This is a genomic window from Bradyrhizobium canariense, assembly GCF_018130465.1.
GTDB lineage: Bacteria > Pseudomonadota > Alphaproteobacteria > Rhizobiales > Xanthobacteraceae > Bradyrhizobium > Bradyrhizobium canariense_C.
In genome coordinates, this window is the sequence record NZ_JAFCKJ010000012.1 from 1 (window position 1) to 56,274 (window position 56,274).

Sequence of the window (56,274 nt, forward strand, 5' to 3'; positions counted from 1 at the left end):
CCGTCGCCGTCGCCGGCGACCGCGCCGGCCTTGGCGGCGAACGCAATCAGCGTATCCGCCGTCGCAGGCTCGATCTTGGCAAGGCCGCGGTTCATCGAACGCGTGGCGACACTGCGCGTCATCCGCTCCGCAAACGGATTGTCGCGGCAGGCATCGAGGATGACGAGCCGCAGCCGCTTCGCAGGGTTGATCGCCTGAAGAATCCGGTCCAGCGGGACCGCCTCGTCCTCGACGTCGAAATCGCTCTGGAGACGGGCATCCGCCGGAATCAGGAAGTTTGCGCCGTTCACTTCGATGCCGTGACCGGCGTAATAGACCACGGCCATGTCGGAATCTGCAGCAACGGCAGCAAAGTCGCGCACCGCCCGCCGCATCTCGGTCACGCCGAGATCGCGGCGCAGTTCCACGATATCGAAACCCATGCGCTTGAAGACGTCGCTGATGGCGGCCGCGTCGTTGTCGGGATTGGCCAGCCGCGCGACGCTCTGGTAGTTGGACACGCCAAGGACCAGCGCCACCCGCTTGTCGGCCTGCGCAGTCGACGCCGCGACCAGCATCCACAAGACCGACAGCGCAAGCCGGCAGGCCGCCCGGCTTGAGCGCAACATCGGGACTGAAGGGCTCAATCGAACCATGATGCGGGCTTCGCTCCACGCGTCAGCAATGTGGCTGCAATCGATCTGAATACTATTTCGGTAGCAGTCCGCCCTCGGGTCTGTGCCATCGATCACATATCAGGCCCGGCCTTCAGGCGAGACGGTTGCCGCCGCGCCGTGTCCTGCCGGCGACTCCCTGCCCGAAATGATAGTGGAAGGGGCATGGCATTGGGAAGCCGTCCTGCAACCTTCCGGAGATACTTGCCTCCCCCGGGCGCTTAAGCTTCTATGTCGGAATAAATCGCTTTTGCTTCATTGGCCGCCAAGGGGTTTTCAGACAAGGGGTGTTCAGAATGATCCGTCCTTGCATGACAATTGTATTTTCGCTCGCAACCTCCGCCTCGTTGCTGCTTTCCGACACTGCGAGCGCCGACAAGATGCGCCCAGGCTACAAGAGCTACCAAAACGCTCACGGCCTGAATGCCAACACCGCTTGCCGTCGCCCGCATTTCAACATCTGCCAGGGTTGTAATGTCGTCATCCCGATGCGGGTCGCGCAGGATCGCGGTTGCGGGTTCAACTTCCAGTCGCTGGGTCCGTTCGTGGGCCAGGACGTCGTCGTCTCTCCGGCCAACGGGTCTTACAGCCTGGTCAACTCGACAAAGGCTGTGTACCGGCCGAACTCCGGCTTTACCGGCAGCGACCATTTCGAGAGCCGTCTCTACTTCGAGGACGGCGCCGGCAAGCGCACGTTCCTGAACCTGAAAGTCAACGTCAACGTCGTTCCCAGCCTGTAAGCCGGGGCACCGTGTCGCCGACGCCGGTCTCAATCGCCCTCGCAACTGCCGCCGCATGAATCGGCTCCGCCGGACGGACGCGCGCGACCGCGCGGGCTCGACTCGTGGCGCGATACCGCCTTTGGCTTCTGCGGCGACGGATCGGGACGTCGGCGGCACACGCCCTGGGCATCCAGCACGTCATTGCCGTCACAGACGATCTGGACGCAACGTTCGCCCTCTACCTTTTGTCCCTTGGCGCAAACCAGCGGACAGACACGATCGGGCCTGGCGCGCACCGCGTCGAGCGCATCGAGGCTTGCAATTTTGACGTCGAATTTGGTGCCGGCGTTGCGGTTGAAATTGTCGAGCGCCTTTTGCGACGGAGCAGTCCAGGCACCGTCGGCAGTACTGGGGTCGCAGCCGACGCGCTTCAGATGGGCCTGGAGCAGGCGGGCGATATCCGCGGGATCCATGGCCGGCGCGACAACTGGCGCTGGGGCAGGCGCCGGCGCAGCCGGCGGAGTTAGCGCGGCAAGTGTGGCCTGTCGCTCCTTCTCGCGCTGTTCCTGTTCGCGCCTTGCGGCCTCGATCTGCTGCTGCGCGTCCAGCGCGGCCTGCTTCTTCGCCTGCTCGACCTGACCTGCTGCGTCCTCGGCCTGCCGGCGCGCCTCCGCAACCTGCCGCCGGGCATCGTCGAGCTCGCGCTTGGCTTGGTCGGCGATGCGTTGGCGCTCCTTCTCCAGATCGCGCCGGGTCTGTTCGGAGACCTGGAGCTTGGCCTGCTCGGCCTGGCGCGCGGCCTGCTCCTCGATCTGCTTCCTGACGTCCTCGCTCTTCTGCCGGGCCTGCTGTTCGGCTTGCCGCCTCAGCAGGTCCGCCTTTTCGCGGGCCTTCTCCGCCGCATCCAGCTTGTCGAGGGCCGCATGAGCAGACACAGCGTAGGGTCCGCTGCCGTGAACGCCGAGAAACGAGGTCCACGCCTCCCTGGTGCCGATCTGCGCGGCAAATTCGTAGTCCCGCTGGGACTCCGCGTCCGGATCGACCTTTGGGGCAATCTGGGGCACCAGCGCCACGGTGTCACCGCCGAGCGATCCGTAGACGAACGGCTCCTGCCGCCGCCCCGTGCTCTTCAGCACCTCGTCGCGAACCCGGCCAAGCGTCAGGCGAAGGTCGAGGCCCGGTGTCGCCAAATGATTGAGGAGCGCGGTCGCAAACGGGCTGTGGGCACCGTCGCCGTCGCCGGCGACCGCGCCGGCCTTGGCGGCGAACGCAATCAGCGTATCCGCCGTCGCGGGCTCGATCTTGGCAAGGCCGCGGTTCATCGAGCGCGTCGCAACCGTGCGTGTCATCCGCTCCGCAAACGGATTGTCGCGGCAGGCATCGAGGATGACGAGCCGCAGCCGCTTCGCAGGGTTGATCGCCTGGAGAATCCGGTCCAGCGGGACGGCTTCGTCCTCGACGTCGAAATCGCTCTGGAGACGGGCGTCGGCCGGAATCAGGAAGTTCGCGCCGTTCACCTCGATGCCATGACCGGCGTAGTAGACCACGGCCATGTCGGAATCTACAGCAACGGCAGCAAAGTCGCGCACCGCCCGCCGCATCTCGGTCACGCCGAGATCGCGGCGCAGCTCCACGATATCGAACCCCATCCGCTTGAAGACGTCGCTGATGGCGGCCGCGTCGTTGTCGGGATTGGCCAGCCGCGCGACGCTCTGGTAGTTGGACACGCCAATGACCAGCGCCACCCGCTTGTCGGCCTGCGCAGTCGTCGCCGCGACCAGCATCAGGGCCACCGCCAGCGCAACGCGGCCGGCCAGACGCTGCAGGTGTGACATCGGAGCCGGTGGGATCAATCCGACCATGGTGCTGGCTTCAATCCGTAATGGAGTCCCTAGGCTGGCTCCGGGAAGATTTCGAGGGTCTCCTCCCGTAAGTCAACCCGTCTGTGGCCTACCTCACTTCCCCCGTGCCGCCGTCGGCGTCAGGCCGAACCTGCGGCGGAAGCAGCGGTTGAAGTAAGAGAGGTCGTTGAAGCCGCAGGCGAAGGCGATGTCGCTGATGCGGCCTTGGCGATGGGCGAGAAGATCGGCGGCCTTGCGCAGGCGCAGCTCATTGAGGCGCGTGGTGAAGCTGGCGCCGGCCTCGAACAGCAGCTCGTTGACGTAGCGTTCGGAGAGGCCGGCGGCGGCGGCGAGTCTTTGTGCGGAAAAATCCGGCTCGTGGAAGCGCGCCTCGAGGATCGACAACACGGCCTTGAGCCGCACGGCGCGCAGGCCCCCGCGCCGCGCCGCAGCGGCGATATCGCTGCGGGCGCCGAGACCGATCGCCGCGAGGTCGAGCAGGTGCGCGGCGATGGCCATGCCGGCCTCGTCCGCAGCGGTCGAATGGCGCAGCAGGAGATCGCTGTAGTCCATCGCCAGCGACAGCGCGCCGCCGGGCTCGAGCTCACAGCCGACGAGATCGTCGACGTCGGCGACCATCGCGCGCAGCGTATCGACAGGCAGATGCACGTTGGTGAAGCGCTTGTGGCTCGCGCCGTCGGCGGCGAAGAACGGCTCGTCCAGCTTGAGCAGCACCATCGATCCCGGCCGCATGGTGAATTCGCGGCCGCGATGGACCACCTGCGATGGGCGATCGCCCGTGTTGCGGGCGAGGCAAAAGCGGTCGTCGCCGGTCTCGAGCACCTGGCGCTTTTCGCGCCGGACTGTGGCGAAGCTGCCGTCGCAGCGTCCAAGCATGGTGGTGCCGATATGAATTGAGTTCATCGTGGCGCGAAACGGCACGTCGGATGCAGGATCGAGCTCGCCGGTGTTGGAGAAATGCTCGAACAACTCGGCGAAGCGGATGAAGCGCTGCCGGTCGGACAAGTCATGCGGCAGCATGTCGGTCGAGAGCGCCTTCCTGATGACGGACATCGAAAGAACTTCCAAAGGGACTTTTGGGAAAAGCTCATGCACGGAGGCGTGCCGAAACCGTCGGGCCTGAAATGGACGCCTGCCGAAGACCGGCAAGCGCAGGCTATCAGCACGCCAACGTGAATCAAGCTGCGCCGGTCAGTCCAAGCCGCGCCACCGTCGGCGCCGGACAGTCCAAGACGGCCCGCACAGGCGGGCCCTATTCAGGCGACGGATGCGACTTCCCGGCACATGAGGGACGGCATCCGGGCAAACGGGCGGCCCAGCCTGACGCCCGCTGGAGGAGACGACGACATGCGAACCTCTCTACCCCGCAGCCTCGTGCTCGGTGGCGCCATCGCGACCAGCCTCTGCATCGGTTACGCGCTCGGCGCGCAGCCGCACATGGACCAAGCCGTCGCGATCCTGCAATCAGCCCGCGCCGAGCTCGGCAAGGCCGAGCCGAACAAGGGCGGCCATCGCGAGAAGGCGATCGGGCTGATCGACCAGGCCATCGTCGAAGTGCGCGCCGGCATTGCGTTCGCCGCCGGCCATTGAAGCAGCGGCTTTCGGGAGGACAAGACATGATGCGAACCGTGTTTGCCGCAGCCTTCGCGCTTGGCGCGATCGCAGGCTCTGCCCAGGCCATGCCGCTCGCCCCGCCCGGCGCGGGCGCGAATGGCGACGTCATCGCAATCGCCGGCGGCTGCGGCCCCGGCTGGCACCGCGGTCCCTATCGCGGTTGCCTCAGGAACTACGCCAACCCGGCCGCGCATGCTTGCCCGCGCGGCTACCATATCGGCCCCGGCGGCGCGTGCCGCGGCAATGGCAGGTAGAGGCTGAACACGGCGCCTCTCCCCGTTCGCCGGGGAGAGGCGTCTGCCGGAACGGCTGCCCCGGGCCGTCCGACACGCCGCCGTCGAGACGGAATATTCCGCGCCTGCTTCACCCATGGCGCACCGCGGCTGCGCCTTCCTGCTTGCTACCTCAGCGGGATTGTGTGCAGAATGCACCTGCATTTTCATGACGCAACCATCGCAACCATTGATTGACTCCGGGGAGTGCTGCCCGGCTCGGGCCTGAAGCGCATCCCCGTCGAATTGCCGGAGGGGCTCATGCCGCACCGTGATGGCGCGCCGAACGCCGATTCTGCCGGACCGGAACGCGCGCAGATCGAGATGAATGCCGGCGCGACCACCGCCGCCGTCCCGTCAAAACGCAAGCTGGTGCTGTTCGCCGACGGCACCGGCAATGCGTTTACCACCCAGGAATCCAGCGTCTGGCGTCTCTACGAGGCGCTCGACCACACCCAGCCGGACCAGATCGCTCACTACATCAAGGGCGTCGGGACCGCCGGCTGGGCGCCGCTCGCCGCACTCGACGGCGCCACCGGCATCGGCGTGCCCAGCAACGTCCGCAAACTCTATCACTTCCTATGCTGGAATTGGCGCGAGGGGGACGAGATCTACATTTTCGGCTTCAGCCGCGGCGCCTTCACCGCGCGCACGCTGGCGTCATTGATCGCCAGCCAGGGCCTGGTGCCGGCGGTGATCGACGGCACGCCGGTCTCGCATGCCGAGATGGAGCGCAACGCCATGTCCGCATGGCGGGAATACCGCCGCGACACCGTGCCGTTGAAGAAGAGCCTGCCCACGATCTGGATCGCGCGCTTCATCCGCGACGTGCTGCTCTATCTCTATCATGCGATCTGCCGGCATCGCGCCTACGCCGATGTCCGCGCGGCAATGAACGGCCGCAAGGAGATCGACATCGAATTCCTCGGGCTGTTCGACACGGTCGAGGCCTTCGGCGTCCCGATCGAGGAGCTGCGCGTCGCGATCGACTGGGCGATCTGGCCGATCTCGTTCCGCAATCACCGGCCCTCGCGCAAGGTGAAGCACATCTCGCATGCGCTGGCGCTGGACGACGAGCGCACCACCTTCCATCCGCTGCGGATCGACCAGAGCCGTTTGGCGCCCGACCAGACGGTCGAGGAGGTGTGGTTCACCGGCGTGCATTCCGACATCGGCGGCGGCTACCCCGAATCCACGCTGTCCTTCGTGCCCCTGGTCTGGATGGCTGATCAGCTCGACGGCCGGCTCCGCTTCCAGGACGGCGAGATCGAGCATTTCAAGGAATACCAATCGGCGATTGGACCGAAGCACGATTCGCGCAGCGGCGCCGCCGTGCTCTACCGCTACGGGCCACGCCCGATCCTCGCCGGCCAGGTCAATGGCGGGCTGCCGGTGGTGCACTTCGCCGTCATCGAACGCATGCTGTTCGGCTGCGACGACTACGCGCCGATCATGCTTCCGGCGGAAGCGCGGGTGCTGCTGCCGGACGGCAGCAAGCTGGACCTCGTCGAGGACAGCACGCGCGAAGCCATGAAACGCGCCTATCTGACGAAGGCCCAGGACCCGCGGCGCGAGACGGAGGCCGAAGCCTTCACCGGCATGAAGACGCCCAGCGTCGAAATGGCCAGGCTCGCGCGCGACACCGTGTGGTGGCGGCGCGTCGCCTATTTCTCGCTGCTGTTCATGGTCGGTGTGATCGCGGTCTGGCCGTGGATCGCCCGCAGCCTGATCGGGGTGTCGAAGGACAACGGCCTGCAAGGCACAATGGTGCTGCACATCATCGCCACCATCGATTGGCTCGTTGGCGCCGTGCTGGGGCCGCTGGCTAATCTCGTCAGGAACGTGCTGCCATCCTATGCGGCACCGTGGCTCGACATCACGCTGTATTACCCGTTCGCCACCACGATCCTCCTTGCCATCACCTACCTGATCTGGGGCCGCAACACGGTGCTGCGCGACACCATCCAGGAACGCGCGCGGCTGGCCTGGAGCAGGTCACACCGCATGGCAAGCCGGCAGCATGTCGACGAGCCGGGCGCGCTGCTCGGCTTCGCCAGATGGATGCGGCTGAATGCGGGACCGGCGCGCTGGATTTTCGCCAGGCTCGTGCTGCCCGGCATCTTCCTGTTCATCATCTTCTACTCCGCATTGCTCATTGGAGCGACCAGCGTCTTCACCGCCCGCACAGCGACCGGAAATATCTGCACTCCGCCAGGACCCGAGGCCGGAACGCCGGTGCCCGACGAGCCGATCGACGCGCGCGGCCGCTTCGCGACGAAGGAGTTTTGCTGGTGGAGCGGCCTTGCGGTCGAGAAAGGCCGCAAATACCGCGTCTGGGTCGAGATCGAGGATCCCTGGTTCGACCGCACCATCTTGAGCGGCACAAATGGCTTCAGGACCTATTTCACGGCTCACTACCTCGCCCTGCCGACGCTCCGTCAGTTCGGCGCCGCCTGGTTCCAGCCCGTGGTGCGCGTCGGCACGAAGGGAATGAGCGACATGCCGCTGAAGGCCGTCAACGTCATGCCGGCCGACGAATTGCCGCGCCGGATGAATCCGGCCATTCCAGCCGAGGACGATGCGGACAAGAGCAAAGGCAGGTATCCGACCCAGCTCGACAAGACGAAGGAGTTCGCGGCACTTCCCGACGACAATCCGTTCAAGCGCGCAGTGGGCAAGCTCGGGCCCTTCGAGCCGGTGCCGAAGGACCCCACGGCGCGCGCGATCTGGGACGGCCAGAAGCTGTCGGGACGTCTGGTCGCGGAATTCGTCGCGCCCGATGCCGGCGATCTGTTCTTCTACGTCAACGACGCCGTCCAGATTTACCCGACCCTGCTCCCGGCATGGTTGCGGCCGGCCAAGCTCGACGTGGTCCAGGGGCCCTATCAGCAGTTCTACAACAACAATGCCGGTACCGCGCGCATCGTCGTACAGCGATTGCCGAGCCCGCCCATGCCGCCGGACAAGCCGGCCGCGACGAAGCAATAGGCACCGCGTCGGGAACGCCAGACCGATGCCTTGCGACCCCATGATTATGGGTGTCGCGGCGTCCACGCCGCGGCTAAGCTTGGCCTTGCGCCGCGGGGGACACGCGGTGCAGGACGATGATCATGACCGAACAGGGCGAGACGGGTGAAGCCATCACCATCCTCCTCGTCGAGGACGACGCGCCGACTTGCTGGCGGCTCCAGGACGCGCTGGTCAAGGCCGGCTACGAGGTACGCAGCGCCGGCACGCTCGCAGAGGCTCGCTCGGGGCTCGGCGAGCGGGCGCCGCGCGTGCTGCTCACTGATCTGCGGCTGCCCGACGGCCACGGCGTCGAGCTGATCCGCGAGACGAGGCGGCGCTTTCCCGACACCGAGATCATGGTGATCTCGGCGCTCGGCGACGAGGAGAGCGTGATCTCCGCGATCACGGTCGGCGCCACCGGTTATCTCCTGAAGGATGCGTTCCCCACGGATATCGCCACCACCGTGCGCGATCTGGTCGCCGGCCATTCGCCGATCTCGGCCTCGATCGCCCGCTTCATCGTGCGCCGAACGCAAGGTACCGCGCAGAATGCGGCCGAGCCTCCGCCGGGTCCCGCGCTCAACACCGCAAGGCTCACCCCACGGGAGATCGACATCCTCTGGGGCATCGCCAAAGGTTTCAGCTACGCCGAGATCGCGAGCCATCTCGGCCTGTCCAGGCAGACCGTGCCCGGCCACATCAAGAACATCTATCGCAAGCTCGAAGTGCACACCCGCAGCGAAGCGGTGTTCGAAGCGGTGCAGCAGGGCCTGATCAAGCTGTGAGCGATATCGCGGCGAAGGCACCGGTCAAACCCGCGCGGCGCCGGCTGCTGGTCTCGCGCCTCGTGCCCTATCTGCTGCTGCAGGCGCTGATACTGGTCGCGACCATCCTCGGGCTGCGGCTGCTCCAGCCCAGCGACCCCGACGACTTTGCGCTGAGCGAATTCTCGCTGCGCGAGGACGGCGTGGCGCGTCCCGTGACGCTGCCGCATTTCACGTCGTCACGCTATTCCCTGGCCGACCCACCGCTCTACACCGGCGCCTTCACGTTCCGCCGCGGCGATGTGGCGTCGGGATGGTCGGTATTCCTGCCGCGCTTCAGCAACGCGGTGGAAGTCGCAATCAACGGCGTCGTCATCCTGGATTCCCGACGCGATGCCAACGCCAACCGGCCCGACCGCAACACCCCGCAGATCGGGTCGATCCCGTCCTCGTTGCTGCGCGAGGGCGCCAACGCGATCACGGTGCGGCTGTTGGTTTGGGGACCGCTCAAGGGCTTTCTCGACACCGTCTATGTCGGGCCGGATGCGGCCTTGCGGCCCGCCTACGAGACACGCACGCTGATGTTCGTCACGTTGCCCGTGGTGTTCTCCGCCTGGCAGTCGATCCTCGCCGTCATCCTGGCGATCATGTGGCTGATGCGCCGCCGCGAGCCGGTTTACGGCGTGCTGGCCGTGGCGATGGTACTCGGCGTGGTGCAGGCCTTCGCGCCGCCACCGGTGCCCCCCGTCACCACGTCCCGGCTCGCCGCGGTGTTGCTCGCGTCCGCACCGATCGAGAGCGCCCTGGTCGTCGTCTTCGGCGTGCTGTTCTTCGGCTGGCGCTGGCCGCGTTACGGCATGCTGCTGTTCGCGCCGGGGCTCGTCGTGTTCAGTGTCGGGCTGATCGCGGGCCCGCCGCTGCCGCGCATTCTATTTCTCGTGCTTGGCATTCCCACCGTCGGGCTCTGCCTGATCCTGATGGCCTGCGTCACCGCTGCCGCGGTGGTGCGGCGGCAGGACGCGGCAAGCTTCACGCTCGGCTGCGCGGTGACCATCGTGCTGATATGCTGGGCCCACGACATGCTGTCGGTGTTCGAGATCGTGACCGACGAGCGCATCTTCCTCTCGCGCCTGTCCTATTCGGCGATGCTGGTCGCGATCGGCGCCGGCTTGACCTGGCGGTTCGCGCGCGCGCTGAACCAGGTCGACAGCTTTGCCGGCCAGCTCGTGACCCGCGTAAGCGAAGCCGAGGAGCGGCTGAAGGCGAGCTTTGCGCGCGAGGAGGAGCGTGCACGGGCCGCCGCGCTCGCCAATGAGCGCACCCGGCTGATGCGCGACCTGCATGACGGCCTCGGCGGCCAGCTCATCAGCATCGTGGCACTGTCCGAGCGCGGCCATGAGGGCGCGACCATCACCGACGCCGCCCGCGCGGCGCTGAAGGACCTGCGCCTCGTCATCGATTCCATGGACGACATCGGCGGCGACCTGATGCTCGCGCTCGGCTCCTGGCGCGAGCGGGCGACCGCGCAATTGCGACCGCACGACATCGCGCTCGACTGGCACGTGGCGACGCCGCAGGGGCTGCCGCTGCATCCCGAGCTCAGGCCATGGCATGTCATCCAGATCGTGCGCATCCTCGACGAGGCCGTGACCAATGCGGTCAAGCACGCGGAGGCCCGCCACATCGCGGTCACCATCGAGACGGTCGACGAAGGTCAGGGACCGTACGGTGTGATCAGGGTCGCGGATGACGGCAAGGGCTTTGCCAACGGTTCCGCGCTGGTCGGCAGCGGCGGGGCCGCCGACGCGAGCCAGAGCGCGCGGGGCCTTCGCAACATGAGGAGCCGTGCCGCGCGCTGCGGGGCGACGCTCAATCTGAGTTCGGATTCCTCAGGCACGCGCGTGCGGCTGCAATTGCCGCAGATTTTCCCCGACAGCGATGCCGCCGTCGGCTGAAAAGCCCCCTCTCCGTACGTGTGGGACGCGCGGAGAGAGGGACGGGCCGGATGATTTGCCTGCGGAGGACGGGGGGGGTCGTCCGCAAGGCTCCTTCGCCCGAACTCTTTCGTCGTTCTCAGCGCACGCCGACGCGATTGACCGGACCACCGCGATTCATCGGCGTGCCCGCGCGCACGCCGACACCGGGCGCACCGACACCGGGTGTCGCGACCGCGACCGCGGCCGGCGCAACCACCACTGCTGCTGTCGGCCGCACCACGCAGCCCTTGGGTATGCCGACCGTCTTGCAATAAACCACCGCTTGCGCCGGGCTCGTGCCCAGCGACACGATCGCCGCACCTGCCAGCGCCAAAATCGTCAGCCCGGCGCTCAGCGCTCCCGCTCTTTTCGACATCTTGCTCTCCTGCTTCCCGTTCGGCGTCCCGATGCAATCACCGGGTCTCGCAGCCGACGTGCAGCCTGAATGACAAAAGACGGCGCGCTGATACATGCCATGAAAATGGGGGTACGGCGGCGGCGCGGGCTGGCCGATGCCATGAACATGGCATGGACCTGCGTCCGGCCCTCGCGAGATGGTCCGGCTCGCTTGATCCCAGCCGGGACCAACGACATTCCCAAGGAGGTACTTTATGAAGATTTCGGTTCTTGCCGCGCTGCTGCTCGCCGCGACCGCCCAGACCGCCGCTGCACAATCCGGTCCGACGCCGCAGGAGCAGATGACCTGCCGAAGCGACGCGAGCAAATTCTGCGCCGAACACATCGGCAAGCCGCCGCAGATGAATGCCTGCCTGCGCGAGAACAAGTCGAAGCTTTCCGATGGCTGCCGCAAGGTCGTGGAGTCGCACGGCGGTTGAGCCATCGCCGTCCACGGCACAAATCTCGCGGGCGCTAATGCGTCAGGCCATAGACGTCGATGCGCCCGTCATAGGTCGGGCGATAGATACGGCCCTTCCAGACGATCGGGCGGTTGAACTTGGGATGCATGAAGGCGTGCTCCGGTCCCCAGTTCTCGCTGTCCCAGATCACCTGAAGCCGCTTGGAGCCGTCCGGATTGGTGGCGAAATTCTGCGCGTCATAGACCAGGAAGCGGCCCGGGCTGAGCATCATGTTACTGTCCTGATAGGGCACCATCGCCACGATGATGCCATCAGCGCCGTTGTTGGCGGCAAGCGTGATGCTCCAGCCGGGCATGCCGCCCGGCGGACGCGGCGATTGCGGCGAAGCGATCTCGTTGCCCCCGGCGAGATAGGCCGTGGTCCCGTCCGCTGCGATCGACCAGGCCCGCAAGGCACTGTTCTCGCCGCCGACGAAATGCATGATGCCGTGGACGGCGGACTGGAACAGCAGCGGCGTGCCATGCAGATGCCGCGTCGCGCCGCCGGGAAACAGGTTCAGCTCCGTCGGTGACGCCGGCGCCGGCGGCACGGCGGGATCGAAATACGTGTACAGGATCGGCGGCATACGAAGCTTGTCGTAGTTCGCCGCGAAATGGCCGGCCGCAAGATCACCCGGTTGCGTGTTGCCGAGCGCATTGGCGTTGCCGGTGTAGAGGACGCCATCCTTGCCGGCGGCCAGAATGGCATGGGCGGCAGCGACATAGATCGGACCGCCGGAACCGAAATCCTGGTCGCCCCACATCGACTCGTTCATCGCCTCCATGTGATGCGCCACGACCGACGCGATCTGGGCGTCGATTGCATTGCGACCTGACGTGACCGCGACATGCGGCATCTCGCGGGCGTGAAGAGGCTTGAGCTGCATTCCCATGCGCCTGGCGTGCGCAATCACGGAAGGCAGGGATACGTTGGACGGCAACGCCACCTCGTCATCGTCGTCCTCGGCCGCTGCGACCGCTGCAGCGCCGACCCGGTTGACGTCGGTCCACGGCGCCCACCACGACACGACCTCGAAATGAGCATGGTTTCCCGTGTGCAAGGCGAGCCGCACGATGCTCTCGCCGAAATCGCCGTGTTGCGGCGAGAACGCACCATTGCCGGTGATGATGTAGATCGAGCCGTCGGGAGCAACGGCAGGCCCCGCCCCGCTCTGCCACAGCCCGCCGCCGGAGCCGGTGACGGTGGAGCACCAGGCGGCAGCGAGCCGCCAGCCATGAACATCAACCGCAATCAGCCAGCCACGCGCCGTCTTCGACGTCTCCGCGATCGTGCCGAAGGGAATCAGCACGTGGTTCTGCGTCAGCGTCAAGGCGCTGCGCTGCTTGCGCTGCGCCGAGACGAATTTCTGCACCGGCAGACCGCCCGGCGGCGTGTAGACCGCGCCCTCGAGATTCAGGAGCCCGTGCACCTTCGAGCCGTCGGCGATCCGTAGGGCTGCGAGAAAATGCTGCCCCTTGGCGACGCTGCCGTCGTTGCTGATCCAGGCGCAGGCATAGAGAATACCCGCCCCTTCGTCGATCACAGGCGTCGAGAGAATGCCCCAATGGACGTTGGTCATGTGGCCGTCGATCGCTCTCGTTCCGACGATCGGGCGCCCGAGATTCGTCGCCCAGATCTTGTGGCCGGTCGCAGCGTCGAATGCATAGACCCAATTGCCCATGCTGGCCTGGAAGATCAGATCGCGAGTCGTGCCATCGGCCATGTGCACGCCGCCGACCGCCAGCGGCTGCGCCTCGAGCCTGGGATCGTCGGGAATCGGAAGGCTGAAGAGTTTGACGATACCTTTGTTGCGGACGGCAGTCGCCGTCAGCACCGTTTCGGAATTGTTCGCGCCGGTACGAGCGTGGTCGTAGCTGCGGGTCGTGACGGAAGTGGGCATGGTCAGCCCCCGAATGCCAAAACGCTTCCGGCAACGAGCAGGCAGGCTCCGGCGAACGACCGTCCGCTTTCGGGACTTGCGTTCCACCAACCGAGCGCCGTGGCTCCGCACGAAAATCCGAGGCCAGCCATCGCGGCGCTGGACAGCGCCACGAGACCGATATGGTCCGGCGCGTGCGACACGACATTGTCCATCGCAAGCAGCGGCGGCAGGACGTAGACCCAGCCCGCCGCCTGGGTCAGGCGATGCGCGACCGGAAGACGCAGGACCAGCAACGCGCCGCACGAAATCAGCGCGACCACGGCAAGGCCGCCTGCGACCGGCACACTGACACCGAGCGCGGAGCCCAGCGCGTCGCACACGCCGAACATCAGAATGAGCGGCAGCACATGGCGTCGCGGAACGATGGATGCGAGCGCGAAGGCCACGATGAGGCTGTCGGCGGACGTCCACAACAGATGCAATGACATGGAAACCATGACGCGGCCTCTGGCTGGCTACGTCAATCATGCATTGAACGGAGATCATCTGGAAGTTGAAAGTTAAGGCAAGCGCCTCCACTGAACGAACCGTCGCTCACGATCGCGTGCGCGACGGCGAACAAGGTGGCTCAAGCGCTAATCGTCGTCGGCACCGAACATCCTGATCTGCGGGAAGCCACTGCGCGGCCGGCTTACGACGTCACGGGTGTTGGAATCTTCACGAACGTTGCGCGCGACGTCGTCCCAATCGGTCTGATCGCGCATGCCGCGTTGCTCGCGGGGGTCGTAATGACGGCGCTCGGCCCAACGCTCGCGGCGATCCATCCGGCGCCGCTCGGACGCGGCACGCTTCACGTCAGAATCCCTGGCCTTGGCATTGGCATTGTCGGGTGAAGAGGATGACACCGTCGAAGCCTGCTGTTCGGCAGGTTTTACGACTTGCGGAGGTGAAGCGGGGGCCGGCTTCAACTGCTCCTTGGGCGGCTCGACTGCGGCTGCTTGCGAGGGTTGCGGCGCGGGCGCTTCAGCGTTCGCCTGGGTAGTCTGCGTCCCGGGTTTGGCCTCAGGTTTTATTTCGTCCTGCGCCTGCACCGGGGCGACGACCGTCGCGCCGAACGTCTTTGAACCGGTGAGATATTGGACGCGCTCCGAGGGCGCGCTGGTTGTTGTCGTGGCGGCGACGGGTTCAGCACGCTGCGCCATCTTGCCGGCATCCGGCCCCTGCTTGGGCGCGCTTGGGTGCATGATATTGCCGGCGACGATGCCGCCGCCAAGACCGATCGCGATGGCGGCAACGATCGTTCCGGCACCGACGAAATAAGCAGTCGAGGCGCGCATTGGTCTACTCCCTCTTTGGAGCGGGCAACGCCTTGGGATTGCCAGATGTTCCTGAAGCGAGCGCGGTTCCTCGAGGAACCTGCGCGTCAGATCTGCTGCGCGACCTTTTCGAGCCCGATGATGCGGGCGAGCTTGCGCACTTCCTCTTTCTGGTCGTCACGCAGCTGGAACAGCAGCGGCATCGCAGCCGACTTCAGCTGCTGGACCTCGTCGCAATTGGGATCGATCGGCACGCCCTGCACGTTCGGATTGGACAGCTTGTTTGCCGAGATCTTGCGGACGACGTTGCGCAGCGCAGTTTCGACCGAGGGCCAGTAATATTCCTGCGACGACGACAGTTTCAGGCGATCCCTGATGCCCGCGATCTGCATGTCGGACAGCAGCGAATAGGTTTTCTGCGGCTGCGGCTTGGCGACGACCTTCGGCTTGGCCGGGACTTCGACGGCAGGAATCTCTGCAGCGGCCGGAGCCTCGTTCACGCTCGCCTTGGGCATCGGGAAATCGGATGGCGTGGCGGCGGCAAACGCCTGGCGCAGCGGCTCGGTCAGCACGGGCATTTGCGAGAGCTTGTCGGCGGGAACCTGGACCGGGTCGATGGCAGCCGAGGCCAGCGCCAGTGTCGGAACCAGACGGTCGGCCTTGGCGGCCCGGTTGGTTGCAAGCGGCTTCGGCGGCGTCTGCGAGATCATCTCAGCGCTGACGCTGGGCACGCTGTCGCGGCCGAGAATGGCGGTGGTGGCGGCACCGAGGACGAGGAAGCAGGTCAGCACGACGATGGTGATGGCTTTCGACAAACGTCTCTCCGCGTCCGGCTTCAAGTCCACGTGATAAGTGCCCGGAAACTGGGCGGTAAATATGGCTTAACCGTGCCGTTGCGGCGGCAATCGCGCGGACTCCCGCGACATCGGCTCGAAACCTCAAGAAAATCAGGCCGCTAGCGCCAGATCGTAAGCGTCCTGGATGTCGGCCACGATCTCCGAGGCCTCCCAGACCCCGCGCGGCTCGACAGATTGCAGCGTCACCGTCCAATTGCCGCCCCGGCGGGTGCGGGGGACGCTGACGATGTCGAAGCGCACATTGCGGCACAGTGGGTGGCGGGCCAGCGCGTGGGCCACGCGAACGCGAATTTCGTCCAGCGACGCCGCCGTCTTGGCGTTGAGAAAGTCGAAGTCCATCGCCTGTCCCTCTCGGTCCTGATTGGCGGCCGTGAGAGGGATTCTTGCCGGGCGTTGGTTAATCTGCCGTTAAGTTGGGGCTTCGATGCAGCGCTCGATTAACTGTGATGGGAACGACAGCCCCCATCGGCCTCCGCATTTTTACGGGGAGGGCCGGCCACCCGCCTCTCGATACTCGGCGACCGTCCGCGCGACGAGATCGTTGACCCCCATCACTTCGGTCACGCCCGATATCGAATGCCCGCCGCTCCAGATATCGCGCCAGCGCTTTGGGCGGCTCTCGCGCGCGTTGACGTCGATGTCCTTGCCGATGTCGATCGCACCGCGCGCCGGCAGATCGTCGGGGTCGAGCCCGGCTGCGACGATCGACGGCTTGAGCATGCTGGTCTGCAGGCCCGTGAACGCGGTGGTCAGCAAAATGTCGTCCGCGCTGCCGTCGACCAGCATACGCTTGTGACGCTCGTCCGCCATGCTCTCGCCCGTCGCTATGAATTTCGTGCCCATGTAGCCGAGATCGCAGCCGAGTACTTCTGCCGCATGCAGCGCGCGGCCGTCGCTGATGCCGCCGGCCAGCACGACGATGCCATCGTAGAATGCGCGCACCGCCCGGACGAAGGCAAACGGGTTGAGCCAGCCGGTCTGCCCGCCTGCGCCCGCGGTGAGCAACACGAGCCCGTCGGCGCCGGCCTCCGCCGCGCGCTGGGCGTGGCGGATCGAGGCCACGTCCGCCAGCACCAGCGCGCCGGCGTCATGCAGCGGCTTCAACACCGGCGCGGGCGATCCAACAGAGGTAATGACGATCTCCGGCTTGTGGCGCAGCAGCACGGCGAGATCCTGCTCCAACCTCGCGTTGGAGCGATGCACGATCAGGTTCGGGCAGAGTGGCGCGGCCGAGCGACCGGTTTGATCTTCGTGCTGCCATAGCCGCGTTTCGATCTCGGTGAGCCACGCCTCAAGCTGTTCCGCGCTGCGGCAATTCGCGGTAGGGAAGCTGCCGATCACACCGTTACGGCAGGTAGCGACCGTGAGCTCGACGCCCGACACCAGAAACATCGGCGCCGCGATCAGAGGCAGACTGAGACGATCGCGAAAGCGTTGCAGTCGATCGGACGTCACACATGCCTCCCTGCGCGGGCTTTGTCGAACCATTCCGCATTCCTGTGCTAGCCTTGCGCGCAACATTGGCACGCCAGAAGCCGATGACAAAGCAATGAGGAAACATATGTCCGACCCGCTCCACGCATCGTCTCCGACTTGTGCGCAGACGCTACGGGCACTGTCGCGCTATCCCGGCCGCACCGCTTTCGCCTGGCCCGGCGGATCGCTGAGCTATCAGGGCACCCTCGACCTGATCGGACGCATCCAGAGCGTTTTCATGCGCCTTGGATTGCAGCCCGGCGCGCGCGTCGCACTCCTCACCGCCAATCGCGCCGACACCTGGTGCGCCGGTGTCGCCGCGCAATTGTCCAGGCTCTGCATCACCTGGCTGCATCCTTTGGGATCGCGAGGGGACCAGCTGTTCCAGCTCGAGGATTCCGGGGCCGAAATGCTGGTGGTCGATGCGGCCTCCTTCCGGGAGCGCGGCGGCGAGCTCGCCGCACAGGCGGGGCAGCTCAAGGCGGTCTTCACCATGGGACCGGCCGACTATGGCGTCGACCTGTTGCAGGCGATCGAGATCGAAGGCCACGCCAGCGCGCTGTGCCTCGCCGGCGCCGACGATCTCGCCACGCTGAACTACACCGGCGGGACGACCGGAAAATCCAAGGGCGCGCTGCGCTATCATCGCGAAAACAGCGGCGCGGCAGGCGCGATCCTCGCCGATTTCGAAATTCCAGAGGCGGCGCGCTATCTGACGGTCGCTCCGATCAGCCATGTCGCAGGCACAAAGGTGCTGCCGACCCTGATGCGCGGCGGCACCGTGCACATGCTGAAGGGTTTTGATCCCGAGGCGGTACTGGCCACCATCACGCGCGAGCGGATCAATTTCACATTGTTCGTGCCGACCATGATCTACGTGCTGCTCGATCATCCCGCGCTGGTCAGGACCGACCTCTCCTCGCTCGAGCTCGTGCTCTATGGCGCCTCCGCGATGTCGCCGAGCCGGCTGATCGAGGGGATCGAGCGCATCGGGCCGGTGTTTTCGCAACTCTACGGCCAGACCGAATGCTATCCCGTCTCGGTGCTGCGCAAGGCGGATCACGATCCCAAGAGGCCGGAGCTGTTCCTGTCATGCGGCTTCCCGATCGCGGCGTGCGAGGTCAGGATCCTCGACGACAACGACCAGGAGGTGAAGACGGGCGAAGCCGGCGAGATCTGCGTGCGCGCTCCACATGTCATGGCGGAGTACTGGAAGCAGCCGGAAATCACCGCCGAGACGTTGAAGAACGGCTGGGTGCACACCGGCGACATCGCGCGCAAGGATGATCGCGGCTACATGTTCATCCTCGACCGCAAGAAGGACATGATCGTCTCCGGCGGGTTCAACATCTTTCCGCGCGAGGTCGAGGACGTGCTGTCGCAGCATGCGGACGTGGCCATGGTCGCGGTCGTCGGTATCCCCGACGAGAAATGGGGCGAAGCCGTCACCGCTGTCGTCGTCCTGCGCGAAGGCGCAAAACCTGATGCCGATGCGCTGATCAATCTGGTGAAGACGCGAAAAGGCTCGACCCATGCGCCGAAGCAGATCCAGTTCGTCAAGCAACTGCCGACGACCGGCGTCGGCAAGGTCGACAAGAAGGTGCTGCGCGCGAGCTTTTGGAGCGGGCGGGACCGGATGGTGGGATAGAGAGGTGCCTTACCGCTTCTCGATCACCAGGCTTTGCACCGCGCGGCCGAAATAGCCCTGCCGGTCGGCGAGCCGCGACATCGCAAGCCCGGCGCCATCAGGTCCGATCCAGGAATCGCCGTCGAGCAGGATCCATTCGCCGATCGGCTGGCGCGAAAAGCTCACGGTGAGGTCGGCGTTGATGTAGGTCCAGGCGCGGAAGTCGAGCGTCGAGGCGGTGCCATTGGAAAAATCCGCCGCGACCACGGCGCGCATCGCCTGCGAGAGTGTTTCGCCTGCGATCAGGGGATGGTCGACGCGAAACCAAATCGCGCCCGCGCCGGCCTGGCCGAAGCGGCCGCGCGCGGCGCGCATCGAAACCGAACGTACGAACGGGCTGGTGGCGGCATGACCGTCCTCGAGCAGCGAGTCCTCCGGCGACGGCAGCGTAACCGGCAGCGCCTTGACGTCCTCGGGCAGCGTCAGCGTCTGGCGCTTGATCTTGAGCACGGTGGCGCCGACCACCTGTACGCCGTCGGCGAGCAGCTTGATCCCGCAGAGCTGGATCTTGCGGCCCTCGCGCAAGACCTCGGTCGCGATCGTGAGCGGCGCCACCGGCACCGGGCGCATCAGGTCGATGGTGACGCGCGCGATGTCCATCGTAACAGACGACGGAATGCGTTCAGCCGCCCACGTCACCAGCGAGGCCGGCGCCGAACCGTGCTGCATGCGCCGGTCCCACGGGCCCGCGGCATCCGGGCTGGTGACGACGCTGTTGCCGTCGACGCGGTAGATGGGGGTCATCGGTTAAATCTCGTTTGGCGGGAACGCCAGGAGCCCAAAATTGCGCCGTCGTCCCGGCGAAGGCCGGGACCCTTAACCACAGGGAGTGGTTTGGCGAAGACCCATCGTTCGGTACGCCTACCTTCGCAACCCGAGACATCACGCGGTATTGGTCCCGGCCTTCGCCGGGACGACGGATGAGAAGTGGGCCGGTTCGGCCCACAGCCGCACATCACAACGGCGGATCGACCGCCTCGTCGTATTCCTTCTTGAAGCGCGCGATCATTTCGGCGGCGGGCACGATGCCGTCGATGCTGCCGACGCCCTGGCCCGAACCCCAGATTTCCTTCCAGGCTTTTGGCTTGGCGCGCTCGCCGGAAGCGTCGGTGCCGAAATTCATCTTGGAGGGATCGGACGTCGGCAGGTTTTCCGGATCCATGCCGGCAGCGAGAATCGACGGCTTCAGATAGTTGCCGTGCACGCCGGTGAAGAGATTGGAATAGACGATGTCGTCGGCCGTCGCGCCCGCGATCATCTCCTTGTACTTCTCGACCGCATTGGCTTCCTTGGTGGCGATGAAGGCCGAGCCGATATAGGCAAAGTCGGCGCCGAGGATGCGCGCGGCGCGGATCGCCTTGCCGTTGCCGATCGCACCCGACAGCGCGATCGGGCCGTCGAACCATTTTCGCGTCTCGGCGACGAACGCCAACGGCGAGATCGTGCCGGCATGGCCGCCTGCGCCCGCCGCGACCAGGATCAGGCCGTCGGCGCCCTTCTCGATCGCCTTGTGTGCGAACTTCTGGTTGATCACATCGTGGAAGACGATGCCACCCCAGCCGTGCACGGCCTGATTGAGCTCCTCGCGCGCGCCGAGCGACGAGATGATCATCGGCACCTTGTACTTGGCGCAGAGCTGCATGTCGTGGTCGAGCCGGTTGTTCGACTTGTGCACGATCTGGTTGACCGCAAACGGCGCCGACGGCTTGTCGGGATGCGCGCGGTCATAGGCCGCGAGCTCTTCGGTGATCCGCGCCAGCCACTCGTCAAGCAGCTCCGGCGGCCGCGCGTTCAGCGACGGAAACGAGCCGACCACGCCCGCCTTGCACTGCGCGATCACGAGATCGGGCACCGAGATGATGAAGAGCGGCGAACCGATCACCGGGATCGACAGGCGTCCCTTGAACAAGGCAGGCATGGACATTGCGAGACGATCCTCTGTTGGCGGTCAAATCGACGTTGGGAGCCATACCAACAAGGCAATCTTTCCACTGTCAAGTATTGCGTTTTGGCGCCGTGGAGGACGCCGTTACCGCAATTCCAACGGGCGGAATTCGTCGCGGGGCGGCGACATCACGCAATCAAATCAGGATTGATCAGCCGCTCGAACGAGAACATCTCGTCCCATTTCTCCTGCGTCAGCAGCTTGCGCTCGACCACGACGATCTGGTGCAGCGACTTGCCGCTCTTGTAGCCCTCGCGCGCGATCTCAGCGCATTGCTTGTAGCCGAGCAGCGGCTTCAGCACGGTGACGATGCCGAGCGAGTTGAGCACCATGTTGCGGGTGTGCTCCTCGTTGGCAGTGATGCCCACGACGCAATTCTCGCGCAGGCTGTTGACCGCGCGCTCCATGGTACGGATCGAGAAGAACAGCGCGAACGAGATCACCGGCTCCATCACGTTGAGCTGGAGCTGGCCGGCGGACGCCGCGAGCGTCACCGTGGTGTCGAGCCCGATCACGAGGAAGCTGGTCTGGTTGACGACCTCGGGGATCACTGGATTGACCTTGCCGGGCATGATCGAAGAGCCCGGCTGGAGCTGCGGCAGGTTGATCTCGTTGAAGCCGGCGCGCGGGCCCGAGGCGAGCAGGCGGATGTCGTTGCAGATCTTCGTCAGCTTGCTCGCCGTGCGCTTGAGGACGCCGGAGAGCTGCACATAGGCGCCGGTATCCGACGTCGCCTCGACGAGGTCGCCTGCAAGGATGAAGTCGACGCCGGTGAGCGCGCTCAGATGCCGGACCGCGAGCTTGGGATAGCCGTGCGCCGCGGTGACGGAGGTGCCGATCGCGGTGGCGCCGAGATTGATCTCGCGCAGCAGCGCGCGGGCCTCGGAGATTCGATCGACCTCCTCGCCCATGGTGGTGCCCCAGCCGCGGAATTCGGCGCCGAGCGACATCGGCACAGCGTCCTGCAGATGAGTGCGGCCCATCTTCAGCACGCGCTCGAACTCCCGGCCCTTGGCGAAGAACGCCTCCTGGAGCTGGCGCAACGCGGTCATGTAGCTCTCGAGCCGCAGGATCAGCGCCAGCCGAAAGGCGGTCGGATAGGTGTCGTTGGTCGACTGGCCGTAATTGACGTGATCGTTGGGGCTGACGTGCTGGTAGTCGCCCTTGGCAAAGCCGAGCGATTCCAGCGCGAGATTGGCGATCACCTCGTTGGCGTTCATGTTGGTGGAGGTGCCGGCCCCGCCCTGGATGAAGTCGGTGACGAACTGGTCCATCATGTCGCCGGCGATGACGCGATCGCAGCCCACGATGATGGCTTCCGCGACTTTGGTGTCCACCGCGCCGAGATCGCGGTTGGCCATGGCGGCGGCCTTCTTGACGTAACCGAGTGCCTTCACGAAGTAAGGCTCCTGGTTCATCGGAATGCCGGTGATGTGGAAGTTCTCCTTACCGCGGATGGTCTGGACGCCGTAATAGATGTCGTCGGCGATCTCACGCTGTCCGAGGAAGTCCTGCTCCGTACGGCTCATGGGCGCTCCTTGCTTGCTCGCGCGGCGTCCTCAATTCTGGCACAGCGCGCTGGTGACGAAGGTATCAGTGCGGCAGTCATCCGGTTTGCGTTGCCTGCCCGGGATCAGAACCTTGGCCGAGCACTTTTCCGCGGAGTCGGCATTCAGGCTCTTGCCTTCCGTGTAGCCTTTGCTCTGGCAGAGTTTGTCGGCGGCGAGCTTGCAGTCGGGCGCGCCGTTCGACGAGGCCGGACAGGCCACGCGTCCCGACACCATGGTCGACGGCTTCGCCAGGCGCGACAAATCGTTCATGGTCTCGCTCGGGCTTTTGATCGGCGGCAGGATCGATGGCAGCTTGTCGAACAGCTTGCCCATTTCGTTGATCAGCCCGGGATTTTCCTCACGCGCCGGCGACGACGGAGCCGTCGAAGGCGCCGGTGCGGCCTGCGGTCCTTGCTCCTGCAAGCCGAGCGCGGGCGGCGCGGATTGCGGCCATCCGGGTCCGCCGGCACCCAGCAGGAGCGAAAGCACCGCAAAAGTCAGCGTCCCCAGTCGCAGGACCGGAATGCCGGATCGAAGCATCATGACGCCAACCGTAGCCGAACCTGGCGCAGTGGCAAAGCGCCTTGGGGTTAGATCAATTTGATTGCGACGACAAAGCCGAGCACGAGCACCGCGGCGCCGATTGCCACCCACAATCCGAGATGCTTCTCGATCCTGACCCGGATCCAGTCGCCGTAGCGGTTGAGCAGGATCGCGACGATGAAGAAACGGCCGCCGCGTGCGACGATCGAGCAGAGAATGAACAGGACGAGATTGTAGCCGGCAAAGCCCGAGGTGATCGTGACGAGCTTGTAGGGGATCGGTGTCAGGCCCTTGAGCAGGATGATCACGGCGCCCCATTCGGCATAGGAGGCGCGAAAGGCATCGACCTTGTCGCCGAGGCCATAGACCTGGATCAGCCAGTGACCGACCGAGTCGAACAGCAGCGCGCCGATGGCATAGCCGAGCAGGCCACCCAGCACCGACGTTGCGGTGCAGATCGCCGCATAGACCCAGGCGCGCTGCGGCCGCGCCAGCGACATCGGGATCAGCATCACGTCCGGCGGGACGGGAAAGAAGGAGCTTTCTGCGAAAGCCACGGCACCCAGAATCCAGAGCGCGTAAGGCTTGTGAGCGGCGTCGATGCACCAGTCGTAGATACGTTTCAGCATGGCGCCGCGATGAAGCACCATGGGACGGATTTGTCCATCGCCAGTTTTGTGACGTTTCTAGTGGCGCTTGCGCGTCACACGACCCTCGAGCGCGACGATTGGCCGCCTGGCGGCGACGCGCGGTGACGCAACTTTGGGCAGCTTCATCGCCGACTTCGGCAGTTTTTCGGCGATGCCGAGCATGTCTTCGCGCCGCGTCATCTCGCGCCAGACGTCCTCGGGGCGCACGCCGGCCGAGGCCCAGAGCACTGTGAGATTGTAGAGCAGGTCGGCGCTTTCCCGGATTACGGCTTCGCTATCGCCATTAACCGCGTCGATGACGACCTCGATAGCCTCTTCAGCCAGCTTCTTCGCCATTTTTGACGGGCCGCGCTGAAACAGCCGCGCGGTGCGCGATGTTGCCGGATCAAGGTCTCTGGCCGCGAGCACAGCCAGATATAGCCGCTCAAGCGAATCACTCATGGTACTGAAAGCTACTCTAAACCAATGGCAAGCGCGTTAACGCCCGACAATTAAAGCAAAAAGCAGACCGGCGCGGCAAGCGCGACGGCCTGTTTTGGTCAACCTTTGGTAGCCAGAGCTAGTAGCAGTTCGTGTGGTAGCCTTGGCCGCATAGCTCCGACGGAGCGGTGCCGCCGTAGCGCTGATACTGGTAGTTCGGGCCCGGCCCATAATAGGGGCCGTTGCCGTAATAGGCTGGGCCGCTGTAATAGGCGGGACCGCCGTAATACGGACCGTCGTCATAGGCGTAGGCGTTGCGGGTCGCCGCAATCGCAAGACCGGTGCCGACGATCCCGGCAAAGGCCGCGGCAGCCGCTGCGCCACCGCCACCGCCATGCCAGTGGCGACCGCCTGCATAGGAGGCGGTCGGGGCGACTGCAGTCAGCGCCACCACCGCGGCGGTGGCGAGAACGGCCTTGCGGCCGGCAAATCTCGAAAATCTGTCAAACATGTCCTGGACCCTCCTTGGGACCTCGAATGGTGCCTGTAGACAGGCTCATGTCCTTCAAACACCCACGTCCCATGTTGAGTTCCCCAACCCCAACAGAAGCTGAACGGAGCTGCGTAATCGTGACGCAACCGCCGCTCATCCGCCGTTCATATTGGCGCGCGCAGGGTCCCCGCCGGCCGGCGCTGCGAGCGTCACGAAACCACAACAATGCGGGACCGGCGCGACTGATGTTCGGATTCAAGACCACCGCCCTTCGCTGCCTGACGGCCCTTGCAATCTCGCTTGCCGCGCTGACTGCGCGCGATGTCACGGCGGCTGAGACCGCCGCGCCCTCCACTGCGATCCACTTCACCTTCGACCGCCCGACCGATGCGAGCATGGCGCCGTTCTTTCTTGCCGCAAAGGACGGCAGCTTCGGCGCCGAACGTCTCAACGTCTCCTTCAGCAGCACGGCCGGATCGCCGGAGGCGCTTGCGCGCGTCGCCAAGGGCGACAGCGAGCTCGCACTCGTCGACATCAACGAGCTGATCCGCTTCCGCGACAAGGATGCGACACCGGTCAAGGCGGTGTTCGTGCTGTTCAACCGCGCGCCCTACGCGATCGTCGCCCGCAGGAGCCGTGGCATCCACCTCCTGCCCGACCTGGACGGCAAGACCGTCGGCGTTGCCGACAGCGACCTGTCAATGCGGCTGTGGCCGGCGCTGGCGCAGCAGAACGGCATCAACACGGCTCACGTGAAATTCCACAAGATCAGCGCCGCGGTGCGCGAGCCGATCCTCTCCGCGGGACAGGTCGATGCCGTCGCCGGCTTCAGCTATCTCTCGGCAGTGAACCTGCGCGACCGCGGCGTGCCAGGCGGCGATCTCGTCGCGCTTCGCTATGCCGACTATGGTTGCGAGGCCTATGGCTTTGCCGTCGTGGTCAACCCGGCTTTCGCTGCGGCCAAGCCGGACACCGTGAAGGGATTCGTCCGCGCGTTGATCGCCGGCATCAACGCGACCGTCAAGGAGCCGGCGCGCGCGGCGGACGAGGCCGCGAGCCGCATCGACGACGGCGACCGCGATCTCGAGCTGGAGCGCCTGCGCACCGTCCTCGTCGACAACATCCTGACCGACGAGGTCCGTCGCAACGGCCTCGGCGACATCGACCCGGCGCGCATGGACCGCTCGATCGACCAGATCGCGCAGGATTTCAAATTCCGCAAACGGCCGGCGGCCGCCGATATCTTCGACGGCGGGTTCCTGCCGCCGGTTACCGGGCGGTTGATCAACTGAGCAAAACCGACAGCTTCCGCTATATCTCGTAGCCGATCCCTGATTAGAGTATGGGCTCACTCCGTTCTATCCGCCCGAGCTCCTTGCCCCCATGCCCATCCTCCGCCTCTACACCCGCGTACTCGAGCTGCTCGGCAAGGAGGCACGGCTGGGCTGGCTGCTCGCGGTTGTCAATCTCCTGCTTGCGGGCTCGCAATTCGCCGAGCCGGTGCTGTTCGGCCGGATCGTCGACGTGCTCTCCGGCAAGACGGTCGCAGGCTCCAGCTCGGCCTGGCCGTTCCTGGTTGCCTGGGTCGCGTTCGGACTGTTCACCATCGGCTGCAGCGCGCTCGTCGCGTTGCAGGCCGACCGGCTCTCCCACCGCCAGCGGCAGGCGGTCCTGACGGATTATTTCGAGCACATCCTGCAACTGCCGCTGACATTCCACTCCGGCACCCATTCGGGCCGGCTGATGAAAGTCATGCTCAACGGCACCGATGCGCTATGGCGGCTGTGGCTGGGCTTCTTCCGCGAGCATTTCGCCGCCATCCTCTCGGTCGTGGTGCTGCTGCCGCTGTCGCTCTACCTGAACTGGCGGCTGGCGATCCTGCTGTTCGTGCTCTGCATCGTCTTCACCGCGCTGACCACCTTCGTGGTGCGCAGGACATTCGGCATGCAGACGGCAGTCGAAGAGCAATACAGCGAGCTCTCCGCACGCGCTTCGGATGCGCTCGGCAATGTCGCGCTGGTGCAGAGTTTTGTCCGCGTCGAATCCGAGGTGCAGGGCCTGCGCTCCGTTGCCGACCAATTGCTTGAAGCCCAGATGCCGGTGTTGTCCTGGTGGGCGCTCGTCACCGTCATCACGCGCGCCTCCACCACGATCACGGTGCTCGCGATCTTCACTTTCGGCATAGCGCTGCACGACCAGGGGCTGACCTCGGTCGGCGAGATCGTGATGTTCGTGAGCTTCGCGACGCTTCTGATCCAAAAGCTGGAGCAGGTCGTGAGCTTCATCAACAACGTGTTCATGGAAGCCCCGCGCCTGCGCGAGTTCTTCAACGTGCTCGATGCGGTGCCTGCGGTGCACGACCGGCCCGATGCGATCGACGCGGGGCGGCTCTCCGGCCTCGTCGAATTCAACGACGTCACCTTCTCCTATGACGGCAAACGGCCGGCGATCGAAGATCTCTCCTTCACCGCGCTTCCCGGCCAGACCATCGCGCTGGTCGGCGCAACCGGTGCCGGCAAGTCGACGGCGATCGCGCTGCTGCATCGCGCCTTCGATCCGCAGTCCGGCTTCATCAGGATCGACGGCATGGACGTGCGCGGGGTGACGCTGACATCACTCCGGCGGAACATCGGCGTGGTCTTTCAGGAGGCGCTGCTGTTCAACCGCTCGATCGCGGAGAATTTGCGTGTCGGCAAGCCGGACGCCACCGAGGCCGAGATGCGCAAGGCGGCGGAGCGCGCGCAGGCGCTCGAATTCATCGAGCGCAGCGGCGGCTTCGAGACCAATGCCGGCGAGCGCGGCCGCATGCTGTCCGGCGGCGAGCGCCAGCGGCTGTCGATCGCCCGGGCACTGCTGAAGGATCCGCCGATCCTGATCCTGGACGAGGCGACCAGCGCGCTCGACGCCGTCACCGAGGCCAAGGTGAATGCCGCTCTCGACGAAGTGATGAAGGGCCGCACCACCTTCGTGATCGCCCACCGTCTCTCCACCATCCGCAATGCCACGCGCATCCTGGTGTTCGAGTACGGGCACGTGATCGAAAGCGGAACTTTCGATGAACTCGTGGCCAAAGGCGGCCATTTCGCCGACCTCGCCAGGGCCCAGTTCATGGTTCAGGAGAACGCACGGGCCAGTGTGACAGCGGCTGAGGCTGCTGCGACTGCCGCCAAGTCGCCTTAGCAAGTCCCCATAGTATCGTCGAAATTCGGCCTATTTCATTGCGGAATACCCCGCTGATGCCCCTATTCCCGACGCACGAGCCGGTATAGGTTTGCGACGCCGCAAGCGGCGACGCTGGGATTTCAGAACCGAACATCAGATCACGAGAGCCGACCGGAACCGGCGGATCTCCAAGGACCGGAATCGGATAGTGCACGCTCTTCGCCCGCTGCTTCGCAAGTCCCTGTTCAACCTGTTCGCTGCGACACTCGCATGTGCCGCATTGCTCGCGCCCCGCGCGGCGAGCGCCGAAGCGCTGCTCCTGATCGAGGCCGACAGCGGCAAGGTGTTGCAGGCGGAAAACGCGACCATTCCCTGGTATCCGGCTTCCGTCACCAAGATCATGACCGCCTATGTGACGCTGAAGGCGGTCAAAGACGGCAAGCTCACACTCGACACAATACTCACGGTGTCGCCGACGGCAGCCTCCCAGTCGCCCTCGAAGATGGGGTTCCGCCCCGGAACGCAGCTTACCGTCGACAACGCACTCAAGATGATGATGGTGAAATCGGCGAACGACATGGCCGTCGTGCTCGCCGAAGGTGTCGGCGGTTCGATCGACGGCTTCTCGGCGCTGATGAACGACACCGCGCAGAAGCTCGGCATGACGCAGACGAGCTACGTCAATCCGAACGGCCTGCCCGCCGACGGACAGATCACCTCCGCGCGGGATCTCGGCATTCTCGCGCGCTCGTTCCTGCGCGACCTGCCCGAGTACGAGTATTTCGTGCACATTCCGGCAATCCGCTTCGGCAAGCGCGTCACCGGCAATTTCAACAAGCTGATCGGCCGCTATCCCGGCGCCGACGGTTTCAAGACCGGCTTCATCTGCGCCTCCGGCTACAACCTCGTCGCATCGGCCACGCGCAACGGCCGCCGGCTGATCGCCGTCGTGCTCGGCGCCAACTCCGGGACCGCGCGCGCGGTGAAGGCGGCGCAGCTGCTGGAGCGCGGCTTCTCGCAAGATAATCTCACCTGGCTCCGCCCCTCGCTCGGCACAGTCGACAAGCTGGTGCCGGTCGACGCCTCGCCGCCGAACCTGCGTGACGACATGTGCGGCGGCCATCGCAAGCGGCCGGCCAGCGACGATGACGACGCGCTGATCGCGACCAATGGCGGCACGTCCGGATCGGCCTCGGCCACGGGCGGCGAAGCCCAGGTCACCTTCTTCACGGCCGGGCTTCAGCCGCCCCTGATGAAGGCCTCCGAGCTGATGGCCTCGGCTCCGGCGGCGGCCGAGCCCGTGCTGGTCTATACCGGTCCGACCCGCACCGGGACCGCCCTGATCGCTGCGGTCGCGGCCGATGCCGACCAGCAGGCAACTCCGAAACCGCGTGGCAAGAAGTCGCGCGTCGCCAAGAAGCCTGACGCGGCAGACAAGCCAGCCGACAAGCCGAAGGATGCCAAGACGGCGGCGGCAAAGCCCGACGCCAAACCAGCTGACGTCAAGAGCGCAGCCAAGCCGGCCGGGACCAAGCACGCCGCGGCAAAATCCGATGCGGCGGCAAAACCTGCGGCAAGCAGCGATCCCGCGCCGAAGCCCGCCAAGCCAAAGGCGGCAACCAAGCCCGCCGCCAAGCCGGCCAACAACAGTTAACGGCGCACCGAGCTGAGACCGCGCCCGCACTTCGCACTGCGGCAGCGCGGTTCGCGACGATTCCGGTAGCCACTTCCCGACCTTTGCCTTAAGCCACGACGACTTGCCACCCGTTCCGGCAAGCTCGATACTGGCGGCAATGAGGCAAGCCCGAGACACAACGGGCTCTGGTAAATGAGGGGAGTTTTCCATGGAGCGCATCTGGCTCAAGCAATATCCGCCCGGCGTGCCTGCTGATATCGAGCCGACCCAATATTCGTCGCTGGTCGACCTCTTGGAGGAGAGCTTTTCCAAGTTCGCCGACCGCAAGGCGTTCATCTGCATGGACAAGTCGATCAGCTATCGCGACCTCGATCAGATGTCGGTCGCGCTGGCCGCTTATCTGCAGGGCCGCGGGCTGCAGCGCGGCGCTCGCGTCGCCATCATGATGCCGAACGTGCTGCAGTATCCGGTCGCCACCGCTGCGGTGCTGCGCGCCGGCTTCGCCGTGGTCAACGTCAACCCGCTCTATACGCCGCGCGAGCTCGAGCACCAGCTCAAGGATTCCGGCGCCGAAGCCATCATCGTGCTGGAGAATTTTGCCCATACCGTCGAGCAGGTGATCGCGAAGACGCAAGTGAAGCATGTCATCGTCGCCAGCATGGGCGACCTGCTCGGCTTCAAGGGCGTGATCGTCAATCTCGTCGTCCGCCGCGTCAAGAAGATGGTGCCGGCCTGGTCGCTGCCGGGCGCGGTGTCGTTCAACGATGCGCTCTCGGCCGGCCGCGGTGCGACGTTCAACAAGCCGAAACTGTCGCCCGGCGACGTTGCCTTCCTGCAATATACCGGCGGCACCACCGGCGTCTCCAAGGGCGCCACCCTGCTCCACCGCAACATCGTCGCCAACGTGTTGCAGAACGACGCATGGCTTCAGCCGGCGATGGTGCAGCCTCCGCATGTCGATCAGCTCATGATCGTTTGCGCGCTGCCGCTCTATCACATCTTTGCGCTGACGGCCTGCTACCTGCTCGCGGTGCGCGCTGGCGGCTGCAATCTGCTGATCCCCAATCCGCGCGACATCGGGGGCTTCGTCAAGGAATTGGCGAAGTACCAGGTCAACAGCTTCCCGGCCGTGAACACGCTCTACAACGGACTGATGCACCATCCCGACTTCAAGAAGCTCGACTTCTCCAAGCTGAAGATTTCAAACGGCGGCGGCATGGCGGTGCAGCGCCCCGTGGCCGAGCAGTGGAAGGCGGTGACCGGCTGCTTCATCGCCGAAGGCTACGGCCTGTCCGAGACATCGCCGACATTGACCTGCAACCCCGCGACCACGACGGAGTTCTCGGGATCGATCGGCATTCCCGTGCCCTCGACCTGGATCTCGATCCGCGACGACGACGGCAACGAGCTGCCGCTCGGCCAGCCCGGCGAGATCTGCGCCAAGGGCCCGCAGGTGATGTCGGGCTATTGGAACAGACCGGACGAGACCGCGAAGGTGATGACCGCGGACGGCTATTTCCGCACCGGCGACATCGGCGTGATGGACGAGACCGGCTACACCAAGATCGTCGACCGCAAGAAGGACATGATCCTGGTCTCCGGCTTCAACGTCTATCCGAACGAGATCGAGGAAGTGATCGCGAGCAACCCGGGTGTGCTCGAATGCGCCGTCATCGGCATCCCCGATTCCAAGTCGGGAGAGGCGGTAAAAGCCTTCGTGGTCAGGAAAGACCCGAACCTCACGGCCGAAGCCGTGGTCAAGTTCTGCCAGGAGCAGCTGACGGGCTACAAGGTGCCCAAGCATATCGAATTCCGCACCGACCTGCCGAAGACCAACGTCGGCAAGATCCTGCGCCGGCAGCTTCGCGACGAGAAGAAGGCGGAAGCGGCATAGGGCGCACCGCTGGTTCATGACTGACGTCGGCAACATCACGCCGGCCGGCATTCTCGCCTTCTGGCGCGAGGCCGGTCGCGAGCGCTGGTACAAGCGCAGCGACGCCTTCGACGCGGAGGTCAGGCGTCACTTTCTTCTGCTATGGAAGAGGGCAACCGCCGGCGAACTGGCCTCCTGGGAAGACAGCGACGAGGGCGCGTTGGCGCTCGTCATTGCGCTCGACCAGTTTCCCCGCAACATGTTCCGCGGCACGCCGGAAGCCTTCGCCAGCGACGCCCTGGCCCGCGACGTCGCCCGCCGCGCAATCGAGAGGGGCACGGATCGCAGGATCGATCCCATCCTGCTCGAATTCCTCTATTTGCCCTTCATGCATTCCGAGCACCTGACCGACCAGCTGCATTGCGTCGCGCTGTTTCAGAACACCGACAATGCCGAGAACCTGAAATACGCGCGGGAGCACGCCGACATCATCCAGAGGTTCGGCCGCTTCCCCCACCGCAACCGCCTCCTGGGACGCGACAGCACCGAGGACGAGCAGGCCTTCCTCGACGGCGGCGGTTTTGCCGGCTGATGACATAACGGTGAAGGGCCGCGACCCTCGCCGCCTCCCCCACCGGCAATATTGTGCAGCGCCGCCGCACAGTCTAAAAAGCGGGACCGATTTCCAGGGAGACTTCACGATGACCATCCAGACTGGCGACAAGCTGCCCGAGGCGAAATTCCGCGTGATGACGGCGGAAGGCCCGCAGGTGAAGACCACCGACGATATCTTCAAGGGCAAGAAGGTGGCGCTGTTCGCGGTGCCCGGTGCGTACACCGGCACCTGCCACAAGATGCATCTGCCGAGCATCTTCCTCAACGCCTACGCCATGAAGGACAAGGGCGTCGACACCATCGCCATCGTCTCCGTCAACGACGCCTTCGTCATGAATGCGTGGAAGCGCGACACCGACCAGCGCGACGAGGCCATCTTCCTCGCCGACGGCAATGCCGACTTCGCCAAGGCGATCGGCATGGAGCTCGACGCCTCCGGCAACGGCCTCGGCATCCGCTCCAAGCGTTATTCGATGCTGGTCGAGGACGGCGTGGTCAAGAAGCTCAATCTTGAAGCGATGCCCGGCAAGGTCGAGGTGTCCGGCGGCGATACGCTGCTGGGACAGCTGTAAGCGGCCACCACGTTCAGCCACACTCTCGGTGTCGTCCCGGCAAAGGCCGGGACCCATAACCCCAGGGTAGAGTTGCGGCGCGAGCTGGCAACCGCGAGTCATCGCCAAACCCGATCCTGTGGTTATGGATCCCGGCTTTCGCCGGGATGACAGTGGTGAGTGGGTGCGATGCCGCCGCTACTCCGCCACCCGCTGCTGCAACCGCGCCTTCGCGACCCCGTCGCGCGCGAGCTGATCGGCGCGTTCGTTCTCGGGATGCCCTGCGTGGCCCTTGACCCAGTGCCAGCGCACGTCATGCGCCTTCAACGCGGCATCGAGGCGCTGCCAAAGCTCGACATTCTTCACCGGCTTCTTGTCGGCGGTGCGCCAGCCGTTGCGCTTCCAGCCGTGAATCCAGCCGGTGATGCCCTGCCGCACATATTGGCTGTCGGTGTAGAGATCGACGGTGCACGGCTTCTTCAGCGCTTCCAGCGCGGAGATCGCCGCCATCAATTCCATCTGGTTGTTGGTGGTGTGACGCTCGCCGCCGTTCAGCTCCTTTTCCGTGTCGCCGAACTTCAGGATCGCGCCCCAGCCTCCGGGCCCGGGGTTTCCCGAGCACGCGCCGTCGGTATAGATCGTGACGTTGGGAAGCTCGCTCACGCGACCAGTCCTGACGGCATCAGCCCGTAGTCGCGCACGGTTGAGACGCTCTGGTGGAAGCGCAGCTTGCGGACATATTCCAGCGGATCCTTTGGCCGAACCAGCGCGCCGGGCGGCACGTTGAGCCAGTCGACCAGCCGCGTCAGCAGGAAACGGATCGCGGCGCCGCGCGCCAGCAGCGGCAGCGCGGCCTCTTCCGCTTCGGTGAGCTTGCGCACGCGGCCATAGGCATTGAGGAAGGCGCGCGCCTTGGTGACGTTGAACGAGTGATCCGGCTCGAAACACCAGGCGTTGAGGCAGATCGCGATGTCATAGGCCAGCATATCGTTGCAGGCGAAGGTGAAGTCGATGATGCCCGAGAGCTGGTCGCCCAGGAAGAAGACGTTGTCGTTGAAGAGGTCGGCGTGGATCACGCCTTCGGGCAGATGCTTCGGCCAGACCCCGCTCTCGAGGTAGTCGAGCTCCTGGCTAAGGAACGCGCGCAGGCCCGGCTGCACCTCGTCGGCCCGGTGTGATGCCGCATCGAACAGCGGCCGCCAGCCCGAGACCGAGAGCGCATTCGCACGCTTGATCGCGAAATTGGCGCCGGCCAGATGCATCTTCGCCAGCGCTCCGCCGACGCCCGCGCAATGGGCGGCGTTCGGCTTGCGCGGCCAGACGCCTTCGAGGAAGGTGATGATCGCGGCCGGCCGGCCCGACAGCTCGCGCAGCGCCTCGCCGTCTCTTCCCTTCACCGGAAGCGGGCAGTTGATGCCGTGCTCGGCGAGATGCGTCATCAGCGCGAGGAAGAACGGCAGATCGTTCTTCGCCACGCGCTTTTCATAGAGCGTGAGGATGAACGAGCCCTTGGTGGTGTGCAGCAGGAAGTTTGAATTCTCGACGCCCTCGGCGATGCCCTTGTAGGAGAGCAATTCGCCGAGATCATATTCGCTCAGGAAATCCGCAAGCTCGTCGGCGGCAACGTCGGTGTAGACCGCCATGAAGGTCTACTCGGCGGCGGCTTCGGGGCGCACCTGGCGCGGCAGCGGGAAGAACTCGTTCTCTTCCGCGGCCGAGACCGTCTCCACATGCAGCGTGAAGCGCTCGGCGAACGCGTCCATGATCTCCTCGACGATCACTTCCGGCGCCGAGGCGCCCGCGGTGATGCCGAGGCTGGTGATGTTCTCGAACCGCTTCCAGTCGAGGTCGGCGGCGCGCTGCGCCAGCACGGCGATCGGGCAGCCCTCGCGTTCGGCGACTTCGCGCAGGCGCTGCGAGTTCGACGAGTTCGGCGCACCGACCACGATCAGGGCGTCGACCACCGGCGCCACCTTCTTCACCGCGAGCTGGCGGTTGGTGGTGGCGTAGCAGATGTCTTCCTTGTGCGGACCGTTGATGTTCGGGAAGCGCTCCTTGAGGAGCGCCACGATCTCCGCGGTGTCGTCGATCGACAGTGTGGTCTGGGTCACGAAGGCGAGGTTGTTCGGATCCTTCGGGGCGATGGTCTTGGCGTCCTCGGCGGTCTCGATCAGGGTCACAGCGCCGGTCGGGAGCTGGCCGAGCGTGCCCACCACCTCGGGGTGATGGGAATGGCCGATCAGGAAGATCTCGCGGCCGCGCTTGAAATGGATCGCGGCCTCGCGGTGCACCTTGGTCACCAGCGGGCAGGTCGCATCCAGCGAGAACAAATTACGGGACGTGGCGTCGGCCGGAACCGATTTCGGTACGCCATGGGCCGAGAACACCACCGGCGCGGTGGTGTTTTCCGGGATCTCGGCGAGTTCCTCGACGAAGATCGCGCCCTTCTTCTTCAACCCGTCGACGACGTATTTATTGTGCACAATCTCGTGGCGAACATAGACGGGGGCGCCGTACTTATCGAGCGCCCGTTCGACGGTGTCGATCGCCCGGACCACCCCGGCGCAGAAGCCACGGGGAGAACAAAGCACGATCTTGAGGTCTGGTTTGGCTGACATTGAGCGATCTCGGGACCGAATCACCTCGCCAAATGGGCGGGAAGCGGTCGATGGATGAATAGGGCTTGGGTACGGTCTTACAGGGACTTCAGAGGGAATTGGGCCCCCTTTCGGGCGCTGTCAAGGCACTATCTATAGCAGAACCATTGCGTGGCTACCCCCTCCGGGCTTATATAGCGCGAATTCCCAGTCATCGCTGATGACCACCGGTTTCGCCTCCAAAGGGGTGGGCGAAGCACAAAGGAGATTTGCCATGAGCAACGCACCTCTGATGCCCAAGGCGACCGCCGTCTGGCTGCTCGACAACACCGCGCTGACCTTCGACCAGGTCGCCGATTTCACCAAAATGCACCCCCTCGAGGTGCGCGCGATCGCCGACGGCGACGCTGCCCAGGGCATCAAGGGCATGGATCCCCTCTCCAATGGCCAGCTGACCCGCGAGGAGATCGAGAAGGGCGAGAACAACCCGGACTACCGGCTCCGCCTCCAGGAGAGCAAGGTGGTGCTGCCGCCGCAGCCCAAGCGCAAGGGCCCGCGCTACACCCCGGTCTCACGCCGCCACGAGCGCCCGAGCGCCATCCTCTGGCTGCTGCGCAACCATGCCGAGCTCAAGGACGCCCAGATCATGCGCCTGGTCGGCACGACCAAGAGCACGATCGCCAGTGTCCGCGATCGCACCCACTGGAACACCTCCCAGCTGACGCCGATTGATCCCGTCACCCTCGGCCTCTGCTCGCAGATCGAGCTCGATTTCGAGGTCGCGCGCGCGGCCAAGGAAAAGCCGATCGACGCAGCCTATGGCGGCGCCACCCTGCTGCCTGCCTCCGAAACCACCAAGAAGGACGAGTACGAGCCCGCGGAGAGGTCCAGCGACGACCTCAATGTCGATGCCGTGTTCGCCAAGCTGAAGACGCTCGGCGGCAAGAAGCAGGACCAAGAGGAGGAGTAATCCTTCGCTCTTCGTTCGTGAACGCAATAAAAACGCGGCAGGGAAACCTGCCGCGTTTTTATTTTGCATCTGCAAAACGACTGAGAGCGCATACCCTCCGGCGTCGTCCTGGCGAAAGCCAGGACCCATTACCCCAAGGAGGAATTTGGCGAAGACTCGTCGCTCGGTTCTCCTACCGCGCCCAATCGACAGATTCCGCGGTATGGGTCCTGGCTTTTGCCAGGACGACGTTAGGGAGACTGTGTGCCTCCCTAACGCAACAACAACCTCAGAACTTATACGTCACACCACCGCCGACCAGCCATGGGTCGATATGCGCGGTGCCGGTGACGGGCAGGCCGCTGACTGTCGCGCTGTAGTCCGGCCGCAGCCAGAGCTTCTTGACGTCGACGTTGAGGCCCCAGTGCCGATCGAGCATGTAGTCGAAGCCGAACTGCACCGCGCCACCGAAGGCGTTGCTGACATGCAGGCTCGTGGTGGTGGCGACGATCGCGGGCGGGCCGACGATGGCGGCCGGCGCATTGGCGGCGGAATTGTTGAAAAACACGGTGTAGTTCACGCCGGCGCCGATATACGGCTTGAACGCACCGAAATTGTCGAAGTGATATTGCAGGGTCAGCGTCGGCGGCAGCAGCGTGGTCTTGCCGATCGGCAAGTTGGCGAGCGAGCCGGTGCCGCTGATCGAATGCCGGGTCACGCCGAGGATCAGCTCGGCCGCGATGTTCTTGGTGAAGAAATAGCTGATGTCGAGCTCGGGTACGACCTGGTCACTGATCGAGAGGCCCGAATTCGGCGACGACAGTGACGGAACGCCCGCGACATTGACGGTCGAGCCGCCCGCATCCGGCAACACGCCAAGCACCCGCAGACGTACCATCCAGGGATTGAAGGCTTCGACCGGCACCGCCTTTTTGTAGATCGGCAAATCGGCGGCCTGTGCCGAGGCAAAAGTCCCCACCAGCGCCGCACCCAGCGTTGCGAGCCGCGCCATGTTTCTTATCATTCCGTCCATTGCATTCCCCTTCAGCCAAGTGTGCGCTTCGTTGCGCGACATCAGCGTCAGAGCAGAAAGGGAATGGTGAAGGATTTGATGCCGATCAAATCAGGACAAACGCGATTGCAATTTGGCTGCGGCGTGGCAGATCTGTCGCGGCAGGATAATGCCGCACCTTACATCACGGCCGTTCCGGATGGTTCAGCATGTATTCGCCGAGATCGCGCTGGCGGCGATCGGCGCGGGTGGTCGCGGCGCTGCGCTGGACGTCGCGGTCCTTGCGGCAGGCCACGTATTCGGGCGAGCCGACCGCATAGCCACGGCCCTGGCAGACCGCGTCGTCATCGTCGCCGCCCATCGCCACCGGCGTCTGGTAGCGCGCGGAGCAGGCGGAGAGAATGATGGCGAGCAGCACAGCTGCAAGCAGGCGCGGCGCAGCGGCGAGTGGCATACGAGATCCCCTGTTGGCTCGCCCTGTTTAGCCCGGAATGAGGAGAATGTAAGTCCCTGGACGCCGTTCCCCGCTCGGCGTCATTCGCGCTTCGCAGGCCCGACACCCGCCTCACACCCTCCCCTTCAGCGCCTCCCCGATCTCGTCGAGCACCTTGGGATCCTCGATCGTCGCGGGCATGGTCCAGGTCTCGCCGTCGGCGATCTTCTTGATGGTGCCGCGCAAGATCTTTCCGGATCGCGTCTTGGGCAGGCGGCCGACGGTAATGGCGAGCTTGAACGCGGCAACGGGACCGAGCTTGTCGCGCACCAGCGCAATGATCTCCTTCTCGATCTCGGCGGGGGCCCGCTTCACACCCGCCTTAAGCACCAGGAAGCCGCAGGGTACCTCGCCCTTGATCGCGTCCTTGACGCCGAGCACGGCGCATTCGGCGACATCGGGATGCGAAGCCAGGATCTCCTCCATGCCGCCGGTGGAGAGCCGATGGCCGGCGACGTTGATGATGTCGTCGGTGCGGCCCATGACGAAGACATAGCCGTCTTCGTCCTTGTAGCCGGCATCCGATGTTTTGTAGTAGCCGGGGAATTCGGTGAGATAGGCTTCCTTGAAACGTTCATCCTGATTCCACAGCGTCGGCAGGCAGCCCGGCGGCATCGGCAGCTTGATGACGATCGAACCCATGGTGTTGGGGCCGACCGGCTTTGCCGCTTCGTCGACCACGTCGACCTGATAGCCCGGCATCGGCACCGTCGGCGAGCCGTGCTTCACCGGCAGCTGGCCTAAGCCTACCGGATTGCCGGCGATGCACCAGCCAGTCTCGGTCTGCCACCAATGGTCGATCACCGGCACTTTCAACTGCTGCTCCGCCCATTCCACCGTCGGCGGATCGGCGCGCTCGCCGGCCAGGAACAGCGTGCGGAATGTCGAGAGGTCGTATTGCCGGATGAACTTTCCTTCCGGGTCTTCTTTCCGGATCGCTCGGAACGCGGTCGGCGCCGTGAAGAAGGCGACAGCCTTGTGCTCGCTGATCACGCGCCAGAACGCGCCGGCATCGGGCGTGCCGACCGGCTTGCCCTCATACATGATCGAGGTCGCGCCGTGCAGCAGCGGGCCGTAGACGATGTAGCTGTGGCCGACCACCCAGCCGATGTCGGAGCCGCACCACCAGACCTCGCCCGGCTTGACGCCATAGAGGTTGAACATGGACCATTTCACCGCGACGAGATGGCCGCCATTGTCGCGCACGACACCCTTGGGAATGCCGGTCGTGCCTGAGGTATAGAGGATGTAGAGCGGATCGGTGGCCGCGACGGGCACGCACGGCGCCTTCTTGCCGTCGTTCATCGCCTTGCGGCGCAGGCCCGCCCAGTCATAGTCGCGGCCGGGCGTGAGGTCGCAGATGAGCTGCGGACGTTGCAGCACGATACAGGCCTTCGGCTTTGTGCCCGCAAGCCTGATCGCCTCGTCGAGCAGCGGCTTGTACCGCACGATGCGGCCGGGCTCGATGCCGCAGCTCGCCGACAGGATCAACTTTGGCTCCGCATCGTCGATGCGGGTGGCGAGCTCTTTCGCGGCAAAGCCGCCGAACACCACGGAGTGTACCGCGCCGATGCGCGCGCAGGCGAGCATCGCGACGACGGCCTCCGGTATCATCGGCATATAGAGGATGACGCGATCGCCCTTGGCGACACCAAAATCCTGCATGATGGCGGCGAGCGCCTGCACTTCGACCAGCAGTTCGGCGTAGGTGAATTTTGTGACGCTGCCCGCCAGCGGCGAATCATGGATCAGCGCGATCTGGTCGCCGCGGCCGCGTTCGACATGGCGGTCCAGCGCGTTGTAGCAGGTGTTGACGACGCCGCCGCTGAACCAGCGACCGTAGACGCCCTGCGAGGGGTCGAATATCTTCTTCGGCGGCTCGATCCAGTCGATCTCCTTGGCCGCTTCGGCCCAAAAGCCCTCAGGGTCGGCCAGCGAGCGCGCATAAACCGCGTGATAGAGGCTCTTTCCGTCGACGTTTCCTCGGACGTTCATTCCCGCGCTCCCGTTCCCATTATTCGCCTGGCCTTGACCTTGTGGCAGGACAAACGTCCCGCCATGACAGGGATCAAGTACCGGCCTTGTTTGAGGGGTATTTTCCCGGGAACGGGCCTCGGTTCAAGCTGAAAGAACGGGGTGCTCAGCTATCCATCGCATTCAGCCGCTGTAATCGCTCCTGCATGACCTTCCTGAGATCATAGCCCGGGCGGCCGAAGCTCGTATTGCGGGTGGCGAGGAAGTCGCGCTGGGTGCGGCGGAGGTCGCCGGCCGAGCGGGAGCCGGCCGATTTCAGCACGCGCTCGTAGGTCTCGGCGATCTGGCGGTCGAGCACGCCCAACTGCGGATCGGCACAAATCACCTTCTCGACCTCGCGCTTCGCGGTGGAACAATCGAACGACGGGCCATTGCCGGAATTCGCCGCGAGCGGCCGCAGCGGCTCGCCGCCGAATTTCGCGACCTCCGCGATCATGGTGCGGCGGCCGCCGGCCGCATTGTCGTTGCCGGGATCGAGCCGCAGCGCGGTCTCGTAGTCGGCCAGCGCCTTCTTGCGCTCGCCCATCTTCTTGTAGAGCACGGCGCGGTTGTTGTAGGTCAGCGCGAAATTCGGATCGAGTTTCAGCGCGGCCTCGTAATCGCTCAGCGCCGCGCCAAGCTCGCCCTTGAGGTGGTAGGAGTCGCCGCGGTTGGTGAAGAAGTTCGGCCGCGGCGCCAGCCGCAGCGCCTGATCGTAATCGGCAATCGCCTTGTCGTACTCGCCCATCGCGGCCAGCGACAGCCCGCGATTGTCGTAATATTCGGGCACCTTCGGATCGAGCCTGATCGCCTCGCCGTCGTCGGCCACCGACTTGTCGAGCTGGCCGAGCTTCTTGTAGGCGGCGCCACGATTGGTGTAGCTGCGCGGCCGGTTCGGATCGAGCCGCAACGCCTCGCTGAGATCGCGGATCGCCTTCTCGTTGTCGCCGCCAAGATAATAGGTCACGCCGCGGTCGGACCAGGCCTGTGCATTGTCAGGCTTCAGCTTGATCGCCTGGTCGTAATCGGCAAGCGCGCGGTCGAGCCGACGCTGGTTGGTGTAGACGACGCCGCGCAGCTCGTAAGACTCCGAATCCTGCGGATCGAGCTCGATGGCCTTGCTGAGGTCCGCCGCGGCGCGGTTGAGATCGCCGCCGGCCTCGCGCAGGAGATCGCCGCGCAGGCGCCAGGCTTTTGCATTCCTGCCATCGAGCGCGATGGCGCGGTCGATATCCCGCAGCGCCTGCGTGAGACCGCCCGAGGTCCGCGCATTGGTGTCGGCGCGCACCAGCAATGCCGCGGCGCGATCGGAAGATGGATTTGAGGCCTGGTCGATGATGGCGCTGCATGCGGGAATCAGCTCAGCCGGGGCGGCCTTGCTCCCCATCACGCAATCGACGCCGGCCAAGGCAGGGGCGACGAGGACGGCGCTCATTGCCGCGCCGAGCAGGAAGGAGCGAAGCGAGATTTTTGCAAACGAGAACATTTGCGCGGAAGAATGGGTGCCGCACATGGCATAAGGCTCCGAGACATCAGGCTTTCACCATTGTCGTGGCGGCCAAAGAATCGGTTCAAATCGGGGCGTGTCAGGGGCGCACCGAGCCTTCCCTCCCTTGCCTGCTCTTACGGGGGAGGCGAGAAGCCTCAATACCCGTCCACCCCGTTTAGCCGCTGCAGCCGCTCCTGCATCGTCTTCTTCAGATCGTAGCCGGGCCGGCCATATCCGGCATTGCGGCGGCCGATGAAATCGTCCTGCTCGCGCTGAAGCGCCTTTGCATCGCCCGCATTGCGGGCTTCGCGCAACACGCGCGCGTTGGCGGCAAAGATCTCGCGGTCGAGATCAGCGAGCTCCCGGTTGGCGCAGATCGCCTTCTCAACGGGGCGGCGCGCCCCCTTGCAATTGAAGCTGGGCTTGCCTGCGACCGCCATCTGCGCGCCGATCCGCTCGATCTCGCGCGCCATCGCCTTGTGATTGACCTTGGCCTTCTCGTGGTTCGGATCGATCTTCAATGCCGCGCCGAAATCCTGCACCGCCTTGGGCTTGTCGCCCTTCCTCAGCCAGAGCTCGCCGCGCGCGTTGAAGATATCCGCGAGGCCGGAATCGAGCAGAAGAGCGCGGCTGTCGTCGGCGATCGCGCGGTCGACCTGGTCGTGCCGCGCATAAAGCCCGCCGCGCGCGATCAGCGCCTTGATCAGGTCGCCTTTCGCCGTCTTCTCGTTGTCGATCACGGCGGCGCAGGCCGTAGCCGCCTTGTCGACGTCGTCGGCTGCGGCAGCCGCGAGGCACGGCGCGACGTCGACCTGCGGGACCGCGGCCGGTTCGCCGCCGGTCGCGGCATGAGCCGCGGCGAACGAGAGCGCGAAGAGCAACCCGGCGCCGGACCATTGAATGAGAAAACGCATGCTCGTCACAGTCGGAAAATCTCGAGTTCAGGTCTTGGGTTAAGCTCTTGGGTTAAAGCTCTTGGGTTCAGGCCTTGCCTTGGGGCCACACTATCCATCATACGGCCGGATTGGTGCTAGCTTGTGGCGCCGCTCAAATCGGTTTCGGGGATCAACGTGTCGACATTCGAATGGATCATCGTGCTTCTGCTCGGCGCCGTTGCATTATCGGCGCTGGCGCGGCGGATCAAGGTCCCCTACCCGACCTTTCTCGCGATCGGTGGCGCGCTGATCGCCTTTGTGCCGTCGAGCCCGTCCTGGGCGCTGGAGCCCGACCTGGCATTGGCTCTTTTTGTCGCACCGGTCCTGCTCGATGCCGCCTTCGACACCTCGCTGCGCGATCTCCGCAACAATTGGGTTCCCGTCTCCACCCTGGTCGTCGCCGCCGTCGGCCTGACCACGGCCGGTGTGGCCTACGTCGCGCACCGGCTGATGCCTGACATGCCCTGGGCCGCCGCGATCGCGCTCGGCGCCATCGTGGCCCCGCCGGATGCGGCCGCCGCGGTCGCGATCCTGAGCCAGGTCAAGCTGCCACACCGCATGGTGAAGGTCCTGGAAGGCGAGAGCCTGCTCAACGACGCGACCGCGCTCTTGATCTATCGCATCGCGGTCGGAGCCATCGCCACCGAGCATCTGGCATGGAGCCAGGTCGCACCGACCATGGCGCTGGCGCTGGTCGGCAGCGTCGTCGCGGGACTCGTCGCAGGCCGCATCATCCCGCTGTTCATGGAACGCGTGAAGGAAGCGCCGAGCGCGATCATCGTGCAGTTCGCCACCACCTTCATGGTCTGGATTGCCGCCGAGCATCTCGGTCTCTCCGGCATCCTCACCATCGTGGTCTACGGCATCACCATCGCCCGCACGGCGGGGGCACGCATGCCGGCGCGGCTGCGGGTACCTTCCTATGCGGTGTGGGAGACCATGGTGTTCGTGCTCAACGTGCTCGCCTTCATGCTGATCGGCATGCAGATGCGACCGATCTGGACGCGGCTCGATGCGGACGTGCGCTGGGAATATTGCATGGCCGCGGCCTGGATCCTGCTCACGGTGGTCCTGGTGCGGCTGGCCTGGATCACATTCTACCGCACGACGCTGCGCGCGCTGATCGCGCACGGGATCTATCACCCGAAGGATCCGAAGCAGGTCGCCTCGCCCAAGGGCGGCCTCATCGTCTCCTGGTGCGGCATGCGCGGTCTCGTCACGCTCGCGACCGCCTTTGCCCTGCCGGAAAACTTTCCTTATCGCGATTTCATCGTCTTCTCGGCCTTTGCCGTCGTGCTTGGCACGCTGGTCGTTCAGGGCCTGACGCTGCGGCCGCTGATCCTGGCGTTCGACCTCAAGGACGACGACCCCGTCGGCATCGAGGTCGCGCGCGCCCGGGCCGTCGCCTATCGCGCGGCGCTCGACGCAATCGAGGACGATCCATCGGAGGAGGCTGAAATCCTGCGGCTCGAATATCGCGCCATCCTGATGCAGGTGGACGACGATCCGAACGGCGGCATCGCCAACGGCGAATTGCCCGCCGATCCCCTGCGCCGCCGCGCCATCGAAGCCGCGCGAAAGTCGATCTTCGACCTCCGCGCCACCGACGTGATCGGCGACGATGCGTTCCATCGGATCGAGGAAGAGCTCGATCGCGCAGAATTGAGCGCGGGGGGTTAAATCTCCCGACAAGCGCCCCGCCTGCCCAGGTGGTTAGGGGCTTGAACCAAACGCCATCTCTCCAGACACACTCCAGATGACGACCCTGATCGACGACCGTCGTGTGCGCGCGCGAGATGCGTCGCCCGCACGATATTTCTACCTCCACATGGCACTGGCCTGCGCGGCCACCGCTTTTCTCGGCTTCGCACCGACCTATTTTGTGCCGCTCGCGCAACGGACGTTGTCCGCAAGCCCCGTCATTCATTTCCACGGTCTCTTGTTCTTCACCTGGTCTCTCTATTTCGTGATCCAGACCTGGCTCGCCGCCTCAGGCCGCGTGGTCAATCACCGCGCGCTCGGCATCGCCGGCGTTTCGCTCGCGACCGCGATGACGATCTTCGGCTTCCTCGCCTCCGTACATGTGATGCAGCATTCCGCGGCGCTCGGACAGAAAGAGGCCGGCATCGCCTTCTCGATCGTGCCGATGAGCGGCATCGCGTTCTTCGCAGTGGTGTTTGTGCTCGCGATCATGAACACGCGAAAGCCCGAGATTCACAAACGCCTGATGCTGCTCGCCGCGGTCTCCATCCTCGATGCCGCGATCGCGCGCTGGTTTCTCACCTTTCTCGCGCCTCCGGGACCGCCCGGGCCGCCGCCGGTGCCCGTCACCATCGCGCCCGCAGTGGTCGCTTCGCTGCTGCTTGTCGTCGCCATGGTACGCGACTGGCGCACGGAAGGCCGGGTGCACCCGGTCTACATCTACGGCACGCTCGCGATGCTGGCGGTGAAGGTGCTGAACTGGCCGGTCAGCGAGACTGCGGCGTGGCATTCGTTTGCCGGCGGGATTCTGGCGCTGGCGCAATAGGCTCAGCCGTCGTCCTGGCGAAAGCCAGGACCCATTGCCCCGAATTCCGATTGTTGAAGAAAGCTGGAGCCACCAGCCCTCGCCAAACGTCTCCCTGAGATTATGGGTCCTGGATCAGCGCTCGCTACGCTCGCTTGTCCAGGACGACGGCGGAATACGTAGCGGCGCCGCCTACGCCCCCGCCTTGCACGTGATCCCGCCGTCCACCACGAGCTCGATCCCCGTGACATATTTCGCTTCGTCCGAGGCCAGGAACAGCGCGGCGTTAGCGACGTCGAAGGCGTCGCCCATGTGGCCCATCGGCACTTGCGAATCGCGCGCGCGCCACATCGCTTCGACGTCGCCCTTGGCATAGCTGGCGGCGAGGCCGGCGGAATGCTCCACCATCGGCGTCTTCATCAGGCCGGGCAGGATCGCGTTGACGCGCACGTGATGGCGCGCGAACTCGATCGCGGTGGTGCGCGTCATCTGGTTCATCGCCGCCTTCGAGGTGCCGTAAGTGACGTAGGAGATGCCCATATGGCGGATCGAGGCGATCGAGGAGATGTTGATGATCGAGCCGCCGCCCTGTTTCATCATCACAGGGATGACGTGCTTCATGGCAAAATAAGCGCTCTTGAGGTTGACGCTGAAGACGCGGTCCCAGCTCTCCTCGGTGACATCGACCACGCTGCCCATCTCGGCGATGCCGACATTGTTGTCGAGCACGTCGATGCGGCCGTAGGCCTTCAGGCACGCCGCGACCATCGCCTCGACCTCGGCAGGCCGCGAGACGTCGGCCGTGAACGCGGTCGCCTGGCCGCCCTCGCCCGTGATGATCTTCGCAGTCTCCTCGGCGGCCGCGCCGTTGCGATCGACGCAAAACACCTGTGCACCCTCGCGCGCAAAGGTGACCGCGGTGGCCTTGCCGTTGCCCCAGCCCGGTCCGATCGAGCCGGCGCCCACCACCATCGCAACCTTGCCCTTGAGCCGGTCCATCGCGTTTCTCCCTTGTTGTTGTTCTTTGTAGCCCGGATAGCGCTTCGCTCCATCGGGCTACGGATCGTTGCAGACCTTCATCGTGGTAACGTTAGCACCGATAGGATGACCGACAATCTCGGACAATGTCCGGCACTTGCCGTCATGGCATAGCCGCCATTCGCCGGCCGCACCCGAATTTCCCAGCACGACCTCCGGCATCGGCGCGCGCGCAGGCCTCCATTGAAACCAGCCGTCGACGAGGCGCGCCTCGGGCGGCGGCTCCATGCCGGGGCCGGTGCCCTTGACGCGTGCCTGCACCAGCTCGAGACCGGCAGGGGTGACGCGCCAGTCTTCCTGCCAGTCGACCTTCGCGATCGAATGCGTCCACACCAGCGTGAAGGCGGACAGCGCCAGCGCCTTCACGCCTGAGGCTGTGGCGAAGCAGAGGCTCACACCGCCTCGACAGGCGACGGCGGACGCTGCCGCCACTGCCACAGCACGATCGCCGCGGAGAGCAGGAAGCCCGCGGTGTCGCTGAACGGGAAGTCGCCGAGCAGGCAGAGCGCGGCACCGAGCGCGACCAAACGTTCGAGGAACGTCAGGCGCGTGAACAGGAAGCCGATCGCGACCATGCCGAACAGGGCGATCGCCACCAGCGCCTTGAAAGTCGCCAGCGCCACCGCGCCGTAGAAGCCGAGCTTGGCGGCCATGGGATCGCCGGCCTGCAGCATCAGCGCCGGCGAGTAGACGAAGACGAAGGGGATGACGTAGCCGGCGAGCGCGATGCGCATCGCCTCCCAGCCGATCTTGTCCGGATTCTCCTTCGCGATCGGTGCTGCGGCTAACGCCGCCAGCGCCACCGGCGGCGAGAGGTCGGCCATGATGCCGTAATAGAACGCGAACATGTGGCTCGCGATCAGGGGCACGCCGAGTTTGGCGAGCGCAGGCGCTGCGAGCGCCGCGGTGATGATGTAGGTCGGGATGGTCGGGATGCCGGTGCCGAGCAGGATCGACAGCAGCATGGTCATGATCAGCGCCAGGAACAGGCTCTTCTCGCCCAGCCCGATCACCCAGCCGCCGAAGATGGTGCCGACGCCGGTCTGCGACATCATGCCGATGATGACGCCGACGATGGCGCAGGCCATGCCGACGGTGATGGCGGATTTCGCGCTTTCAGCCAGCGCATCGCGGCAGGCGCGCAGGGCGGAAAATCCGCCGCGCACGAACGCGGTGATCACGATCAACGCGACGACGACGCCCGCGACCGGCACGATCTGAAGGCCGTCACGCGAGAGCGCGGCGACGACGAGCGCGAGCCCGATCCAGAAGATGCTGCGGATCACCGTCGAGGACGCGCCGGCCGTGATGCTGGCGCCCAGGATCAACGCCACCGTCAGCGCGAGCCCCATGCTGCCGGCATAGAGCGGCGTAAAACCTTCAAACAGCATGTAGACCAGCGCCGCGAGCGGCAGCACGAGATACCAGCGCGTCACCAGCGCCTTCCAGGCGCTCGGAATCTCCGAGCGCTTCATGCCGGTGAGGCCGTGCTTGCCGGCTTCCAGATGCACCATCCAGAAGGCGGAGGCGAAATAGAGCATCGCGGGAATCGCAGCCGCTTTCACGATCTCCGAATATTGGACGCCGAGCGTCTCCGCCATGATGAAGGCGACCGCGCCCATCACCGGCGGCATGATCTGCCCGCCCATCGAGGCTGTCGCCTCGACGCCGGCCGCGAACGCGCGGCGATAGCCGAACCTGATCATCAGCGGAATCGTGAACTGGCCGACGGTGACGACGTTGGCGACGCCGGAGCCGGAGATCGTGCCCATCATGCCCGAGGCGAACACCGCGACCTTGGCAGGTCCCCCGCGGGTCCTGCCGAATAACCCAAGAGAAACGTCGGTGAAGAGCTGGATCATGCCGGCGCGTTCCAGGAACGAGCCGAACAGGATGAACAGGAAGATGTAGGTCGCCGAGACGTAGATCGGCACGCCGTAAAAGCCTTCGGTGCCGAACGACAGATGCGTGACGATCTGGTCGAAATCATAGCCGCGATGGTTGAGCGGCGACGGCAGATATTGCCCGAAGAACCAGTAGACGAGGCAGGCGCCGCACATCAGCGGGAGCGCCGCTCCCATCAGCCGCCGCGTGCCCTCGAAGATCAGGACGGCGAGCAGCGTGCCGACCGCGAGATCGAGGCGCGTCGGATCGCCGTCACGTGCGATAAGATCCGCATAGAATATCCATTGATAGAGCCCGCACAGAAAGCCCGCGCCGCCGATCAGCCAGCCGATCGCGCGGCCGAAATCGCTTTTTGCGGTGAAGTTGCCGATCAGGCCGAAGGTGAGGAGAATGAGGAAGCCGACATGGACGCCGCGCACCACCTGGCTCGGCAGATAGTTGAAGGCCGCGACATAAAGCTGGAAGGTCGCGAAGGCGATGCCGATCCAGTAGGCGAGCGTGCCCCACCAGCCCGGGCCAAAACCTTCCGGAAAACCGTGCTCGAAATTGTCGAACTCGACCTTGATGGGCGCTTCGCTGCCCTCTGCCTGCAACATCGATATGTCCCCGCGCCCGATCGGGCGTTCCTACAGCATTCGCGCCGCATCCTGAATACGTCATGCCCGGGCTTGTCCCGGGCATCCACGATCTTTCTCCGCCTGGCCTTAGAACGTGGATGGCCGGGACAAGCCCGGCCATGACGTCCGATAACGAGGGCCGACCTTACTTGATCAGCCCTTTTTCCTTGTAATAGCGGATCGCGCCGGGGTGCAGCGGAACCGGGCTGCCACTGGCCGCCGTCTCGAGCTTGATCTCCTTGCCGGCCGCATGCGCGTTGGCGAGCTCGGGCAGCGACTCGTAGACCAGTTTTGTCATCTGGTAGGCGAGATCGTCCGACACTGCCGAGCTGGTGACGAGGTAGTTGACCACGGCCGCGGTCGGCACGTCCTTGTCCTGCCCGGTGTAGGTGTTGGCGGGAATGGTCGCCGCGATGAAGGGCAGGCCGATCTTGTCGACGGTCTCCTTCGGCACCGACACCACCGTGATGGGGCTCGAGGTCGACAGATCCTTCAGCGAGGCCACGCCGAGGCCGGCCGATTGCAGCGTCGCGCCGAGCTGGCGGTTCTTCATGAGATCGACGGATTCGGCAAACGGCAGATACTCGACCTTGCCGAGATCCTTGTAGCTCATGCCGGCCGCGGCCAGGATCGCGCGCGAATTGAGCTCCGTGCCCGATTTCGGCGCGCCGACCGACAGGCTCTTGCCCTTGAGGTCCGCCAGCGTCTTGATGCCGCTCTCGGCGGTCGCGACGATCTGGATGTAGTTCGGATAGATCGCGCCGATCGTGCGCAGCTTGTCGAGCTTGGTCTTGAAGCCCGCCTCCTCCTCGCCGTCCCAGGCGGCTTTGAGCGAGTCACCTAATGTGAACGCGATCTCGCCGCGGCCCTGCTGGAGCAGGATCAGGTTCTCGACTGAAGCCTTGGTGGCCTGCACCTGGGTCTTCACGTTCGGAATCTTGTCGCCGTAGATCTTCCCGATCGCGACCCCGAGCGGATAGTACACGCCGGAGGTGCCGCCGGTCAGCACGTTGATGAAGGATTGCGCCTGCGCGCAAGGTGCCGACGCCGCCAGAGCAAGAGCCGCGGCCACGCCGAAAATCGTCCGTTTCATGATTTTTCCACTCCCCAAACCGGCCGGGAAAGTGGCCGGATGAGGAGACCGGGTCAACCCGTCCAAAAGTCAAAACAGGACTGCGGTAAAGGGCTGTCCTGGCTCGATTTTTGGGGAACTCGGCGGGTGCGGCGAGGTGGCGCAGCCAAGTCCAGACAGCGCCCTCACTGGAAGGTCATGTCCAGGCACTTGGAGATGTCGGAGCCGAGGCCGGAGGAGATGATGATGCAGCCGCGCACCTTCTGCGCGCTGACGTCGGCGGCCCAGACCGAGTAGCCGCCGGGGCCGAAGAACGAATTGGTGTTCGGCGGCTCGGTCTCGGTGGCGTCGAAATCATAATGGCCGTCGGTCTCGAAGATGCGCGGCTTCTTGGTGCAGGCACCGTCGGTCTGGACGTTGATGACTTCCTTGTTGTCGCGGGTCAGCGCCAGCGAGACCTGGCAGCGGAAATATTCCGAGGTCTTGGTGTTGAAGAGGTAGGTGTAGGACTTGCAGGTCGCGGTGTTCAGCTTGCCCGGGGCCAGGCCGCGGCTGCACGAAATCCGCTGGTTGTGGCTGAGCTGGTAATCATCGGCCCAGGCGGCCGGCGCCAGCGCCGTCAGCAGCAGCGCGGCAGTCCCACAAACTTTAATGACATGGCTCATCCGAATCATCCCCACCCATATTTTTGTCGAATTGCGTTCTAGACGGAAAGCGGAACATAGTCGCGAAGGGGCGAAGGGAAAATCACAAACTGCTGGGCAAGACGTGATGCGCTGCGGCGCTTTCGCAAATTGACCTGAAAGCGCTGTTCGTGATTTGTTCAAGCCAGGCGCCTCAATGGGGAGGATAGGGTGATGGCATTTTCAACAAAGACATTTTTGGTTGCGGCTGTGCTCGGCGCGTTCGCGGCACCCGCATTGGCGCAGACCGCTGCAACACCTTGGGAGCTCAAGCCCGACACCGGCTACGCCTATGACAGGGACGGCAAGACCTTTTCCTACAAGATGGGCACCAGCAATGCTGGCGAGCTGCTGAAGGGTGCCAAGAAGGTGCCGAAGGGCACGCTGTTCTTCATCGGCCACAACGGTCAGCTCTACATGCGCAGCGGCCCATATCTGGAGGGCGACGGCAAGTTCAAGTTCGGGTCGGATCAGTAGGGCGAGGACAGGCGCAACATACTCAGTGTCGTCCCGGCGAAGGCCGGGACCCATATCCCCAGGGAGGAGTTTGGCGAAGACTCCGAGTTAGGAAGCCTGTCCGCGGTACAGACACCGCGCTTCCCCGATAGATCACGCGGTATGGGTCCCGGCGTTCGCCGGGACGACAGCTTTTAAAACGCCGCCGCCAGCTCCCGCGCGCCGGCGTTGTTGCTGTTGCTGTCCATCCTCGTATCCGTCACCGCCAGCAGCTTCGCCACCGTGTTGTGGCGGATCGCGACCGGATTGCGCTCGTAGCCGCCGCGCTGGAAGAAGTTCGAGGTCGGCACCTGCTCGCGCATCGCCTGCGGCATCGTCACCATGTCGAGGCCGGTGCCGTCGCCGGTGAGGTTCATCATCTCGAGCTCGGCCGCGCTGAGCGGGCGGCTGTACCCCTTGGTGCGCGCGAACAGCACCGAGGTGAGCAGCTTGTGGGTCTGCAGCATCGGGCCGACATCGATGTCGAGCACCATGGCATGCATGGCCCAGCCCTGCGCGGTATTGCCGATCTTCTCGTGCTCCGACCAGGTGTCGGGCACCGACTTGGCATGCGCCACCATTTTCTTCAGAATGGTGAGCTTGTGCTCGAGCGTCTGGCGCGCCGGGCCTGAGGTCCGCGCGACCTTGTCAGAGAGCGCACGGATGAATTCATGGCCTTGCTCGGCCAGCAGCTCGACGCTGTTGGTCGTCAGCAGCTGGTTGTAGCCCATCGCGGTCGAAATGGCGCGCTTGCCGCCATGCTCGATTCCCGCCTGCACGTCGTAACTTCCGGTGCCGCCGGTCTCGAACGCATAGACCCGCACCGCCTGCTCGCGCGTCAGCCCCGAGGCCAGCGCGTAGCGTGCATAGACGCGCTTGAATTCGACTTCACTGGACGGCCGCTGCGGCGTGAACTGGTAGAGTTCCTGCGCCGCGCGCAGCAGATCGGCGACCACGGGTATCGGCTTTTTGGTCGGACGGTCCGGGGTTTCCTCCGGCTCCGGATTCACCGGCCGCTTCGGCCCGTTATAGAGCGGCGGATGCTCCAGCACGTAATCGTCGAGCGTGATCTGCTGGCCGCTGCGCCGCTTCGCGTTGCGACCTTTCCGCTTCTCGGAGATCTGGCTCCAATAGACGCCGGCCTCCTCGTCGAAGGCCGCGCGCGCGGCCTGATACTCTTGCAGCTTGCGGCGATATTCGAGCACCGCAGGCGAGGCCCCACCTTGCGCAAAAAACTGCGACAACAGCTGGGCGTTGGCGTTGCTGACCGCCGGCGGCAGCGCGTCGGATTCGCCACCGCGCGCGGCGGGCGCGAGCAGGACGAGCGCGAGTGGAACCAGCCTCACGGCATTTCGAATCGATCGATGCATGCCGCCCTCTTAGCAGGCATCCGGTAACTGTCACGTTAACGCGCCGTTTACCTCTTTTTTTGCCTCTTGCATCACTTCCAGGCGAATACCGGCTGTTCCAGCTCGGTGACGCGGGTGTGCCGTCCTGCCAGCACTTCGCGGAACTGGTAGATCAGAGCCGCCGTCGGTGCGTGGATCAAGCTCGACTGATGATGGAAGCGGATCACACGGCGCGTGCTCTCGGGGATCGCGACGAAATCGAAGGCGTCGGCGCGCTCGACCGTCGCAAGCGCGATGCGATGGACGGAGGCGACCTCGTCCGGGTTTGGTTTGATCGCGGCACTGTCGGCGGCCCAGACCACGACCGGCGTGATCAGATAGCCGGAGCGGGTCGGATAATCGTCGAGCGTGCCGAGCACCTCCGCGCCGGTGAGACGGAGGCCGAGCTCCTCGTCGAGCTCGCGCAGCGCCGCCTCGACCGGCGTCTCGCCGGCATCGCAGCGTCCGCCGGGCAAGGCCCATTGACCGCGATGAGCGCGCAGATGCGATGCGCGCAGCGTGAGCAGCAACGCCGTGTCATCGCCGTCGCTGGCCGCGGTCAGCGCAACCGCCACCGCGGCACGCTTCAACGCCGCCGGCGCTTCGTCCTCCGGCAGCCGCGTGAAGGCCGCGCAGGCGGCCGCGATATTCCGCCGTGTGGCATCGTCGAACGGTCTCATGATGCTTGACTACACCACGTCCGGCCCTGATGAAATGAGATCGCAAGACCTGCTCAGGAATGGACGACATGACCAACAAGACAGCCGCAAGGCTGAAAGCAGACGGCTGGACCATCCTGGAGACGACGGGCTTCATGCACCTGATCGGTCCGCTGTGGGAGCGCAAGGTCGACGGCCATTACGAATTCGCACTTGCGACCGAGGACAAGCACCACAATCGCCGCGGCATGGTCCAGGGCGGCGTGATGATGACGTTCGCGGACCGTACCTGCGGCATGACTGCCCGCTACGTCTCCGGCAAGGAGTTCATGGCGACGGTGCAGCTCGACACCCATTTCGTCGAAGCCGGCCAGATCGGCGACATCCTGATTTCCCGCCCGCGCGTGGTGCGCTCGACGCGCAGCCTCGTCTTCATGAGCACCGAGGTCAGCGTGGACGACCGCTGCGTGGTGATGGCAAATGGTGTGTTCAAGATTTTGAAGGGGCCGGCGTAGCGGTGCTGCCTTCCCTGCGCTCCACACATTCCGCTGTCGTCCCGGCGAAGGCCGGGACCCATACTCCCAGGGAGAGGTTGTAGCGCGAAGTTGGTAACTCTGAATCTTCGCCAAAGCACATCCTGTGGTTATGGGTCCCGGCCTTCGCCGGGACGACGCTGAGGAGATTGCTTCGCTGCGCTCGCAATGACGGAGTTAGCTGGATATGCTGGTCGCTCCAGCAAAGCAGAGGACAGCCCATGCAATATCGCCCACTCGGCCGCAGCGGCCTGAAAGTGTCGCCGATCTGTTTGGGCACCATGATGTTCGGCGGGCCGACCGACGAAGCCGCCTCAAAGCGCATCATCGCGAAAGCACGCGAGGCCGGCATCAATTTCATCGACACGGCGGATGCCTATTCGAAGGGTGCATCCGAAGAGGTCGTCGGCCGCGCCATCGCCGGCAACCGTAACGCCTGGGTGCTCGCCACGAAACTGGCGAACCCCATGAACAATGACATGGTCGAGGATCCCAACCGTGTCGGCCTGTCGCGGCGCTGGGTGTTGCAGGCGGCGGACGAGAGCCTGAAGCGGCTCGGCACCGATCACATCGACATCTATTATCTGCACAAGGAAGACCACGCGACGCCGCTCGAGGAGACGGTGCGCGCGATGGGCGACCTGATCCGCGCCGGCAAGGTGCGCTATTTCGGCGTCTCGAACTACCGCGCCTGGCGCGTCGCCGAAATCTGCAACATCTGCGACCGGCTCGGCATCGACCGGCCCGCGGTGAGCCAGCCCTATTACAACGCCATGAACCGCATGCCCGAAGTCGAGCACTTTCCGGCCTGCTCCCATTACGGTCTCGGTATCGTGCCTTACAGCCCGCTGGCGCGCGGCGTGCTGACAGGCAAATACAAGCCCGACGCGGCTCCTGACAAGGAGACGCGCGCGGGCCGCAATGACACCCGCATGATGCAGACCGAATGGCGGCCAGAATCGCTTCAACTGGCGCAGGAGATCAAGACCCACGCCGAGAAAAAGGGCATCACCGCCGGCCAATTCGCGGTCGCCTGGGTGCTGAACTCCGCCTTTGTCTCCTCGATCGTTGCCGGCCCGCGCACCGAGGAGCAATGGGACGGCTACACCGGCGCGCTCGACTATCGCTTCACCGCAGAGGACGAGGCGCTGATCGACAGGCTGGTCGTGCCGGGTCATCCCTCGACGCCGGGCTACAACGACCCGGCCTATCCGATCGAAGGACGTCGCGCGCGGTCGGCCTGAGACGGAGACAAGAATGGCCTTCGAAGATCGCTACGGCCTGCCGATCTCCACCTCTTCGCCCGAGGCGGCATCCGCTTATCGCGAGGGTGTCGACCTCATGCTCGCGGGCTGGACCGGCACGGCGGAAACGCTGGAGCGCGCGATTGCGGCCGATCCGGATTTCGCGCTGCCCCATATCGCCCGCGCCCGCGTGCATGCCTTCTATCAGCAAGGCGATCTGGCACGGCAGAAGGCGGCACTCGCGCGCGAGCTGGTTGCGAAACACGGCACGGAACGCGAGCGTTCGCATGTCGAGACGCTGGCGCTCGCAATCGAGGGCCGGCTGCCCGAAGCGATCGCGGCGACGATGAAGCACGTCGAGGCTTGGCCGCGCGATGCACTGGTGCTGTCGCTGCCGCTCGGCGCCTTCGGTCTGTTCGCGTTCTCCGGCATGGCCGATCACGACCGCGCGCGGCAGGAGCTGTGCGAGCGCGTCGCGCATCACTATGGCGAGGATTGGTGGTTCCTCACCATGTACGGCTGGGCGATGACCGAGAACGGCAACGTCAGTCGCGGCCGCGGCGTCACCGAGCGCGGCTTCGATCTGCGCCGGAAGAATGCCCACGCCGCGCACGCCGTGCTGCATGCGATGTTCGAGGACGGCTCGATCGAGGCGGCCGACCGGCTCGTCGACGACTGGATCCCCTCATACGACCGCGCCGGAATTTTGCACGGCCACATTCGCTGGCATCAGGCGCTCGGCGCGCTGGAGCACGGCGATGCCGCGCGGGCGCTCGCGATCTATGCCGATGTGCTGCAGCCAAAGGCGACACAGGCGCCGCCGCTCAATGTCATCACCGACGGCGCGTCACTGCTCTGGCGCCTGTCGGCTTACGGCCACGCCGTGCCGAGAGCGCTCTGGGTCGAAGGCGATGCCACCGCGCAAAAGCTGTTTCCGAAATCGAGCCTGCCCTTCGCCGACGTCCACATGGCGCTGTTCGCGGCCGCAACGCAAAATCGCGAGGCGCTCGCCGCGCGGCTTGCCGTGATCGAGCAACGGCTCGCCGATGGCAAGCTGCCGGCCGGTCCCGTGGTGCCGGCGGTCTGCCGCGCGCTGGCAGCCTTTGCGGACGAGGATTACGCGGCTTGCGCGCAAATGCTCGCGCCGGTTCTCGGCGAGGTCGTGCGCGTTGGCGGCAGCCACGCCCAGCGCGAGTTGATCGAGGACACCTTTATTGTCGCCCTGATGCGCAGCGGCGAACTGCCCCGCGCCCGCGCCCTGCTCGATGCCCGCCTGCACCGCCGCCCATCCTTGCGCGACGCGCGCTGGCAGGCGGCAATGGGGTAGCTCCGCCACGAAAAAAACACCGGCCTGACGGCAAGTGCCGGCCGGGAATGGGTTGGGCGATATGGACGAATCGCCGTTGGGGTGGCGCGGTGGTATTCCAGACGGATTCGGCAGGACAAACGGGATCGCAACCAATTTGCGGTTCGATGGTTATCAGACGGAACTTTTCCGTGGTTCCCTGGCATGTGAGCCTTCCGATGAGCCTCTGCCGCCCCATCCTCGCTGCCGCCCTCGTCGCCACTTTCGTCCCCTTGGCAAGCCCTTGTTTTGCCGAGTCTTCCGCGCCGATTCCCGTCAACAATCCGCCCGGGCAGCAGACCGCCTTTATCGACCTGCTGGCGCTGATGTCCGGCCACTGCAAGACGTTGAAGGTCGCCGGCCGCACCTTCGCCTGCAAGACCGTGGCTTACGCACACGGCGACAGAGGCCGGGTCAATTTCGCCGTCGCGGTCGACGATCCCTCCGATGACAATCACGTCGTGTCGTTCTCCGGCGAGAACGGCAAGCGCGCCGACGACAATTCCTACGAGCTGCCGATTGACCGCATGCTGCTCAACTCCAAGGACCGCCCCAAGGTCGACGGTCTGCCGGTGCCGGCCGAGCAGACCTCTACCGGCCTCTGCCGCCAGACCGGCAATTTCGCCGCCAAGAAGGTGACTGACGTCACCTGCTCTGCCACCGACAGCGAGGGCCGCCGCTACGAACTGCTGTTCGTTTCCGACGGCACGCCCGTGAGCGTGCGTCGCATCAGGCAGTCGGCGCCGTCGATCCAGGATCCGTTCAAGTAACGGTCCTTCTTTACCGCTCAACATTCGGCCGAGGCGAACCGCCGCCTGCGCGGCGTAGCCGGACCATATCCTTTCGTTGAAACTGTCGAACCGGCAGGTATGCTCGGATGCGTCCTCCTTGAGGCGCCGGTTGCAAATACAGGCGA

General features: G+C 65.0%; 54 protein-coding genes. 22 read left to right on the forward strand and 32 right to left on the reverse strand.

What is annotated here, in order from left to right; translation table 11 throughout:
- Positions 1–608, reverse strand: a 608-nt coding sequence (locus JQ591_RS26440; RefSeq protein WP_249137739.1) for a caspase family protein, incomplete at its 3' end; no start/stop codon positions are given.
- 356 nt (positions 609–964) lie between these two features.
- Between JQ591_RS26440 and JQ591_RS26445 the strand changes: the two genes are divergently transcribed.
- Positions 965–1,393, forward strand: coding sequence for a hypothetical protein (locus JQ591_RS26445; RefSeq protein WP_211398945.1), 429 nt, complete (start codon positions 965–967; stop codon positions 1,391–1,393).
- 29 nt (positions 1,394–1,422) lie between these two features.
- Here JQ591_RS26445 and JQ591_RS26450 read toward each other — a convergent pair whose 3' ends face one another.
- Together JQ591_RS26450 and JQ591_RS26455 are read right to left on the reverse strand one after the other, a co-directional pair.
- Positions 1,423–3,237 (reverse strand): caspase family protein, encoded by a 1,815-nt coding sequence (locus JQ591_RS26450; RefSeq protein ID WP_211398946.1) that lies wholly within the window; start codon positions 3,235–3,237, stop codon positions 1,423–1,425.
- A gap of 93 nt (positions 3,238–3,330) precedes the next feature.
- A complete protein-coding gene (locus tag JQ591_RS26455; RefSeq protein ID WP_211398947.1) occupies positions 3,331–4,290 on the reverse strand; it encodes a helix-turn-helix transcriptional regulator in 960 nt (319 codons plus the stop codon).
- A 294-nt stretch (positions 4,291–4,584) separates the two neighbouring features.
- On the opposite strand from JQ591_RS26455, the gene JQ591_RS26460 reads away from it, so the two are divergent.
- From JQ591_RS26460 to JQ591_RS26480, 5 genes are all read left to right on the forward strand, one after another.
- The gene (locus JQ591_RS26460) at positions 4,585–4,827 is read left to right on the forward strand and encodes a hypothetical protein (protein ID WP_211398948.1); all 243 of its coding nucleotides are present in this window, start codon (positions 4,585–4,587) and stop codon (positions 4,825–4,827) included.
- Between the two features lie 26 nt (positions 4,828–4,853).
- Positions 4,854–5,105 carry a GCG_CRPN prefix-to-repeats domain-containing protein gene (locus tag JQ591_RS26465; protein ID WP_433995218.1) on the forward strand — a complete coding sequence of 84 codons (252 nt, stop codon included), beginning with the start codon at positions 4,854–4,856 and terminating at the stop codon, positions 5,103–5,105.
- 279 nt (positions 5,106–5,384) lie between these two features.
- Positions 5,385–8,111 (forward strand): DUF2235 domain-containing protein, encoded by a 2,727-nt coding sequence (locus JQ591_RS26470; protein WP_211398949.1) that lies wholly within the window; start codon positions 5,385–5,387, stop codon positions 8,109–8,111.
- 122 nt (positions 8,112–8,233) lie between these two features.
- Positions 8,234–8,917 (forward strand): response regulator, encoded by a 684-nt coding sequence (locus tag JQ591_RS26475; RefSeq protein WP_211398950.1) that lies wholly within the window; start codon positions 8,234–8,236, stop codon positions 8,915–8,917.
- Complete coding sequence (locus JQ591_RS26480; RefSeq protein ID WP_211398951.1) at positions 8,914–10,851, forward strand: sensor histidine kinase; 1,938 nt, start codon at positions 8,914–8,916, stop codon at positions 10,849–10,851. Before JQ591_RS26475 ends, JQ591_RS26480 begins: the two co-directional genes overlap by 4 nt.
- A gap of 118 nt (positions 10,852–10,969) precedes the next feature.
- Here JQ591_RS26480 and JQ591_RS26485 read toward each other — a convergent pair whose 3' ends face one another.
- Positions 10,970–11,248, reverse strand: coding sequence for a hypothetical protein (locus JQ591_RS26485; protein WP_211398952.1), 279 nt, complete (start codon positions 11,246–11,248; stop codon positions 10,970–10,972).
- A gap of 235 nt (positions 11,249–11,483) precedes the next feature.
- Between JQ591_RS26485 and JQ591_RS26490 the strand changes: the two genes are divergently transcribed.
- Positions 11,484–11,708 (forward strand): cysteine rich repeat-containing protein, encoded by a 225-nt coding sequence (locus JQ591_RS26490; protein WP_211398953.1) that lies wholly within the window; start codon positions 11,484–11,486, stop codon positions 11,706–11,708.
- A gap of 34 nt (positions 11,709–11,742) precedes the next feature.
- On the opposite strand, the gene JQ591_RS26495 is transcribed toward JQ591_RS26490, so the two are convergent.
- From JQ591_RS26495 to JQ591_RS26520, 6 genes are all read right to left on the reverse strand, one after another.
- Complete coding sequence (locus JQ591_RS26495; protein WP_211398954.1) at positions 11,743–13,629, reverse strand: PQQ-binding-like beta-propeller repeat protein; 1,887 nt, start codon at positions 13,627–13,629, stop codon at positions 11,743–11,745.
- A gap of 2 nt (positions 13,630–13,631) precedes the next feature.
- A complete protein-coding gene (locus tag JQ591_RS26500) occupies positions 13,632–14,108 on the reverse strand; it encodes a hypothetical protein (RefSeq protein ID WP_211398955.1) in 477 nt (158 codons plus the stop codon).
- 138 nt (positions 14,109–14,246) lie between these two features.
- Entirely contained in the window at positions 14,247–14,948 is a 702-nt protein-coding gene (locus tag JQ591_RS26505) for a hypothetical protein (protein ID WP_211398956.1), read from the reverse strand.
- A gap of 86 nt (positions 14,949–15,034) precedes the next feature.
- Positions 15,035–15,742: a hypothetical protein gene (locus tag JQ591_RS26510; RefSeq protein ID WP_211398957.1), complete on the reverse strand. Its 708-nt coding sequence runs from the start codon at positions 15,740–15,742 to the stop codon at positions 15,035–15,037.
- Positions 15,743–15,874: 132 nt separating this feature from the next.
- Positions 15,875–16,123 (reverse strand): hypothetical protein, encoded by a 249-nt coding sequence (locus JQ591_RS26515; protein WP_211398958.1) that lies wholly within the window; start codon positions 16,121–16,123, stop codon positions 15,875–15,877.
- Positions 16,124–16,264: 141 nt separating this feature from the next.
- Entirely contained in the window at positions 16,265–17,239 is a 975-nt protein-coding gene (locus tag JQ591_RS26520) for an NAD(P)H-dependent flavin oxidoreductase (protein ID WP_211398959.1), read from the reverse strand.
- A gap of 106 nt (positions 17,240–17,345) precedes the next feature.
- Between JQ591_RS26520 and JQ591_RS26525 the strand changes: the two genes are divergently transcribed.
- Positions 17,346–18,908, forward strand: a complete 1,563-nt coding sequence (locus JQ591_RS26525; protein WP_211398960.1) for an AMP-binding protein — start codon at positions 17,346–17,348, stop codon at positions 18,906–18,908.
- A gap of 9 nt (positions 18,909–18,917) precedes the next feature.
- On the opposite strand, the gene JQ591_RS26530 is transcribed toward JQ591_RS26525, so the two are convergent.
- The 7 genes from JQ591_RS26530 to JQ591_RS26560 form a co-directional block, all read right to left on the reverse strand.
- Positions 18,918–19,691 carry a thioesterase family protein gene (locus JQ591_RS26530; protein WP_211398961.1) on the reverse strand — a complete coding sequence of 258 codons (774 nt, stop codon included), beginning with the start codon at positions 19,689–19,691 and terminating at the stop codon, positions 18,918–18,920.
- Between the two features lie 211 nt (positions 19,692–19,902).
- Positions 19,903–20,871, reverse strand: a complete 969-nt coding sequence (locus JQ591_RS26535) for an NAD(P)H-dependent flavin oxidoreductase (protein ID WP_106941069.1) — start codon at positions 20,869–20,871, stop codon at positions 19,903–19,905.
- Positions 20,872–21,020: 149 nt separating this feature from the next.
- On the reverse strand, positions 21,021–22,421 hold the full coding sequence (locus JQ591_RS26540; RefSeq protein ID WP_211398962.1) for an aspartate ammonia-lyase: 1,401 nt from the start codon (positions 22,419–22,421) through the stop codon (positions 21,021–21,023).
- Positions 22,422–22,451: 30 nt separating this feature from the next.
- Entirely contained in the window at positions 22,452–22,985 is a 534-nt protein-coding gene (locus JQ591_RS26545) for a hypothetical protein (protein ID WP_211398963.1), read from the reverse strand.
- 47 nt (positions 22,986–23,032) lie between these two features.
- Positions 23,033–23,635 carry a YqaA family protein gene (locus JQ591_RS26550; RefSeq protein ID WP_211398964.1) on the reverse strand — a complete coding sequence of 201 codons (603 nt, stop codon included), beginning with the start codon at positions 23,633–23,635 and terminating at the stop codon, positions 23,033–23,035.
- A gap of 36 nt (positions 23,636–23,671) precedes the next feature.
- Positions 23,672–24,076 carry a phosphoribosyl-ATP diphosphatase gene (gene hisE / locus JQ591_RS26555; protein ID WP_211398965.1) on the reverse strand — a complete coding sequence of 135 codons (405 nt, stop codon included), beginning with the start codon at positions 24,074–24,076 and terminating at the stop codon, positions 23,672–23,674.
- Positions 24,077–24,194: 118 nt separating this feature from the next.
- Positions 24,195–24,566 carry a hypothetical protein gene (locus JQ591_RS26560; RefSeq protein ID WP_211398966.1) on the reverse strand — a complete coding sequence of 124 codons (372 nt, stop codon included), beginning with the start codon at positions 24,564–24,566 and terminating at the stop codon, positions 24,195–24,197.
- 227 nt (positions 24,567–24,793) lie between these two features.
- Here JQ591_RS26560 and JQ591_RS26565 point away from each other — a divergent pair, with 227 nt between their 5' ends.
- From JQ591_RS26565 to JQ591_RS26590, 6 genes are all read left to right on the forward strand, one after another.
- Positions 24,794–25,840, forward strand: a complete 1,047-nt coding sequence (locus tag JQ591_RS26565; protein ID WP_211398967.1) for an ABC transporter substrate-binding protein — start codon at positions 24,794–24,796, stop codon at positions 25,838–25,840.
- A 91-nt stretch (positions 25,841–25,931) separates the two neighbouring features.
- The gene (locus tag JQ591_RS26570; RefSeq protein ID WP_211398968.1) at positions 25,932–27,728 is read left to right on the forward strand and encodes a glucan ABC transporter ATP-binding protein/ permease; all 1,797 of its coding nucleotides are present in this window, start codon (positions 25,932–25,934) and stop codon (positions 27,726–27,728) included.
- Positions 27,729–27,918: 190 nt separating this feature from the next.
- Positions 27,919–29,364 carry a D-alanyl-D-alanine carboxypeptidase family protein gene (locus tag JQ591_RS26575; protein ID WP_211398969.1) on the forward strand — a complete coding sequence of 482 codons (1,446 nt, stop codon included), beginning with the start codon at positions 27,919–27,921 and terminating at the stop codon, positions 29,362–29,364.
- 190 nt (positions 29,365–29,554) lie between these two features.
- Positions 29,555–31,240 (forward strand): long-chain fatty acid--CoA ligase, encoded by a 1,686-nt coding sequence (locus tag JQ591_RS26580; protein WP_211398970.1) that lies wholly within the window; start codon positions 29,555–29,557, stop codon positions 31,238–31,240.
- Between the two features lie 16 nt (positions 31,241–31,256).
- Entirely contained in the window at positions 31,257–31,811 is a 555-nt protein-coding gene (locus JQ591_RS26585) for a DUF924 family protein (RefSeq protein WP_211398971.1), read from the forward strand.
- Positions 31,812–31,920: 109 nt separating this feature from the next.
- Entirely contained in the window at positions 31,921–32,406 is a 486-nt protein-coding gene (locus JQ591_RS26590) for a peroxiredoxin (RefSeq protein WP_211398972.1), read from the forward strand.
- Positions 32,407–32,583: 177 nt separating this feature from the next.
- Here the strand turns inward: JQ591_RS26590 and rnhA are convergent, their stop codons facing one another.
- Genes rnhA through ispH form a run of 3 tightly spaced genes read right to left on the reverse strand, consistent with a single transcriptional unit; the run spans position 32,584 to position 35,003 of the window.
- A complete protein-coding gene (gene rnhA, locus JQ591_RS26595) occupies positions 32,584–33,048 on the reverse strand; it encodes a ribonuclease HI (RefSeq protein ID WP_211398973.1) in 465 nt (154 codons plus the stop codon).
- Positions 33,045–34,028 carry a homoserine kinase gene (locus JQ591_RS26600; protein WP_211398974.1) on the reverse strand — a complete coding sequence of 328 codons (984 nt, stop codon included), beginning with the start codon at positions 34,026–34,028 and terminating at the stop codon, positions 33,045–33,047. Before JQ591_RS26600 ends, rnhA begins: the two co-directional genes overlap by 4 nt.
- Before the next feature lie 6 nt (positions 34,029–34,034).
- Entirely contained in the window at positions 34,035–35,003 is a 969-nt protein-coding gene (gene ispH / locus JQ591_RS26605) for a 4-hydroxy-3-methylbut-2-enyl diphosphate reductase (protein ID WP_211398975.1), read from the reverse strand.
- Positions 35,004–35,256: 253 nt separating this feature from the next.
- On the opposite strand from ispH, the gene JQ591_RS26610 reads away from it, so the two are divergent.
- Positions 35,257–35,952: a DUF1013 domain-containing protein gene (locus tag JQ591_RS26610; RefSeq protein ID WP_027565675.1), complete on the forward strand. Its 696-nt coding sequence runs from the start codon at positions 35,257–35,259 to the stop codon at positions 35,950–35,952.
- A gap of 268 nt (positions 35,953–36,220) precedes the next feature.
- Here JQ591_RS26610 and JQ591_RS26615 read toward each other — a convergent pair whose 3' ends face one another.
- The 5 genes from JQ591_RS26615 to JQ591_RS26635 form a co-directional block, all read right to left on the reverse strand.
- Entirely contained in the window at positions 36,221–36,964 is a 744-nt protein-coding gene (locus JQ591_RS26615) for an OmpW/AlkL family protein (protein ID WP_211398976.1), read from the reverse strand.
- A 163-nt stretch (positions 36,965–37,127) separates the two neighbouring features.
- On the reverse strand, positions 37,128–37,397 hold the full coding sequence (locus JQ591_RS26620) for a hypothetical protein (RefSeq protein ID WP_211398977.1): 270 nt from the start codon (positions 37,395–37,397) through the stop codon (positions 37,128–37,130).
- 111 nt (positions 37,398–37,508) lie between these two features.
- Positions 37,509–39,431, reverse strand: a complete 1,923-nt coding sequence (locus JQ591_RS26625) for a propionyl-CoA synthetase (protein ID WP_211398978.1) — start codon at positions 39,429–39,431, stop codon at positions 37,509–37,511.
- Between the two features lie 145 nt (positions 39,432–39,576).
- Positions 39,577–40,962 (reverse strand): tetratricopeptide repeat protein, encoded by a 1,386-nt coding sequence (locus JQ591_RS26630; protein WP_211398979.1) that lies wholly within the window; start codon positions 40,960–40,962, stop codon positions 39,577–39,579.
- A 131-nt stretch (positions 40,963–41,093) separates the two neighbouring features.
- Entirely contained in the window at positions 41,094–41,852 is a 759-nt protein-coding gene (locus tag JQ591_RS26635) for a tetratricopeptide repeat protein (RefSeq protein ID WP_211398980.1), read from the reverse strand.
- A 123-nt stretch (positions 41,853–41,975) separates the two neighbouring features.
- On the opposite strand from JQ591_RS26635, the gene JQ591_RS26640 reads away from it, so the two are divergent.
- Together JQ591_RS26640 and JQ591_RS26645 are read left to right on the forward strand one after the other, a co-directional pair.
- Positions 41,976–43,553 (forward strand): cation:proton antiporter, encoded by a 1,578-nt coding sequence (locus tag JQ591_RS26640; protein ID WP_211398981.1) that lies wholly within the window; start codon positions 41,976–41,978, stop codon positions 43,551–43,553.
- A gap of 76 nt (positions 43,554–43,629) precedes the next feature.
- Positions 43,630–44,400, forward strand: a complete 771-nt coding sequence (locus tag JQ591_RS26645) for a hypothetical protein (protein WP_211398982.1) — start codon at positions 43,630–43,632, stop codon at positions 44,398–44,400.
- Between the two features lie 171 nt (positions 44,401–44,571).
- Here JQ591_RS26645 and JQ591_RS26650 read toward each other — a convergent pair whose 3' ends face one another.
- From JQ591_RS26650 to JQ591_RS26670, 5 genes are all read right to left on the reverse strand, one after another.
- Complete coding sequence (locus JQ591_RS26650; protein ID WP_211398983.1) at positions 44,572–45,378, reverse strand: SDR family NAD(P)-dependent oxidoreductase; 807 nt, start codon at positions 45,376–45,378, stop codon at positions 44,572–44,574.
- Positions 45,379–45,435: 57 nt separating this feature from the next.
- A complete protein-coding gene (locus JQ591_RS26655; protein WP_349630408.1) occupies positions 45,436–45,813 on the reverse strand; it encodes a DUF1850 domain-containing protein in 378 nt (125 codons plus the stop codon).
- Entirely contained in the window at positions 45,810–47,918 is a 2,109-nt protein-coding gene (locus tag JQ591_RS26660; RefSeq protein WP_211398984.1) for a TRAP transporter permease, read from the reverse strand. The genes JQ591_RS26655 and JQ591_RS26660 overlap by 4 nt, the downstream gene beginning before the upstream one ends.
- Positions 47,919–48,084: 166 nt before the next feature.
- Positions 48,085–49,032 (reverse strand): TAXI family TRAP transporter solute-binding subunit, encoded by a 948-nt coding sequence (locus JQ591_RS26665; protein WP_106941090.1) that lies wholly within the window; start codon positions 49,030–49,032, stop codon positions 48,085–48,087.
- Between the two features lie 164 nt (positions 49,033–49,196).
- Positions 49,197–49,676, reverse strand: coding sequence for a hypothetical protein (locus JQ591_RS26670; protein ID WP_211398985.1), 480 nt, complete (start codon positions 49,674–49,676; stop codon positions 49,197–49,199).
- Positions 49,677–49,868: 192 nt separating this feature from the next.
- On the opposite strand from JQ591_RS26670, the gene JQ591_RS26675 reads away from it, so the two are divergent.
- Positions 49,869–50,171 (forward strand): hypothetical protein, encoded by a 303-nt coding sequence (locus tag JQ591_RS26675; protein WP_211398986.1) that lies wholly within the window; start codon positions 49,869–49,871, stop codon positions 50,169–50,171.
- A gap of 173 nt (positions 50,172–50,344) precedes the next feature.
- Here the strand turns inward: JQ591_RS26675 and JQ591_RS26680 are convergent, their stop codons facing one another.
- Both JQ591_RS26680 and JQ591_RS26685 read right to left on the reverse strand, forming a co-directional pair.
- On the reverse strand, positions 50,345–51,559 hold the full coding sequence (locus JQ591_RS26680; RefSeq protein ID WP_211398987.1) for a hypothetical protein: 1,215 nt from the start codon (positions 51,557–51,559) through the stop codon (positions 50,345–50,347).
- 71 nt (positions 51,560–51,630) lie between these two features.
- Positions 51,631–52,260, reverse strand: a complete 630-nt coding sequence (locus JQ591_RS26685; RefSeq protein ID WP_433995219.1) for an NUDIX hydrolase — start codon at positions 52,258–52,260, stop codon at positions 51,631–51,633.
- A 65-nt stretch (positions 52,261–52,325) separates the two neighbouring features.
- On the opposite strand from JQ591_RS26685, the gene JQ591_RS26690 reads away from it, so the two are divergent.
- The 4 genes from JQ591_RS26690 (at position 52,326) to JQ591_RS26705 (ending at position 56,128) form a co-directional block, all read left to right on the forward strand.
- Entirely contained in the window at positions 52,326–52,751 is a 426-nt protein-coding gene (locus JQ591_RS26690) for a PaaI family thioesterase (RefSeq protein ID WP_211398989.1), read from the forward strand.
- Positions 52,752–52,990: 239 nt separating this feature from the next.
- The gene (locus JQ591_RS26695) at positions 52,991–54,013 is read left to right on the forward strand and encodes an aldo/keto reductase (protein WP_211398990.1); all 1,023 of its coding nucleotides are present in this window, start codon (positions 52,991–52,993) and stop codon (positions 54,011–54,013) included.
- Between the two features lie 13 nt (positions 54,014–54,026).
- A complete protein-coding gene (locus tag JQ591_RS26700) occupies positions 54,027–55,340 on the forward strand; it encodes a tetratricopeptide repeat protein (RefSeq protein ID WP_211398991.1) in 1,314 nt (437 codons plus the stop codon).
- 197 nt (positions 55,341–55,537) lie between these two features.
- Complete coding sequence (locus tag JQ591_RS26705) at positions 55,538–56,128, forward strand: hypothetical protein (protein ID WP_211398992.1); 591 nt, start codon at positions 55,538–55,540, stop codon at positions 56,126–56,128.
- Positions 56,129–56,274 lie beyond the last annotated feature (146 nt).

What these genes read in the sequence shown, in the direction of transcription:
- JQ591_RS26445 (WP_211398945.1), top strand. Translation starts at nt 965, where the DNA reads ATGACAATTGTATTTTCGCTCGCAACCTCCGCCTCGTTGCTGCTTTCC.
- JQ591_RS26450 (WP_211398946.1), bottom strand. Translation starts at nt 3,237, where the DNA reads ATGGTCGGATTGATCCCACCGGCTCCGATGTCACACCTGCAGCGTCTG.
- JQ591_RS26455 (WP_211398947.1), bottom strand. Translation starts at nt 4,290, where the DNA reads ATGTCCGTCATCAGGAAGGCGCTCTCGACCGACATGCTGCCGCATGAC.
- JQ591_RS26460 (WP_211398948.1), top strand. Translation starts at nt 4,585, where the DNA reads ATGCGAACCTCTCTACCCCGCAGCCTCGTGCTCGGTGGCGCCATCGCG.
- JQ591_RS26465 (WP_433995218.1), top strand. Translation starts at nt 4,854, where the DNA reads ATGATGCGAACCGTGTTTGCCGCAGCCTTCGCGCTTGGCGCGATCGCA.
- JQ591_RS26470 (WP_211398949.1), top strand. Translation starts at nt 5,385, where the DNA reads ATGCCGCACCGTGATGGCGCGCCGAACGCCGATTCTGCCGGACCGGAA.
- JQ591_RS26475 (WP_211398950.1), top strand. Translation starts at nt 8,234, where the DNA reads ATGACCGAACAGGGCGAGACGGGTGAAGCCATCACCATCCTCCTCGTC.
- JQ591_RS26485 (WP_211398952.1), bottom strand. Translation starts at nt 11,248, where the DNA reads ATGTCGAAAAGAGCGGGAGCGCTGAGCGCCGGGCTGACGATTTTGGCG.
- JQ591_RS26490 (WP_211398953.1), top strand. Translation starts at nt 11,484, where the DNA reads ATGAAGATTTCGGTTCTTGCCGCGCTGCTGCTCGCCGCGACCGCCCAG.
- JQ591_RS26495 (WP_211398954.1), bottom strand. Translation starts at nt 13,629, where the DNA reads ATGCCCACTTCCGTCACGACCCGCAGCTACGACCACGCTCGTACCGGC.
- JQ591_RS26500 (WP_211398955.1), bottom strand. Translation starts at nt 14,108, where the DNA reads ATGGTTTCCATGTCATTGCATCTGTTGTGGACGTCCGCCGACAGCCTC.
- JQ591_RS26505 (WP_211398956.1), bottom strand. Translation starts at nt 14,948, where the DNA reads ATGCGCGCCTCGACTGCTTATTTCGTCGGTGCCGGAACGATCGTTGCC.
- JQ591_RS26515 (WP_211398958.1), bottom strand. Translation starts at nt 16,123, where the DNA reads ATGGACTTCGACTTTCTCAACGCCAAGACGGCGGCGTCGCTGGACGAA.
- JQ591_RS26525 (WP_211398960.1), top strand. Translation starts at nt 17,346, where the DNA reads ATGTCCGACCCGCTCCACGCATCGTCTCCGACTTGTGCGCAGACGCTA.
- JQ591_RS26530 (WP_211398961.1), bottom strand. Translation starts at nt 19,691, where the DNA reads ATGACCCCCATCTACCGCGTCGACGGCAACAGCGTCGTCACCAGCCCG.
- JQ591_RS26535 (WP_106941069.1), bottom strand. Translation starts at nt 20,871, where the DNA reads ATGTCCATGCCTGCCTTGTTCAAGGGACGCCTGTCGATCCCGGTGATC.
- JQ591_RS26540 (WP_211398962.1), bottom strand. Translation starts at nt 22,421, where the DNA reads ATGAGCCGTACGGAGCAGGACTTCCTCGGACAGCGTGAGATCGCCGAC.
- JQ591_RS26545 (WP_211398963.1), bottom strand. Translation starts at nt 22,985, where the DNA reads ATGATGCTTCGATCCGGCATTCCGGTCCTGCGACTGGGGACGCTGACT.
- JQ591_RS26550 (WP_211398964.1), bottom strand. Translation starts at nt 23,635, where the DNA reads ATGGTGCTTCATCGCGGCGCCATGCTGAAACGTATCTACGACTGGTGC.
- hisE (WP_211398965.1), bottom strand. Translation starts at nt 24,076, where the DNA reads ATGAGTGATTCGCTTGAGCGGCTATATCTGGCTGTGCTCGCGGCCAGA.
- JQ591_RS26560 (WP_211398966.1), bottom strand. Translation starts at nt 24,566, where the DNA reads ATGTTTGACAGATTTTCGAGATTTGCCGGCCGCAAGGCCGTTCTCGCC.
- JQ591_RS26565 (WP_211398967.1), top strand. Translation starts at nt 24,794, where the DNA reads ATGTTCGGATTCAAGACCACCGCCCTTCGCTGCCTGACGGCCCTTGCA.
- JQ591_RS26570 (WP_211398968.1), top strand. Translation starts at nt 25,932, where the DNA reads ATGCCCATCCTCCGCCTCTACACCCGCGTACTCGAGCTGCTCGGCAAG.
- JQ591_RS26580 (WP_211398970.1), top strand. Translation starts at nt 29,555, where the DNA reads ATGGAGCGCATCTGGCTCAAGCAATATCCGCCCGGCGTGCCTGCTGAT.
- JQ591_RS26585 (WP_211398971.1), top strand. Translation starts at nt 31,257, where the DNA reads ATGACTGACGTCGGCAACATCACGCCGGCCGGCATTCTCGCCTTCTGG.
- JQ591_RS26590 (WP_211398972.1), top strand. Translation starts at nt 31,921, where the DNA reads ATGACCATCCAGACTGGCGACAAGCTGCCCGAGGCGAAATTCCGCGTG.
- JQ591_RS26600 (WP_211398974.1), bottom strand. Translation starts at nt 34,028, where the DNA reads ATGGCGGTCTACACCGACGTTGCCGCCGACGAGCTTGCGGATTTCCTG.
- ispH (WP_211398975.1), bottom strand. Translation starts at nt 35,003, where the DNA reads ATGTCAGCCAAACCAGACCTCAAGATCGTGCTTTGTTCTCCCCGTGGC.
- JQ591_RS26610 (WP_027565675.1), top strand. Translation starts at nt 35,257, where the DNA reads ATGAGCAACGCACCTCTGATGCCCAAGGCGACCGCCGTCTGGCTGCTC.
- JQ591_RS26615 (WP_211398976.1), bottom strand. Translation starts at nt 36,964, where the DNA reads ATGGACGGAATGATAAGAAACATGGCGCGGCTCGCAACGCTGGGTGCG.
- JQ591_RS26620 (WP_211398977.1), bottom strand. Translation starts at nt 37,397, where the DNA reads ATGCCACTCGCCGCTGCGCCGCGCCTGCTTGCAGCTGTGCTGCTCGCC.
- JQ591_RS26625 (WP_211398978.1), bottom strand. Translation starts at nt 39,431, where the DNA reads ATGAACGTCCGAGGAAACGTCGACGGAAAGAGCCTCTATCACGCGGTT.
- JQ591_RS26630 (WP_211398979.1), bottom strand. Translation starts at nt 40,962, where the DNA reads ATGTGCGGCACCCATTCTTCCGCGCAAATGTTCTCGTTTGCAAAAATC.
- JQ591_RS26635 (WP_211398980.1), bottom strand. Translation starts at nt 41,852, where the DNA reads ATGCGTTTTCTCATTCAATGGTCCGGCGCCGGGTTGCTCTTCGCGCTC.
- JQ591_RS26645 (WP_211398982.1), top strand. Translation starts at nt 43,630, where the DNA reads ATGACGACCCTGATCGACGACCGTCGTGTGCGCGCGCGAGATGCGTCG.
- JQ591_RS26650 (WP_211398983.1), bottom strand. Translation starts at nt 45,378, where the DNA reads ATGGACCGGCTCAAGGGCAAGGTTGCGATGGTGGTGGGCGCCGGCTCG.
- JQ591_RS26660 (WP_211398984.1), bottom strand. Translation starts at nt 47,918, where the DNA reads ATGTTGCAGGCAGAGGGCAGCGAAGCGCCCATCAAGGTCGAGTTCGAC.
- JQ591_RS26665 (WP_106941090.1), bottom strand. Translation starts at nt 49,032, where the DNA reads ATGAAACGGACGATTTTCGGCGTGGCCGCGGCTCTTGCTCTGGCGGCG.
- JQ591_RS26670 (WP_211398985.1), bottom strand. Translation starts at nt 49,676, where the DNA reads ATGAGCCATGTCATTAAAGTTTGTGGGACTGCCGCGCTGCTGCTGACG.
- JQ591_RS26675 (WP_211398986.1), top strand. Translation starts at nt 49,869, where the DNA reads ATGGCATTTTCAACAAAGACATTTTTGGTTGCGGCTGTGCTCGGCGCG.
- JQ591_RS26680 (WP_211398987.1), bottom strand. Translation starts at nt 51,559, where the DNA reads ATGCATCGATCGATTCGAAATGCCGTGAGGCTGGTTCCACTCGCGCTC.
- JQ591_RS26690 (WP_211398989.1), top strand. Translation starts at nt 52,326, where the DNA reads ATGACCAACAAGACAGCCGCAAGGCTGAAAGCAGACGGCTGGACCATC.
- JQ591_RS26695 (WP_211398990.1), top strand. Translation starts at nt 52,991, where the DNA reads ATGCAATATCGCCCACTCGGCCGCAGCGGCCTGAAAGTGTCGCCGATC.
- JQ591_RS26700 (WP_211398991.1), top strand. Translation starts at nt 54,027, where the DNA reads ATGGCCTTCGAAGATCGCTACGGCCTGCCGATCTCCACCTCTTCGCCC.
- JQ591_RS26705 (WP_211398992.1), top strand. Translation starts at nt 55,538, where the DNA reads ATGAGCCTCTGCCGCCCCATCCTCGCTGCCGCCCTCGTCGCCACTTTC.